At 69.1% G+C, this 41000-nt stretch carries 39 protein-coding genes; 30 read left to right on the forward strand and 9 right to left on the reverse strand.

Annotated features, from left to right (window positions below; genetic code table 11):
- The 18 genes from AC1DXV_RS06035 to AC1DXV_RS06120 form a co-directional block, all read left to right on the forward strand.
- Positions 1 to 967 (forward strand): AMP-binding protein (locus AC1DXV_RS06035; protein WP_477932845.1); only part of this gene is annotated, 967 nt, incomplete at its 5' end.
- Positions 968 to 1130: 163 nt separating this feature from the next.
- Positions 1131 to 2378, forward strand: a complete 1248-nt coding sequence (locus tag AC1DXV_RS06040) for a branched-chain amino acid ABC transporter substrate-binding protein (protein ID WP_477932847.1) — start codon at positions 1131 to 1133, stop codon at positions 2376 to 2378.
- Positions 2379 to 2443: 65 nt separating this feature from the next.
- Complete coding sequence (locus AC1DXV_RS06045) at positions 2444 to 3391, forward strand: branched-chain amino acid ABC transporter permease (RefSeq protein ID WP_477868297.1); 948 nt, start codon at positions 2444 to 2446, stop codon at positions 3389 to 3391.
- Positions 3388 to 4725, forward strand: a complete 1338-nt coding sequence (locus AC1DXV_RS06050; protein WP_477868299.1) for a branched-chain amino acid ABC transporter permease — start codon at positions 3388 to 3390, stop codon at positions 4723 to 4725. Before AC1DXV_RS06045 ends, AC1DXV_RS06050 begins: the two co-directional genes overlap by 4 nt.
- Positions 4722 to 5504, forward strand: coding sequence for an ABC transporter ATP-binding protein (locus tag AC1DXV_RS06055; protein ID WP_477868301.1), 783 nt, complete (start codon positions 4722 to 4724; stop codon positions 5502 to 5504). The genes AC1DXV_RS06050 and AC1DXV_RS06055 overlap by 4 nt, the downstream gene beginning before the upstream one ends.
- Positions 5505 to 5508: 4 nt before the next feature.
- Positions 5509 to 6204 carry an ABC transporter ATP-binding protein gene (locus tag AC1DXV_RS06060; RefSeq protein WP_477932849.1) on the forward strand — a complete coding sequence of 232 codons (696 nt, stop codon included), beginning with the start codon at positions 5509 to 5511 and terminating at the stop codon, positions 6202 to 6204.
- A gap of 98 nt (positions 6205 to 6302) precedes the next feature.
- Positions 6303 to 8396 (forward strand): 3-hydroxyacyl-CoA dehydrogenase NAD-binding domain-containing protein, encoded by a 2094-nt coding sequence (locus AC1DXV_RS06065; RefSeq protein WP_477868305.1) that lies wholly within the window; start codon positions 6303 to 6305, stop codon positions 8394 to 8396.
- Between the two features lie 21 nt (positions 8397 to 8417).
- Complete coding sequence (locus AC1DXV_RS06070) at positions 8418 to 9593, forward strand: acetyl-CoA C-acyltransferase (protein ID WP_477932851.1); 1176 nt, start codon at positions 8418 to 8420, stop codon at positions 9591 to 9593.
- A 140-nt stretch (positions 9594 to 9733) separates the two neighbouring features.
- Positions 9734 to 11581 (forward strand): acyl-CoA dehydrogenase, encoded by a 1848-nt coding sequence (locus AC1DXV_RS06075; RefSeq protein ID WP_477865978.1) that lies wholly within the window; start codon positions 9734 to 9736, stop codon positions 11579 to 11581.
- A 17-nt stretch (positions 11582 to 11598) separates the two neighbouring features.
- Positions 11599 to 11790, forward strand: coding sequence for a hypothetical protein (locus tag AC1DXV_RS06080; RefSeq protein WP_477865979.1), 192 nt, complete (start codon positions 11599 to 11601; stop codon positions 11788 to 11790).
- 20 nt (positions 11791 to 11810) lie between these two features.
- Complete coding sequence (locus tag AC1DXV_RS06085; protein WP_477932853.1) at positions 11811 to 13799, forward strand: M3 family metallopeptidase; 1989 nt, start codon at positions 11811 to 11813, stop codon at positions 13797 to 13799.
- Between the two features lie 10 nt (positions 13800 to 13809).
- Positions 13810 to 14601, forward strand: coding sequence for an SDR family oxidoreductase (locus tag AC1DXV_RS06090; RefSeq protein ID WP_477865981.1), 792 nt, complete (start codon positions 13810 to 13812; stop codon positions 14599 to 14601).
- A gap of 1 nt (position 14602) precedes the next feature.
- On the forward strand, positions 14603 to 15046 hold the full coding sequence (locus tag AC1DXV_RS06095; RefSeq protein ID WP_477865982.1) for a PaaI family thioesterase: 444 nt from the start codon (positions 14603 to 14605) through the stop codon (positions 15044 to 15046).
- A gap of 29 nt (positions 15047 to 15075) precedes the next feature.
- On the forward strand, positions 15076 to 16095 hold the full coding sequence (locus tag AC1DXV_RS06100; RefSeq protein WP_477865983.1) for an NADP-dependent oxidoreductase: 1020 nt from the start codon (positions 15076 to 15078) through the stop codon (positions 16093 to 16095).
- Positions 16096 to 16209: 114 nt separating this feature from the next.
- Entirely contained in the window at positions 16210 to 17298 is a 1089-nt protein-coding gene (locus AC1DXV_RS06105; RefSeq protein ID WP_477932879.1) for a fatty acid desaturase family protein, read from the forward strand.
- Between the two features lie 12 nt (positions 17299 to 17310).
- Positions 17311 to 18249 (forward strand): glutathione S-transferase family protein, encoded by a 939-nt coding sequence (locus AC1DXV_RS06110; protein ID WP_477865984.1) that lies wholly within the window; start codon positions 17311 to 17313, stop codon positions 18247 to 18249.
- The gene (locus AC1DXV_RS06115; RefSeq protein WP_477932855.1) at positions 18246 to 19178 is read left to right on the forward strand and encodes an SDR family oxidoreductase; all 933 of its coding nucleotides are present in this window, start codon (positions 18246 to 18248) and stop codon (positions 19176 to 19178) included. Before AC1DXV_RS06110 ends, AC1DXV_RS06115 begins: the two co-directional genes overlap by 4 nt.
- A gap of 185 nt (positions 19179 to 19363) precedes the next feature.
- A complete protein-coding gene (locus tag AC1DXV_RS06120) occupies positions 19364 to 19816 on the forward strand; it encodes a nuclear transport factor 2 family protein (protein WP_477872135.1) in 453 nt (150 codons plus the stop codon).
- An 8-nt stretch (positions 19817 to 19824) separates the two neighbouring features.
- Here AC1DXV_RS06120 and AC1DXV_RS06125 read toward each other — a convergent pair whose 3' ends face one another.
- The 4 genes from AC1DXV_RS06125 to AC1DXV_RS06140 form a co-directional block, all read right to left on the reverse strand.
- Entirely contained in the window at positions 19825 to 20061 is a 237-nt protein-coding gene (locus tag AC1DXV_RS06125) for a hypothetical protein (protein WP_477932857.1), read from the reverse strand.
- Positions 20054 to 21454, reverse strand: a complete 1401-nt coding sequence (locus AC1DXV_RS06130; protein ID WP_477932859.1) for a serine hydrolase domain-containing protein — start codon at positions 21452 to 21454, stop codon at positions 20054 to 20056. Before AC1DXV_RS06130 ends, AC1DXV_RS06125 begins: the two co-directional genes overlap by 8 nt.
- A 13-nt stretch (positions 21455 to 21467) precedes the next feature.
- Positions 21468 to 22235 carry a hypothetical protein gene (locus AC1DXV_RS06135; RefSeq protein WP_477873989.1) on the reverse strand — a complete coding sequence of 256 codons (768 nt, stop codon included), beginning with the start codon at positions 22233 to 22235 and terminating at the stop codon, positions 21468 to 21470.
- Positions 22236 to 22298: 63 nt separating this feature from the next.
- Positions 22299 to 23231 carry a hypothetical protein gene (locus tag AC1DXV_RS06140; protein ID WP_477932861.1) on the reverse strand — a complete coding sequence of 311 codons (933 nt, stop codon included), beginning with the start codon at positions 23229 to 23231 and terminating at the stop codon, positions 22299 to 22301.
- A 147-nt stretch (positions 23232 to 23378) separates the two neighbouring features.
- Between AC1DXV_RS06140 and zwf the strand changes: the two genes are divergently transcribed.
- On the forward strand, positions 23379 to 24851 hold the full coding sequence (gene zwf, locus AC1DXV_RS06145; protein WP_477870487.1) for a glucose-6-phosphate dehydrogenase: 1473 nt from the start codon (positions 23379 to 23381) through the stop codon (positions 24849 to 24851).
- Here zwf and AC1DXV_RS06150 read toward each other — a convergent pair whose 3' ends face one another.
- Positions 24852 to 25055, reverse strand: coding sequence for a hypothetical protein (locus AC1DXV_RS06150; RefSeq protein WP_477870489.1), 204 nt, complete (start codon positions 25053 to 25055; stop codon positions 24852 to 24854). It abuts the gene before it with no gap.
- Positions 25056 to 25190: 135 nt separating this feature from the next.
- Here AC1DXV_RS06150 and deoC point away from each other — a divergent pair, with 135 nt between their 5' ends.
- From deoC to AC1DXV_RS06190, 8 genes are all read left to right on the forward strand, one after another.
- Positions 25191 to 25973 (forward strand): deoxyribose-phosphate aldolase, encoded by a 783-nt coding sequence (gene deoC, locus AC1DXV_RS06155; RefSeq protein WP_477870491.1) that lies wholly within the window; start codon positions 25191 to 25193, stop codon positions 25971 to 25973.
- A complete protein-coding gene (gene deoA, locus AC1DXV_RS06160; protein WP_477932863.1) occupies positions 25973 to 27310 on the forward strand; it encodes a thymidine phosphorylase in 1338 nt (445 codons plus the stop codon). Before deoC ends, deoA begins: the two co-directional genes overlap by 1 nt.
- Complete coding sequence (locus AC1DXV_RS06165; RefSeq protein WP_047510340.1) at positions 27307 to 27696, forward strand: cytidine deaminase; 390 nt, start codon at positions 27307 to 27309, stop codon at positions 27694 to 27696. The genes deoA and AC1DXV_RS06165 overlap by 4 nt, the downstream gene beginning before the upstream one ends.
- Before the next feature lie 136 nt (positions 27697 to 27832).
- Complete coding sequence (locus AC1DXV_RS06170; RefSeq protein WP_477932865.1) at positions 27833 to 28813, forward strand: BMP family lipoprotein; 981 nt, start codon at positions 27833 to 27835, stop codon at positions 28811 to 28813.
- A 4-nt stretch (positions 28814 to 28817) separates the two neighbouring features.
- Positions 28818 to 30386, forward strand: a complete 1569-nt coding sequence (locus tag AC1DXV_RS06175) for an ABC transporter ATP-binding protein (RefSeq protein WP_477932867.1) — start codon at positions 28818 to 28820, stop codon at positions 30384 to 30386.
- Positions 30383 to 31492 (forward strand): ABC transporter permease, encoded by a 1110-nt coding sequence (locus AC1DXV_RS06180; protein ID WP_477932869.1) that lies wholly within the window; start codon positions 30383 to 30385, stop codon positions 31490 to 31492. Before AC1DXV_RS06175 ends, AC1DXV_RS06180 begins: the two co-directional genes overlap by 4 nt.
- Positions 31489 to 32463 carry an ABC transporter permease gene (locus tag AC1DXV_RS06185; RefSeq protein ID WP_477868406.1) on the forward strand — a complete coding sequence of 325 codons (975 nt, stop codon included), beginning with the start codon at positions 31489 to 31491 and terminating at the stop codon, positions 32461 to 32463. Before AC1DXV_RS06180 ends, AC1DXV_RS06185 begins: the two co-directional genes overlap by 4 nt.
- Positions 32464 to 32534: 71 nt before the next feature.
- Positions 32535 to 33458 carry a nucleoside hydrolase gene (locus AC1DXV_RS06190; RefSeq protein WP_477932871.1) on the forward strand — a complete coding sequence of 308 codons (924 nt, stop codon included), beginning with the start codon at positions 32535 to 32537 and terminating at the stop codon, positions 33456 to 33458.
- Here the strand turns inward: AC1DXV_RS06190 and AC1DXV_RS06195 are convergent.
- From AC1DXV_RS06195 to AC1DXV_RS06210, 4 genes are read right to left on the reverse strand one after another with little or no spacing between them, the layout of a single operon-like run.
- On the reverse strand, positions 33430 to 35415 hold the full coding sequence (locus AC1DXV_RS06195; RefSeq protein ID WP_477932873.1) for a hybrid sensor histidine kinase/response regulator: 1986 nt from the start codon (positions 35413 to 35415) through the stop codon (positions 33430 to 33432). The two genes, AC1DXV_RS06190 and AC1DXV_RS06195, sit on opposite strands and share 29 nt — an antisense overlap.
- A gap of 25 nt (positions 35416 to 35440) precedes the next feature.
- Positions 35441 to 35893, reverse strand: a complete 453-nt coding sequence (locus AC1DXV_RS06200) for a response regulator (protein WP_477868412.1) — start codon at positions 35891 to 35893, stop codon at positions 35441 to 35443.
- Positions 35890 to 37332, reverse strand: a complete 1443-nt coding sequence (locus tag AC1DXV_RS06205) for a sensor histidine kinase (RefSeq protein WP_477932875.1) — start codon at positions 37330 to 37332, stop codon at positions 35890 to 35892. Before AC1DXV_RS06205 ends, AC1DXV_RS06200 begins: the two co-directional genes overlap by 4 nt.
- A 14-nt stretch (positions 37333 to 37346) precedes the next feature.
- Complete coding sequence (locus AC1DXV_RS06210; RefSeq protein WP_477932877.1) at positions 37347 to 38393, reverse strand: ABC transporter substrate-binding protein; 1047 nt, start codon at positions 38391 to 38393, stop codon at positions 37347 to 37349.
- Positions 38394 to 38557: 164 nt separating this feature from the next.
- Here AC1DXV_RS06210 and AC1DXV_RS06215 point away from each other — a divergent pair, with 164 nt between their 5' ends.
- From AC1DXV_RS06215 to AC1DXV_RS06225, 3 genes are read left to right on the forward strand one after another with little or no spacing between them, the layout of a single operon-like run.
- Positions 38558 to 39361 carry a sulfotransferase gene (locus tag AC1DXV_RS06215; RefSeq protein WP_477871825.1) on the forward strand — a complete coding sequence of 268 codons (804 nt, stop codon included), beginning with the start codon at positions 38558 to 38560 and terminating at the stop codon, positions 39359 to 39361.
- Positions 39358 to 40050, forward strand: coding sequence for a formylglycine-generating enzyme family protein (locus tag AC1DXV_RS06220; RefSeq protein ID WP_477871827.1), 693 nt, complete (start codon positions 39358 to 39360; stop codon positions 40048 to 40050). Before AC1DXV_RS06215 ends, AC1DXV_RS06220 begins: the two co-directional genes overlap by 4 nt.
- Entirely contained in the window at positions 40047 to 40751 is a 705-nt protein-coding gene (locus AC1DXV_RS06225) for an HAD family hydrolase (RefSeq protein WP_477871829.1), read from the forward strand. The genes AC1DXV_RS06220 and AC1DXV_RS06225 overlap by 4 nt, the downstream gene beginning before the upstream one ends.
- The last annotated feature ends 249 nt before the right edge of the window (positions 40752 to 41000 follow it).

Below are 41000 nucleotides of genomic sequence, written 5' to 3' on the forward strand. Positions count from 1 at the left end.
GTTCCACGTCAACGCCTGGGGCCTGCCGTATGCCGGCGCGCTGGTCGGCGCCAAGCTGGTGCTGCCGGGGCCGCACCTCGACGGCAAGTCGCTGTACGAGCTGTTCGAGACCGAGCGCGTCACCTTCAGCGCCGGCGTGCCGACGGTGTGGCTCGGGCTGCTGAACTACGTGAAGCAGAACGGCCTGAAGTTCAGCAGCTTCCGCCGCACCGTGATCGGTGGCTCGGCCTGCCCGCCGTCGATGATGCGGGCGCTGGAAGAGGAGCACCGGGTCGAGGTGATCCACGCCTGGGGCATGACCGAGATGTCGCCGCTGGGCACGCTGTCGAAGCTGAAGGCCAAGCATGCCGGGCTCGATGATGCGGCGCGCCACAAGCTGCTGGAGACGCAGGGCCGCGTGGTCTACGGCGTCGACATGCTGATCGTCGACGACGACCGGCGCCCGCTGCCGTGGGACGGCGCGGCTTCGGGCAACCTGCTGGTGCGCGGGCCCTGGGTGATCCAGAACTACTTCGGGCAGAAGTCGGGTGACCCCAGGGAGTCTCCGCTGGTCGAGGTCGACGGCCAATCGTGGTTCCCGACCGGCGATGTCGCGACGATCAACCCTGACGGCTTCATGCAGATCACCGACCGCAGCAAGGACGTGATCAAGTCCGGCGGCGAGTGGATCAGCTCGATCGAGCTGGAGAACATCGCGATGGGCCACCCGGGCGTGCACGAGGCGGCGGTGATCGCCTGCGCGCACCCGAAGTGGGACGAGCGGCCGCTGCTGGTGGTGGTGCGCAAGCCGGGCGTCGCGCTCGACGCCCGCGAGTTGCTCGGCTGGTTCGAGGGGCGCATCGCGAAATGGCAGATTCCGGACGATGTCGCCTTCGTCGACGAGATCCCGCACACGGCCACCGGCAAGATGCTGAAGCTGAAGCTGCGGGATCAATTCAAGGGCTACAAGCTGCCTACTGCTTCTTGAGTCGGCGCTTGAAGGCGGGTGCGGCGAGCCCTACACCCCCCGCCCGCGCCTTTGCCCGCTCCGATGTCCCACGCGCGACACGGCTTGTCGGGTAGTCCCTCAAACAGTCTCCATCCGCTTCCATTACCGTTCGGCCTTGTCGCAATCACCCCGCGAGGAAGCCATGGAATTCACCAGAAAGCTTTTCGGCCTTTCAGTGGCAGCGGCCTTCTCGCTGCACGCCGGCATCGCCTTTGCGCAAGCCGGAGAAACCGTCAAGATCGCGTGGATCGATCCGCTGTCCGGGCCGTTCGCGAGCCTCGGTGCGAACCAGCTGAAGAGCTTCCAGTTCATGGCCGAGCGCATCAGCGGCAAGAAGAACCCGGCCGGCGTCACCTTCGAGGTGGTCGGCTTCGACAACAAGGCCTCGCCACAAGAGAGCCTGAACGTGCTGAAGGCAGCCATCGACCAGGGCTTCCGCTACGTCACGCAGGGCAACGGCTCGGGCGCGGCGGCCGCCATCATCGACGCGGTGTCCAAGCACAACGAGCGCAACCCGGGCAAGGAGATCGTGTTCCTGAACCACTCCGCGGTCGACCCGGACCTCACCAACAGCAAGTGCAACTACTGGCACTTCCGCTTCGACGCCGACACCTCGATGAAGATGGAGGCGATGACGACCTACATGAAGGACCAGYCGGCCATCAAGAAGGTCTACCTGATCAACCAGAACTACTCGCACGGCCAGCAGGTCTCGAAGTTCGCGAAGGAAACGCTGGCCCGCAAGCGCCCCGACATCCAGATCGTCGGCGACGACCTGACGCCGCTCGGCCAGGTGAAGGATTTCTCGCCCTACGTCGCGAAGATCAAGCAGAGCGGCGCCGACACCGTGATCACCGGCAACTGGAGCCAGGACCTGACGCTGCTGATCAAGGCCGCGAAGGACGCCGGCCTGGACGTCACCTTCTACACCTACTACGCGAGCGTGATCGGCACGCCCACCGCGATCGGCGCGGCCGGCGAGGGCAAGGTCAAGATGATCGCGTACGCCCACCACAACATCCCGGGCGACATCGCTGCGGTCGGCGAGGAGTTCAACAAGAAGTTCAAGGAAGACTTCTTCACCACCGACATCTACAACATCTTCACGATGCTGCCGGCCGCGATGGCCAAGGCCAAGAGCACCGACCCGGTGAAGGTGGCCGCCGCGATGGAAGGCATCACGGTGAAGGGCTTCAGCGGCGAGATCACGATGCGCGCCTCCGACCACCAGATGCAGCAGGGCCTGTACCTGAGCACCTGGCGCAAGGTCGATGCGAAGAACAAGTACAACGTGGAAGGCACCGGCTTCACCTTCGTGCCGGACAAGTTCTACGAGCCCTACGTGTCGAGCACGCCCACCTCGTGCCAGATGAAGCGCCCCGGAGCTTGAGCGCCGCCCACTGACAATCCCGCGGTCGGCCACCGGTCGCCGCGGGATTTTGCATCCAGGACACGATGGAGTTCTTCACCACATCGCTGCTGAACGGCATCAGCTACGGGCTGCTGCTGTTCATGCTGAGCTCCGGCCTCACGCTGATCTTCAGCATGATGGGCGTGCTGAACTTCGCGCATGCGAGCTTCTACATGCTGGGCGCGTACTTCGCGTACACGACGACGCTGTTCGTCGGCTTCTGGCCGTCGCTGGTGGTCGCGCCGCTGCTCACCGGCGTGGTCGGCGCGCTGTTCGAGCGCTTCTGCCTGCGCCGGGTGCACCGTTTCGGCCACGTCGCCGAGCTGCTGATCACGTTCGGGCTGTCGTTCGTGATCCTCGAGCTGGTGCAGCTGACCTGGGGCCGCTCGGCGGTCGACTACCGCGTGCCGGCGATCCTCGACGGCCCGCTGTTCACGCTGTACGGCACGCAGTTCCCGATGTACCGCGCGTTCATGATGGGGGTCGCGCTGCTGATGCTGGTGTCGGTGTGGCTGCTGCTGTCGCGCACCCGCATCGGGCTGGTGATCCAGGGCGCGCTGACGCATCCCGACATGGTCGAGGCGCTGGGCCACAACGTGCCGCGGATCTTCATGCTGGTGTTCGGCGGCGGGGCGGCGCTGGCCGGGCTGGCCGGCGTGATCGGCGGCAACGCCTACGTCACCGAGCCGACGATGGCCGGCGCGGTCGGGCCGATCATCTTCGTCGTCGTGGTGGTCGGCGGCATGGGCTCGCTGGCCGGCGCGTTCGTCGCGTCGCTGCTGATCGGGCTGGTCCAGACCTTCGCGGTCGCGCTCGACCAGTCGGCGCTCGGCGCGCTGCAGTGGGCCGGCCTCGCGATCACGCCCGAGACCTTCGGCTACCCGCTGCTGAAGCTGAAGATCTCGCAGGTGGCGCCGATCCTGCCGTACCTGCTGCTGGTGCTGATGCTGATCTTCCGCCCGAAGGGCCTGATGGGGACGCGCGAAGGATGAGTGCCGTGCTGAAGTCGGTCGACCGGGTGGCAGGCCGCGAGGCGGGCGGCGGGCGCATCCATTTCCGCCCGTGGAACGTCGGCCGCTGGGTGGTGTGGGGCGTGTTCGCGCTGCTGCTGGTCGTCGCGCCGATGCTGTTCACCAGCGGCCTCGCGATGACGATGCTGTCGCAGATGGGCTACATGGTCATCATCTGCCTCAGCTACAACCTGCTGCTCGGCCAGGGCGGCATGCTGAGCTTCGGGCATGCGGTGTATGTCGGGCTGGGCGCGTTCTTCGCGATCCATGCGATGAACCTGATCGGTGCCGGCCGCCTGCCGCTGCCGATGAGCCTGGTGCCGCTGGTCGGCGGGCTGGCCGGCGCGGGCGTCGCGGCGCTGCTCGGCTGGGTGACGACGAAGAAATCGGCCAACACCTTCGCGATGATCACGCTGGGCGTCGGCGAGCTGGTCGCGGCGATGGCGCTGATGTTCCCGGAGTTCTTCGGCGGCGAGGGCGGCGTCAGCTCGAACCGCGTGGCCGGCAAGGCGGTGCTGGGCATCACCTTCGGGCCGCAGGTGCAGGTCTATTACCTGATCGCGGTCTACTGCTTCGTCTGCACCGCCGCGCTGTACGCGCTGACGCGCACGCCGCTCGGCCGCATGCTGAATGCCGTTCGCGACAACCCGGAGCGCGTCGAGTTCGTCGGCTACAACACGCAGGTGGTGCGCTACCTGGCGTTCGTGATCGCCGGCTTCTTCGCCGGCATCGGCGGCGGGCTGACGGCGCTCAACTTCGAGATCGTCACGGCGGATTCGGTCGGTGGCTTCCGCTCGGGCAGCTACCTGCTGTTCACCTTCCTCGGCGGCGCGTTCTTCTTCTTCGGGCCGGTCATCGGCGCGGTGCTGCTGGTGCTGGCCTTCGTGCTGTTCTCCGAGATCACGAAGGCCTGGCAGATCTACCTGGGGCTCGTCTTCATGTTCATGGTGATGTTCGCGCCGGGCGGCATCTCGAGCCTGATCATGATGAACCTGCGGGTGGCGGCCTTCGGCAAGCTGCGCCGGCTCGCGTCGTCGTACCTGGCGCTGGGCGGCACCGGCGCGGTGGCGCTGGCCGGCGCGGCGGCGATCGTCGAGATGATCTACCACGTGCAGCTCAATTCGGCGCTCGGCCCGACGCTGCGTTTCATGGGCGGCACGCTGAACGTGCAGGGCCTGGACAGCTGGTTCGGCGCGGTGTTCGTGATGGCGATCGGCATCGCGATGTTCGAGCTCGCGCGGCGCGAGTTCAAGCGGCAATGGGACCAGACGCAGCAGGAGATCGAGAAGGAAATCAAGCGGAGGGAAGCCCTGTGAGCGCGCATCCCTTCGCGCTGGAACTCACCGATGTGCGCAAGAGTTTCGGCAAGACCGAGATCATCCGCGGCGCGACGCTGAGCGTGAAGCCCGGCGAGCGGGTCGCGATCATCGGCCCGAACGGTGCCGGCAAGTCGACGCTGTTCAACCTGATCAGCGGGCGCTTCGGCATCAGCACCGGCGACATCCGGCTGAACGGCACGTCGATCGCCGGCCGCAAGCCGTACGAGATCAACCGCATGGGCCTGGCGCGCAGCTTCCAGGTGTCGAACCTGTTCGTGCGGCTGTCGGTGTTCGAGAACATCCGCTGCGCAGTGCTGTGGAGCATGGGCTACCGCTACGCGTTCTGGAAGTTCCTCGCCGACCTGCGCGACGCGAACGACCGCGCCGACGAGGTGCTGCGCATGATCAAGCTCGACAAGAAGCGCGACGTGCAGGCGATGAACCTGACCTACGCCGAGCAGCGCGCGCTGGAGATCGGCATCACGATCGCCGGCGGCGCGAGCGTGATCCTGCTCGACGAGCCGACCGCCGGCATGAGCAAGAGCGAGACGACGCGCTTCATCCAGCTGATCCGCGAGGTGACGGTGGGCAAGACGCTGCTGACGGTGGAGCACGACATGGGCGTGGTGTTCGGCCTGGCCGACAAGATCGCGGTGCTGGTGTATGGCGAGGTGATCGCGTTCGACGTGCCCGATGCGGTGCGGGCGAACGCGAAGGTGCAGGAGGCGTACCTGGGCTCGGTCCTGGTGGCTCACGAGAAAGCGCACGGGGCCTGACGCGATGCTGAAACTCGACAACCTGCACGCGTTCTACGGCAAGAGCCATGTGCTGCATGGCGTGACGCTGGACGTGCAGCCCGGCGAGATCGTCAGCCTGCTGGGCCGCAACGGCTCGGGCCGCTCGACCACCGTGAAGGCGATCATGGGCCTGGTGGACGGCAAGGGCTCGGTGCGTTGGGGCCAGCGCGAGCTGCTCGGGCTGAAGGCCTTCGAGATCGCGCACCAGGGCATCGGCTACGTGCCGGAGAACCGCGACATCTTCCCGAAGCTGACGGTGCACCAGAACCTGCTGCTCGGCGAGAAGMGCGGCAAGCCGGCGCCGCGCTGGTCGTTCGACGACATGTACGCGATGTTCCCGCGGCTGAAGGAGCGCCAGCACACCGAGGCCGGCGTGCTGTCGGGCGGCGAGCAGCAGATGCTGACGCTGTGCCGCACGCTGATGGGCGACCCGGACCTGATCATGATCGACGAGCCGACCGAGGGCCTGGCGCCGAAGATCGTCGAGCAGGTCGCGCAGTACCTGAACGAGCTGAAGCGGCGCGGTGTCTCGGTGCTGCTGGTCGAGCAGAAGCTGACCATCGCGCTGGAGATCTCGCAGCGCTGCTACGTGATGGGGCACGGCAGGATCGTGTTCGAGGGAACGCCGACCGAGCTGAAGTCGAACGCCTATATTCGCAAGGAGTGGCTCGAGGTGTAGCCCGGATGCCCATCCGGATTTGTCGCTGACGAGACATCACCCCGCCACGATTCCTTCCTAGAATCGAACGATCGTTCTATTCCACCCGGAGACACCGCATGAGCGCCACCTACGAACTTCGCGGCCCGGTTGCCGTGATCACGCTCGACAACCCGCCTGTCAACGGCCTCGGCTACGACACCCGCAAGGGCATCACCGACGGGCTCGACAAGGCCCAGGCCGACGGCAAGGTGAAGGCCGTCGTGATCACCGGCGCCGGCAAGGCCTTCTCGGGCGGCGCCGACATCCGCGAGTTCGGCTCGCCGAAGGCGCTGCAGGAGCCGAACCTGCTGAGCGTGATCCTCGCGGTGGAGGCTTGCACGAAGCCGGTGGTCGCCGCGATCCACACGGTGTGCATGGGCGGCGGGCTCGAGCTCTCGCTCGGCTGCCACTACCGCGTGGCCGCGCCCGGCACGCAGGTGGCGCTGCCCGAGGTCAAGCTGGGCCTGGTGCCCGGTGCCGGTGGCACGCAGCGCCTGTCGCGCGTGATCGGCGTCGAGAACGCGCTGAACATGATCGTCAGCGGCGAGCCGGTGAAGAGCGAGCTGCTCGCGATGGCGCCGGGGCAGAAGCTGTTCGACAAGATGATCGACGGCGACCTGCTCGCCGGTGCGGTGGCGTTCGCGACCGAAGTGGCTGACAAGCGCCCGTTGCCGCTGGTGCGCAACCTGAAGGCCGAGCACCCGAACCCGGACGCCTTCTTCCAGTTCGCGCGCAACACGGTCGGTGCGATGTCGAAGAACTTCCCGGCGCCGCTGCAGTGCGTCGAGACCGTCGCAGCCTCGGTCTACAAGAAGTTCGACGACGGCATGAAGCAGGAGCGCGAGGCCTTCATCGCATTGATGATGACGCCCGAGAGCCGTGCGCTGCGCCATGCCTTCGTGGCCGAGCGTGCGACGACCAAGATCCCCGACGTGCCGGCCGACACGCCGGTGCGCGACGTGAAGAAGCTCGCGGTGATCGGTGCCGGCACGATGGGCGGCGGCATCGCGATGAACTTCCTGAACGCCGGCATCCCGGTGGTGATGCTCGAGATGAAGCAGGAGGTGCTGGACAAGGGCATCGCGATCATCCGCAAGAACTACGACGCGCAGGTCAAGAAGGGCAAGCTGAAGCAGGACAAGCTCGATGCCCGCATGGCCTTGCTGAGCACGACGCTGAACTACGCCGACCTGAAGGACGCCGACATGGTGATCGAGGCGGTGTTCGAGGACATCGGCGTGAAGGAGCAGGTCTTCAAGACGCTGGACGAGGTGATGAAGCCGGTCGCGATCCTCGCGAGCAACACCTCGACACTGGACGTCAACAGGATCGCGTCGTTCACGAAGCGCCCGCAGGACGTGATCGGCACGCACTTCTTCAGCCCGGCCAACGTGATGAAGCTGCTGGAGGTGGTGCGCGGCGAGAAGACCGCGAAGGACGTGCTGGCCACCGTGATGGCGCTGGGCAAGAAGATCAAGAAGACCTGCGTGGTGTCGGGCGTGTGCGACGGCTTCATCGGCAACCGGATGATCGAGCAGTACTCGCGCCAGGCCGGCTTCCTGCTGGAAGAGGGCTGCACGCCGCAGCAGGTGGACAAGGCGGTCGAGAAATTCGGCTTCGCGATGGGCCCGTTCCGCATGGGTGATCTCGCGGGCAACGACGTGGGCTGGTACATCCGCAAGCGCCGCTACCTGGAGAAGCCGGACCTGCGCTACAGCAAGACTGCCGACCTGCTGTGCGAGATGGGGCGCTTCGGCCAGAAGACCGGCGCCGGCTGGTACGACTACGTGCCGGGCAAGCGCGATGCGATCCCGAGTGCGCTGGTCGACGGCATGATCGAGAAGCACCGCGCCGAGCTGGGCATCACGCCGCGCAAGATCAGCGACGACGAGATCGTGCACCGGCTGGTGTATGCGCTGGTGAACGAGGGCGCGCGGATCGTCGAGGAGGGCATTGCCTTGCGCGCGAGCGACATCGACATGGTGTACCTGACCGGCTACGGCTTCCCGCTGCACCGTGGCGGGCCGATGTGCTATGCGGACACCGTGGGCTTGTTCAACGTGGTGGCGGCGATGAACCGTTTCGCGAAGAACCCGCACGACGATGCGAAGTTCTGGCAGCCGGCGCCGTTGCTGGCGCGCCTGGCGGCCGAAGGCAAGACTTTCTCCTGAGATGAATCGGAGCACACCATCATGACCCATGCAGTGATCGTTTCCACCGCCCGCACGCCGCTGGCCAAGAGCTGGAAGGGCGCCTTCAACATGACGCACGGCGCGACGCTGGGCGGGCACGCCGTGAAGGCGGCCGTCGAGCGCGCGGGCATCGCGCCGGCCGAGGTCGACGACGTGATCATGGGCTGCGCGACGCCCGAGGGCGCGACCGGCAGCAACATCGCACGGCAGGTCGCGCTGCGCGCGGGCCTGCCCATCACGACGAGCGGCGTGACCGTGAACCGCTTCTGTTCGAGCGGCCTGCAGACCATCGCGATGGCCGCGCAGCGCATCATCGCCGGCGAGGGTGATGTGTACGTGGCCGGCGGCGTCGAGAGCATCTCGTGCGTGCAGAACGAGGCCAACACGCACATGATCGCCGACCCCTGGCTGCGCGAGCACAAGCCGGAGATCTACTGGAGCATGCTGCAGACCGCCGAGCAGGTGGCCAAGCGCTACAAGATCGGCCGCGACCGCATGGATGCGTATGGCGCGGCGAGCCAGCAGAAGGCCTGTGCGGCGCAGGATGCCGGCAAGTTCACCGACGAGATCGTGGCGGTCACGGTGACCGCCGGCGTGGCCGACCCGGTGATGGGGCTGCGCAGCAAGGAGGTCACGATCAGCGTCGACGAGGGGCTGCGTCAAGGCACGACAGTGGAAGGCATTGCCGGCATCAAGCCGGCGCTGCCGGGCGGGCTGATCGCGGCGGGCAATGCGAGCCAGTTCAGCGATGGCGCCGGTGCGTGCGTCGTGATGAGCGAAGCATTGGCGCAGCAGCGCGGGCTGAAGCCGCTGGGCCGCTTCCTCGGCTTCGCGGTGGCGGGCTGCGAGCCGGACGAGATGGGCATCGGGCCGGTGTTCGCGGTGCCGAAGGTGCTGAAGCGGCTTGGTCTCACCGTGCAGGACATCGACCTGTGGGAGCTGAACGAGGCGTTCGCTGTTCAGGTGCTCTATTGCGCCGACACGCTGGGCATTCCGATGGACCGCTTGAACGTCAACGGTGGGGCGATCGCTGTTGGGCACCCGTATGGGGTCAGCGGTCAGCGGCTTACCGGTCATGCGTTGATCGAGGGCAAGCGCCGGGGTGCGAAGCGGGTGTGCATCACGATGTGCATCGGCGGCGGCATGGGAGCTGCGGGGATCTTCGAAGTGCTGTGAGTCCCTCGCAAAGGCGCACCCCGTAGCCCGGATGCCAATCCGGGAATCGTCGATCGCATGGGACGGCGGCCCCGGATTGGCATCCGGGCTACGAATACCCGCCGTGCCGCACACGATCGACGAGAACGGGATTCAAACCAATGCGACAGACACTCGACTTCCTGCTGTACGACTGGCTCCAGGCAGACACGCTCAAGAACCGCAGCCGCTTCGCAGACCACTCGCGCGATACCTTCGACGCCGTGCTCGACACCTGCGAACGCATCGCGCGCGAGAAGTTCGCGCCGTTCAACCGAGTCACTGACACCGAGGAACCGCGCTTCGACGGCGAACGCGTGATCCAGCCGCAAGCCACGCATGAGGCGTCGCGCGCCTACGTGGAGTCCGGCATGCTCGCCGCGGCACAGGACTACGAGATTGGCGGCATGCAGTTGCCCTGCGTGATCGAGATGGCCGCCAACGGCTTCTTCGCGAAAGGCGGCATCGGCATGGGGGGCGGGGGCATGCTGACCAGCGGCAATGCCAACCTGCTGATGGCGCATGGCACGCCGGCTCAGAAGGAAGTGTTCGCGAAGAACGAATTCTCGGGGCGCTTCTTCGGCACCATGTGCCTGAGCGAACCGCAGGCCGGCTCCAGCCTGTCGGACATCGTCACCCGCGCCACGCCCGACGGCCCCGATGCCCCTGATGATCCGCTCGGCCCCCGCTACCGGCTGCGCGGCAACAAGATGTGGATCTCGAACGGCGAGCACGAGCTGGCCGAGAACATCGTCCACCTCGTGCTCGCGAAGATCCCCGGACCCGATGGCGCGCTGGTCCCCGGCACGCGCGGCATCTCGCTGTTCGTCGTGCCGAAGAAGATGGTTGATGCCGAAGGCCGTCTCACCGGCGAACGCAATGACGTGGCGCTCGCCGGCCTCAACCACAAGCTGGGTTATCGCGGGATTCCGAACACGCTGCTGAACTTCGGCGAAGGGAAGTTTCCGGTTCGCGGGTCGGCCGGCGCCATCGGCTACCTCGTCGGCCAGCCCGGCGAGGGCCTGCGCTGCATGTTCCACATGATGAACGAGGCCCGCATCGGCGTCGGGCTGGGCGCGACGATGCTCGGCTATGCCGGCTACGAAGCGAGCCTGGAGTACGCCCGCGGCCGTCCGCAAGGGCGTCCCATCGGCCCCGGCGGCAAGGACGCCACCCGGCCGCAGATACCGATCATCCAGCACGCCGACGTGAAACGCATGCTGCTTGCGCAGAAGAGCTACTGCGAAGGCGCGCTGGCGCTGGAGCTGTACTGCGCCCGCCTCGTCGACGAACAGCACACCGCGCCGCCCGAGATCGCGGCCGAAGCAGGGCTGCTGCTGGAGATGCTCACCCCCATCGCGAAGAGCTGGCCCAGCGAATGGTGCCTGGAAGCCAACAGCCTCGCGATCCAGGTGCTCGGCGGCTACGGCTACACCCGCGACTACCCGGTCGAACAGTACTGGCGCGACAACCGCCTCAACATGATCCACGAGGGCACCCACGGCATCCAGGCGCTCGACCTGCTCGGCCGCAAGGTCGTGATGGACGGCGGCAAGGGCCTGATGCTGCTCGCCCACAAGCTCAACGCGACGATCCAGCGCGCGCTGATGCTGCCGGCGCTCGCCGAGCACGCCAACGCACTGGCCGGGGCGCTGAAGGCGCTCGGCAACGCCACCCAGGCCGCCTGGGCCGGCGGGGTGCCCGAAGAGGCGCTCGCCAATGCCACGCCCTACCTGCAGGCCTTCGGGCACACGGTGCTGGCCTGGGTCTGGCTGGATGTCGCGATCTGCGCGCAAGAACACCTGGAGCAAGCCACCGCGGCCGGGCAGGGCGACACCGCGCTGCTGCACGGCAAACTCGCCGCGGCCCGCTTCTTCTTCCGCTACGAACTGCCCAAAGTCCCCGCCTGGCTGAAGGTGGTGGAGACGCGGGACGATACTTGCCGTTCCATGAACGACGCCTGGTTCTGACGCCGGGCCGGATTGCGATGAAGACTTCGACGATCGAAACCCTGGTCTGGGTGCTGATCTACGGCGGGCTGCTGGGCGTCGGCCTCGGCCTCGCGGTGCAGCGCTACCACGCTCCGCTGGGCTGGGGCATCGCGGTGACCGGAGCGGTCGTCGCGACCGTCGGTGTCGTGCTCATCTATGTGCGCTCGCGCATGAAAAGCCCCACATGAACCCCTTGACCCGCCTCCCCATGACCTTCCGCCTGTCCCTCTCGACGCTGCTGCTGGTGGCCGGCGCTGCCGTGGCCGCCGAGCCGGCCACGCCGTCGTACGCCTTCCCCGAGTTCCGCACCGGCGCGCAGGCCGACGCCGCCTGCAAGACCCTGATCGCCAGCGCCCGCGCCGACGAGAAACGGCTGCAGGCGCTGCCGGCGGACCGGGCCGGCACGCTGCTGGCCGAGCTCGACGGCATGAACCGCCGCTATGAAGACACCGTCGGCCCGCTGTCGCTGCTGAACGCGGTGCACCCCGACAAGGCGGTGCGCGACGCGGCCGATGCCTGCGACCTCGGCTACCAGACCTTCCGCAACAGCTTCCTGCAGAACCCGAAGATCTACGCGCTGCTGAAGCAGGTGAAGCCGGCCGACGACATCGACGCCCGCCTGCTGCGCGACACGCTCGATTCGTTCGAGGACGCCGGCGTCGCGCTGACGCCCGCCCGCCAGGCGCGCGCGAAGAAGGTCAGCACCGAGATCACCCGGCTCGGCCAGCTGTTCGACCGCCGCATCCGCGACGACAAGACGCGCGTCGCGTTCGCGCCCGATGAACTCGACGGCGTGCCGGCCGAGGCGCTGAAGGATCGCAAGCGCGATGCGCAGGGCCGCTACGTGTTCGGCCTCGACTACCCGAGCTACGACGCGATCATCGAGAACGCGAAGAGCGGCGCCACCCGCGAGCGCATGTGGCGTGCCTTCCAGAACCTGGGCGGCGCGGCCAACCTGAAGACGCTGCAGCAGCTCGGCCAGCTGCGCCGCGAGTACGCGCAGCTGTTCGGCCTGGCGTCGTATGCCGATTTCGCGATGCGCCGCCGCATGGCCGGCAACGCCGCCGCGGTGCAGGCCTTCCTCGGCACCGTGAAGGATGCGGTCGCGCAGCGCGAGGTGGCCGATCTCGGCCTGCTGCGCGAAGCGAAGGCGCGCGACCTGAAGCAGTCGGTCGAGGCGACCACCGTGAACCGCTGGGATCTCACGTACTACACGTTCAGCGAGCGCCGCAACCGCTTCCAGCTCGATGCCGAGGAGTTCCGCACCTACTTCCCGCCGCAGGCCAGCCTCGACTTCGTGTTCCGCGTCGCCGGCCAGCTGTTCGGCGTGCAGTTCGAGGCGCTGAAGCAGCCGCTGTGGCACGCGGACGCGCAGTCGTTCGAGGTGCGCGATGTCGCCAGCAAGAAGGTGCTGGGCACGCTGTTCGTCGACCTGTACCCGCGCGAGGGCAAGTACAACCACGCGGCGGTGTGGAGCTTCCGCAACCCGTCGACGCTCGCGGGCCGCACGCCGGCCGCGGGCCTGGTCGTCAACTTCAACCGCAAGGGCCTGAACATCGACGAGCTGGAGACGCTGCTGCACGAGTTCGGCCACGCGATGCACGGCCTGCTGTCGAACACCCGCTATGCGACGCAGGGCGGCACCAACGTGCAGCTCGATTTCGTCGAGGCGCCGTCGCAGATGCTGGAAGACTGGGTCTACGACGCGCGCGTGCTGGCGCTGTTCAAGGAGGTCTGCCCGACCTGCAAGCCGGCACCGGACGACCTGGTGGCGCGGGCCTCGAAGGCGCGCGATTTCGCGAAGGGCATCGCGGTGGCGCGCCAGCACCTGTATGCGAGCTACGACCTCGCGCTGTACGCGAAGGACGCGCCCGAGCCGATGGCCACCTGGCAGCGCATGGAAGGCGCGACGCCGCTCGGCCACGTGAAGGGCAGCATGTTCCCTGCCGGCTTCTCGCACATCGCGACCGGCTACGCCTCGGGCTACTACGGCTACCTGTGGAGCCTGGTGCTGGCCGAGGACCTGCGCACCGCATTCGCCGCCGACAAGCTGAGCAGCGAGGTCGGCCTGCGCTACCGCGAGCAGGTGCTGTCGCAGGGTGCCCAGGTGGCTCCGGCGCAGTTGATGCGCAACTTCCTCGGACGCGACACCAACAGCGACGCCTTCTTCAAATCCCTCAACAGGCACAACGACTAGGAGACCGCCCATGAGCACGCCGATCCAGACCTTGTTCAACCTCGAAGGCAAGACCGCGCTGGTGACCGGTGGCTCGCGCGGGCTCGGCCTGCAGATCGCCGAATCGCTGGGCGAGGCCGGCGCGAAGATCCTGCTGACCTCGCGCAAGGCGGCCGACCTGGAAGAGGCTGCCGCCCACCTGCAGGCGCGCGGCATCGACACCCGATGGGTGGCGGCCGACGCGAGCCTGCCGGACGAGATCCAGCGCGTGGCCAGCGAGGCGATGCAGCGGCTCGGCAAGGTCGACATCCTCGTCAACAACGCCGGTGCCACCTGGGGCGCGCCGGCCGAGGACTACCCGCTGGAGGCCTGGGACAAGGTGATGAACCTGAACATCCGCAGCATCTTCCTGATGAGCCAGGCGATCGGGCGGCTCAGCATGATCCCGCGCCAGTCGGGCCGCATCATCAACGTCGCGTCGATCGCCGGGCTGTCGGGTTCGCCGTCGACGATGAAGTACATCGCCTACGGCACCAGCAAGGGCGCGGTCGTCAACTTCACGCGCACGCTGGCGGCCGAGTGGGGCCGCCACGGCATCACGGTGAATGCGCTGGCGCCGGGCATGTTCCCGAGCAAGATGACGGCCGGCACGATCGCCAAGGTGGGCGTCGAGGCGCTGGCCACCGGCGCGCCGCTCGGCCGCATCGGCGACGACGACGACCTGAAGGGCGCGGCGCTGCTGTTCGCGTCGGCGGCGGGCAAGCACATCACCGGGCAGATCCTCGCGGTCGACGGCGGCGTGAGCGCGGTGCATGGCCACTGAGATGGAATTTCCCGTCCACATCCCCTTCGTCGCTCAACTCGGCTTCGAGCTGCTGAGGTTCGAGAACGGCGAGGCCGAGATCGGCCTGACGCTGCGCGACGAGCTGTGCAATTCATGGAGCGTCGCGCATGGTGGCGTCACGATGACCTTGCTCGATGTCGCGATGGCGCATGCCGCGCGCAGCAGCTCGATCAAGCCGGGCGGGCAGCCGGGCGGCACCGGCGTCGTGACGATCGAGATGAAGACGAGCTTCATGCGCCCGGGCCTCGGCCGCATCGTCGGCCACGGCAAGCTGCTGCACGCGACCGCATCGCTCGCGTTCTGCGAGGGCAGGGTGGTCGATGCGAACGGCGAACTGCTCGCGAGCGCCAGCGGCACCTTCAAGTATTTGCAAGGGCTTCCGGCAGGGGGACGCAAGATCCACCGCTCGAACGCCTCCGACTGATCCGACACAACACAGACAGGAGACAAGCCATGACTACCACCAACCAGCAGATCGTCCTCGCGTCGCGCCCCGACAAAGAGGCCGTCGCCGGCAACTTCCGGCTCGAATCGAAGCCGCTGCCGGCGCTGGCCGACAACCAGGTGCTGGTGCGCCATCACTATCTGTCGCTCGACCCGTACATGCGCGGGCGCATGAACGCCGGCAAGAGCTACGCGCAGCCGCAGCCGCTGGACCAGGTGATGATCGGCGGCACCGCCGGCGAGGTGGTCGAGTCGCGCCACCCCGGCTTCAAGGCCGGCGACCAGGTGGTCGGCATGGGGGGCTGGCAACAGTACGGCGTGGTCGACGCGAGCCAGCCCGGCATGCTGCGCAAGGTCGACACCACGCACATCCCGTTGTCGGCCTACCTCGGTGCGGTCGGCATGCCGGGCGTCACCGCGTGGTACGGGCTGGTGAAGATCTGCACGCCGAAGGCCGGCGAGACGGTCGTCGTCAGCGCGGCCAGCGGGGCGGTCGGCGGCGCGGTGGGGCAGCTGGCCAAGGTGCGCGGCTGCCGCGCGGTCGGCATTGCCGGCGGGCCCGACAAGTGCCGCTACGTGGTCGAGGAACTGGGTTTCGATGCCTGTGTCGACTACAAGGCGCATCGCGACCCGAAGGCGCTGTACGCCGCGCTGAAGGAGGCCACGCCGGACGGCGTCGACGGCTACTTCGAGAACGTCGGCGGGCTGATGCTCGACACCGTGCTCTCGCGCATGAACGCGTTCGGCCGCGTTGCGCTGTGCGGGATGATCTCCGGCTACGACGGCCAGCCGATCCCGCTGACCTACCCGCAGCTGATCCTGCAGTCGCGGCTGAAGCTCGAGGGCTTCATCGTCAGCGAGCACATGGGCGTGTGGCCCGAGGCGCTGAAGGAGCTGGGCACGCTGGTGGCGACCGGCAAGCTGAAGTACCGCGAGACGATCGCACAGGGCATCGAATCGGCACCGGAGGCGTTCCTGGGGCTGCTGAAGGGCGCGAATTTCGGGAAGCAGCTCGTCAAGCTCGTGTGATATCCCACCCCCGAGGCGCTGCGCGCCTCCCCCTCAAGGGGGCGCCTCCAGTGGCCCGGCGAAGCCGGTTCCACGGAGGCCGCTGGATCAGAGACATGGAGCAATGACGTGGCCATGCATCAGACACCACCTGCCGCGGGCGAAGAGTTCCGCGAAGACTTGCGGCCGATCGAGCCGCCGCGCACGGCCGCGGCGCGCGTGGCGGGCTCGGGCAATGCGGCCGCGCGCCGCATCCTGAACGCCGACGAGATCGCGTCGCTGACGCAGCTGAGCGACTGGCGCTCGCTCGGCGCGGTGCTGACCACCTTCGGCAGCATCGCGCTGGCGGTGGCCGCGGCGCTGCTCACCTGGAGCGAGCCGTGGGGCTGGGCGATCGCGATCCTCGCGGTGCTGGTGATCGGCGTGCACCAGCATGGCCTGTTCATCCTGGCGCACGAGTCGGCGCACTACCGGCTGTTCAGCCACCGCGGCGTCAACGACGCGGTGGGCCGGCTGATCGGGATGGCGGGTGGCATCTCGATGTGCACCTACCGCGTGATCCACCGGCTGCACCACAACAACCTCTACACGGCGGAAGACCCCGACACTGCCATCCACGGCGGTTATCCGCGTGGCGTGGGGTACCTGTGGAAGAAGCTCGGGCAGGACATCGTCGGCTGGAACGCGTGGAAGACCTTCGCGTACTTCTTCGRCGCGCCGGCCTTGAACGACGTGACGCAAAAGGCGGCCCGGCCGCTGGACGACACCTCGCCGCAATTGCGTGCCAGCGCCCGGCGCGACCGCTGGGCGGTGGTGGCGTTCCAGATCGCGGCGCCGCTGCTGTGCTGGGCCTTCGGCGGCGGCCGGGGCCTGCTGCAGTACGCCATCCTGTGGATGCTGCCGCTGCTGACGGTGCTGCAGCCCATCCTGCGCTTGCGCGCGATCATGGAGCACGGCGGCGTGACCGACCTGTCGTCGCCGCTGACGGCCGCGCGCAGCAACCGCACCAGCGGCAGTGTCGCCAACGTGATGGGCCGCGCGCTGTTGTTCCCGCACCATGTGAACTACCACCTGGAGCATCACCTGTACCCCGCCGTGCCGCACTACCACCTGCCTCGCCTGCACCGCCTGCTGGTGGAGAAGGGTGCCTTGCACCAGGCCGAGGTTCGCGACTTGCGTGGAACCTGGCGGATCATCTTTGCGCCGCGGGCGCCGAAGGGCTGACGGAGACACCAGATGACCGACCTGATCCTGCATCACTACGACGGCTCGCCCTTCTCCGAGAAGGTCCGCTTGATCCTCGGCTTCAAGGGCCTCGCCTGGAAGTCGGTCAAGGTCCCGGTGATGCTCCCCAAACCCGACGTGGTGGCGCTGACCGGCGGCTACCGCCGCACGCCGTTCCTGCAGATCGGCGCCGACATCTGGTGCGACACCGCGCTGATGGCCCGCGTGATCGACACGCTGGCGCCCAAGCCACCGCTCTATCCGCATGCCGCCGGCGAGCTGCAGCACCTCGTGGCGCAATGGGCCGATTCGACGCTGTTCTGGACGGCGATTCCGTACACGATGCAGCCGGCCGGCGTGGCCCACATCTTCGAAGGGGCGCCGCCCGAGTTCCTGAAGGCCTTCGGTGCCGATCGCGCGGCCATGACCGCCGGCATGCGCCGCGTGACCACCGCCGATGCCGCGGTGCAGCTGCAGGGCTACTTCGGCTGGCTCGAATCGCAGGTGGCCGATGGCCGGCCGTTCCTGATGGGCGCGCAGCCCTGCATCGCGGATTTCTCGGTCGCGCAATCGCTGTGGTACGTGCGCCGCGCGCCACCGGTCGCGACCATCCTCGCGCCGTTCCAGAAGCTGATCGGCTGGTACGAGCGGGTCGCGGCGTTCGGGCACGGCACGGTCGAGAAGATGACGAGTGCCGACGCGCTGGACATCGCCGCGCGCGCCACCACCCACGAGCCGGTCAAGGTGGAGCCGGGCCTCGGCTTCGACGCCGGCACGGCCGTCACCGTGATGCCCACCGACTACGCGCCCGATCCGGTCGCCGGCACGCTGGTCGGGCTCACGGCGCACGAGGTCGTCATCGAGCGGCGCGACGAGCGCGGCGGGCTGCTGCATGTGCATTTCCCGCGCATCGGCTACCAGGTCAAGAAGGTTTCAACGGAGACGACATGAAGAACTTCAAGGGCGGCACCGCCGTCATCACCGGCGCGGGTTCGGGGTTCGGGCTCGAGGCCTCGCGCATCGCCGCGCGGCTGGGCATGAACGTCGTGATGGCCGACGTGCAGCAGGACGCACTCGACGCCGCGGCCGCCGAGATCCGCGGGCTCGGCGCGCAGGTGCTCGCGCAGCGGCTCGACGTCGCGAAGGCGGCCGAGGTCGAATCCCTGGGCGCGGCCACCTTCGAGCGCTTCGGCGCACCGACCTTCGTCTTCAACAACGCCGGCGTCGGGGCCGGCGGCCTGATCTGGGAACACTCGCTGAAGGACTGGGAGTGGGTCGTCGGCGTCAACCTGATGGGCGTGGCGCACGGCGTGCGGGTCTTCACGCCGATGATGCTCGAGGCCGCCCGCAAGGATCCGGCGTGGCGGGGCCACATCGTCAACACCGCGTCGATGGCCGGCATGGTGTGCGCGCCCAACATGGGCGTCTACAACGTGACCAAGCATGCGGTCGTCGCGCTCAGCGAGACGCTCTACCAGGACCTGCGCCTCGTCACCGACCAGGTGAGCGCCTCGGTGCTGTGCCCGTTCTTCGTGCCCACCGGCATCCACCAGAGCCACCGCAACCGGCCGGCCGACCTGCGCGACGGGGCCGTGAAGCCCACCAAGAGCCAGCTGATCGCGCAGGCGATGAGCAACAAGGCGGTGACCAGCGGCAAGCTCAGCGCCGCCGACGTGGCGCAGATGGTGTTCGATGCGATCACCCACGACCGCTTCTACATCTTCAGCCACCCGAAGAGCCTGGCCAGCGTGCAGACGCGGCTCGAAGACATCATGACGCCGCGCAACCCGACCGATCCGTTCGCGCAGAAGCCGGAGCTGGGGGAGGAGTTGAAGGCGGCGCTGCGCACGGTGTTCAGTCCGGCGGGCGGCCCGCAATGACCTGACTCGTCATACAAGTTCCCTCACCGGAGTCCGCGCAGGCGCCATCGCGATCCCCGATACCCAGGGCTAACCCGCATGGCAGCGGGCACATCGCTCTCCTCATAATGCGGCCCGTTTCATAGTTGTACGATGACGTACGACATCCGATCCGGCCTCATGACCCCCTGAAGGAGACGACGATGATGAAGATCAAGACCATGCTTGGCGTGCTGGCCGGCAGCCTGGCGCTGTGCGCCTGTTCGGTGATGCCCGCCAGCAGCGGTGGCGCGAACGATTCAGCCGTGGCCGCGGCCGAGAAGCTGCGCGTCGCGATGGTCGACCCCGACCAGGCGGTGCTGAGCTCGCTGGTGGCCGATGAGCTGAGCTACGGCCACTCGGGCGGCAGGATCGACACCAAGGCGAGCTTCATTGGCGACCTGGTGGCCGGCAACTCCGACTTCGTGAGCATCGACATCAGCGACCAGACGGTCAAGGTGGCGCAGGACGTCACGATCATCCGCCACACGCTGGTGGCCAAGACCAACGACCGCGGCGTGGCCGGCAACGTCAAGCTGCACGTGCTGCAGGTGTGGCAGCGCCAGGGCGGGGCGTGGAAGCTGCTGGCCCGCCAGGCGGTGCGTCCGCCGGCGACCTGACAGTTGCCTCAGGGTCGCGCGCCGACCCTGTCATCCACCCACTTCAGGCCGGCCTGCCTCGCGTGCAGGGCGGCCTGTTCTGCTTCTGCGAACACCATCGAGCCCACGTCGACGCTGAACTGGTCGCGGTGCGCACCGAAGCTGTGGACCACCTGCAGCCGCGCGGCGAAACCGCCACCGGCGGAGGGGCGCGGCGTGAAGTCGAGATCATGGCCGCGGTAGGTTTCGCGGCAGGCTTCAGGCATCGACATCTTCCATTGCGCTGTCGGGAGACCCGCCTTCCCGGGCCGACAACTCCTTCGCGACCCGCCGCTCCGGCAGCATCTTCGTCCCGCCCAGCCAGAACTCGCTGGCCTTGCCGCGGGCGTCATGCCGCAGGCGCACCGTCTCGCCATGGTTGCCGAAGGCTCCGGCCAGCGTGATGCGGCCGCGCTCGCGGCTGTCGGGCACGAACTCGGTGGCGTCCAGCATCGGATTGGCGAGGGCCGGGTTCGCGATCAGCACCTTGCCGTCCATCGGCAGCAGGTCGCTCGCACCCCACAGCGTCCACCAGCGCCCCGACCACGCCGCCGCTCGCTTCGACGGCGCGCCGTGCACCGCATGGGCGCGCAGCACCTGCAGCGCGCCATCGACCCACACGTTCGACATGCCGTCGGCCGCGTTGGTCAGCACCGTGACCGTGAGGCCTTGCGCCGGCACGCAGGCGGTGCGCGTCAGCGTGCCCTGGAAGCCGCCGGTGTGGCCGAACCATTCCCAATCCGCCACCGAGCCGCACATCGTGCCCAGGCCGTAGCTGCGGTTGAGGCTGGAATGCGGGTCGGGCCATTGCCGGTGCCACATCAGGCGGCGGCTCGCCTTGCCGATCGGGCTGCGCTTCGCCTGCGGCGACAGGCTGCCGAAGAAGCGCGCCAGGTCGTCCGCGGTGCTGACGAAGCCGGTGGCCGAGGCCAGCGCGTTCGTCGGGTTGTCGCCGGCGATCACCACGCGCCGGCCCAGCGGCCACTTCGCGCTGTGGCCGTTGGCGAAGGGCTGGGCGTCGTCGATCGGCGCATCGGGCGAGGTGGCCGCAAGGCCTGCCGGTGCGATGACCTCGCGCCGCATCCAGTCGACATAAGGCTCGCCGGTGACGGCTTCGATCGCCAGGCCCAGCAGCCCGTAGCCGTGGTTCGAATACTTCAGCCGGGTGCTGGCATCGATCACCAGCCCGTCGGCCAGGTCGGCGCGCAGCGCGGCCTCGTCGAGGAAGGGGCGCCTGTCCTGCCATTGACCGGCGTCGCTGCCGTCGCGCACCAGGCCCGCGGTGTGCGACAACAGTTGCGCCAGCGTGGCAGCCGCCACGTCGCGGTGCAGGCCGTCCACGTGCCGGCCGATGCGGTCGTCGAGCTGCAGGCGCCCGGCCTCGCGCAGCTTCATGATCGCGACCGTGGTGAAGGTCTTCGAGTGCGAGGCCACGCGAAAGCGGTGCTGCGGCGTGAGCGCCGTGCCCTGCGCGAGGTTCGCGTACCCGAAGGCGTGTTCGAACACCAGCTTGCCGTCGTGCGCCACCGCGATCGCGCAGCCGGGTTGCTCGCTGACACGCATCTGGTGTTCCAGCCAGCGCGGAAGGTAGTCCAGCGCCGCACCCAACCATCGCTTCATCGGATTCCCTTGCTCATGAGGCACACCCCGCATCCTTCAGCATCTTCAGGGTCGCCGCATCCGGCACCCCCGCCGCATCGATCCGCGGCACCCACACCGCCGGTGCCGACAACTGCTGCGCGTCCATCGGCTCGATCGCGATCTGCTCCGGCTTGATCGCGAGACCCAGCGGCTGCGCCAGCGAGATCAGCAGCGATTTCAGTTCCTTGTCGGCCGCGTCCTTCATCAGCGCATGCGTGGCCGGCGTGCGCAGCCGGTCGTGCGCCTGGCTCAGCGCGAGCGCGGTGGCGTAGACCAGCACCTCGTTCTGCCGCGCGTACTCGTCGACGAACACGCCTTTCTCGACCGTCTCGAAGCGGAAGCTCTGCGTCGCCACCGACGGGCAGCCCACCAGCTGCACCGGTGGTGCCTTGAACAGCAGGCCGCCCTCCGGCGTCTTCGCGAGCGACCAGGTGCCGCGCTTCGCGAGGTCGTAGCCGTACGCGTAGTGCGTCTCGTAGCTCAGCGTGCCGGTCGAGTCCCTGTTGATGTTGTTGAAGCTCAGGAAGCGCAGCAGCTCGGCCATGCGCGGCCAGCCGGTCTTCAGCGTCCAGTTGACGCGCTGCTGGCTGCTCGCTTCCACCAGGATCAGCTTCTGCGCCGGCACGATCAGCTCCGACAGCACCTGCGCCCGGTCGATCTCGGCGCACACCGGGCACTGGTGTCGCCCCTGGTGATACGCGGCCCAGGCCACGAGCAGAAAGCTCAGGCCGCCCAGCAACGCCCACTTGATGGCTTGCATCCGCTCTCCCGTCATGCAGAAACGGCTGCAGTATGCCCGCGTGGCGCTGCCGGGCCTGCTGGCTCAGAAGAAGTAGCAGTAGGTCGTGGTGGACGGGCAGAAGACCTCGTCGACGTAGGTGCGCCGGTCCAGCAGCTGGAAGCGGAACTCGTCGATCGTGAACGACAGGATCAGGTCGCTCGAGTACGCGAGGTGGGCGTAGCCCTTCGGTCCGGTGATGTAGTGCTTCGGGTCACCGATCGTCACGCTGAAGCTCGCCTTGTTGAACAGGTTGGCGAGCCGGCCGCGCACCTGCGCGCCGTAGTCGACGCCATTGAACAGCAGCGCACCGTCCGGAATCGAATCGATGCCGGCGAAGTGGATCGGCTGCAGCGACCCGATGGCGTTCAGCGAGTTGTAGGCCTCCTGGGTCTTCTGGGCGAGCACCTGGTCCGCGAGCCGGGTGATCAGCGTGTCGACGACGATGTTGACGACCGGCACCCAGTCCACGTTGGTCGAGCACGAATAACTGCTCGACAGCGTGAAGTTCTGGACGCCAGTGATGGTGAACGTGCCCGCCACCGGATCCACCGTGCCGGTGACCGTGGTTCCCGGGTTGTTGCGCACCTGGATCGAGCAGGTCGCCGTGATGCCGAACTTCGATTGCTTGACCGTCAGCCCCGCATTCAGCTGCAGGCCCGAGAACGAGGCCACGCCGTTGTTGAGCGCGAACGTCACGGGCCCGCTGACGCTGGCACTGCCGCTGCCGGCCTGGTAGCCGTCGACGGTCTGCAGCATCGCGACGATCGGCGGCGCGATCGCCGCCTTCAGCGTGCTCATGAACTTCTCTTGCGCGCGGATGACGCCACCGTAGACGTTGGGGCTGGTGGATGTCTGGGAGTACTCGGCGTAGCCGACGTTCGGCACGCCGAGCGACCCTTGGAACACCACCGTCTCGGCGGCTGCGAAGCCGGATGCCAGCGCGAGCGCAGCGGCAAGACACAGTTTTCGAATCATGGGAAATCCTCCTTGTCGTCCGGATCGGACGCGCGGATGTTTCCAGATCGGCGCGCCGGATTCATGCTCTGCGTTGAGGTTGGTGATTCGCGCCGGCTGTGGCAAGCTCCGTTGCCATCCGCTCCGCGCTCTCGATCGAGACCCCCCATGGCCAAGATCCCCCCGGGCGTCGGCCCGCGCTTCCCGCAGGTCGTCGTGCTGTTCGGCGCCACCGGCGATCTCGCGCGGCGCAAGCTGCTGCCGGGGCTCTACCACCTGTCGGCGGCGGGCTTCATCCCCGGCTGCCGCATCATCGGCGTCTCGCTCGACGACATCGATGCCGACGGCTTTCGCGCGGTGGCCCGCGCCGCGCTCGGCGAGTTCGCGAGCCGCAAGGTCACCGAATCCGACTGGGCGCTGTTCTCGCAAAGCCTCGACTACGTGCCGCTCTCGGCCGGTGCCGCCGCGTTGCGCAGCGCCGTCGAGGCCGCCGAGCGCAGCCTGGGCGGCCGGGGTGACGACATGCGCCGCCTGCACTACCTGAGCGTGCCGCCCAGCGCGGCGCTGCCGGCGGTGCAGATGCTCGGCGAGGCCGGCCTGGTGGAGCGCTCGCGCATCGTGATGGAGAAGCCCTTCGGCACCGACCTCGCGAGCGCCGTCGCGCTGAACGCGCGGCTGCACGAGACCTTTGCCGAGGAGCAGATCTTCCGCATCGACCACTTCCTCGGCAAGGAGCCGGCGCAGAACATCCTCGCGTTCCGCTTCGCCAACGGGCTGTTCGAGCCCATCTGGAACCGCAACTTCATCGACCACGTGCAGATCGACGTGCCCGAGACGCTCGGTCTCGGCACCCGCGCCGGCTTCTACGAGCAGACCGGCGCGTACCGCGACATGGTGGTCACGCACCTGTTCCAGATCCTCGCCTTCATGGCGATGGAGCCGCCCACCGCGCTCGAGCCGGCGCCGATCAGCGAGGAGAAGAACAAGGTCTTCCGCAGCATGCTGCCGATCCAGCCGGCCGACGTGGTGCGCGGCCAGTACGCCGGCTACCGCGCCGAGCCGGGCGTCGACCCCGAATCCGAGGCCGAGACCTTCATCGCGCTGAAGTGCTACATCGACAACTGGCGCTGGGCCGGCGTGCCGTTCTTCCTGCGCACCGGCAAGCGCATGGCCGAGGGCCAGCGCATCATCTCGATCGCGTTCCGCGAGCCGCCGAAGAGCATGTTCCCGCCCGGCTCCGGTGTCGGCGCGCAAGGGCCCGACCACCTCACCTTCGACCTCGCCGATGCGTCGAAGATGTCGCTGTCGTTCTACGGCAAGCGCCCCGGGCCGGGGATGCGGCTGGACAAGCTGAGCCTGCAGTTCGCGATGCACGACACCGGCCTGATCGGCGAGGTGCTCGAGGCCTACGAGCGGCTGATCCTCGACGCGATGCGCGGCGACCGCACGCTGTTCACCACCGCCGAGGGCATCGAGCGGCTGTGGCAGGTGTCGACGCAGCTGCTCGAATCGCCGCCGCCGGTGCGGCTCTACCCGCCGGGTTCCTGGGGGCCGAAGTCGATCCACCAGCTGATCGCGCCGCACGCGTGGCGGCTGCCGTTCGAGCGCGCGTGGCGCGACCCGAACAAGACAGGGAACTGATCAGAACGTCGAGGGGTATTCCACCGCCGGATCGAGGAAGTACTGGGCGGCAGCGGCTGGCGGCAGGTGGCCCCAGGCTTGCCACAGGTCGGCCGCGAAGCCGGCGGCCATGGCCTGGCTCATCAGCTTGGAGGCCACCATCAGTTCCGCAGCGACCTGTTCGACCCAGGTCTGGCGGTCGAGGAGGGGAGAGAGCGTTTGCATGGGGTGGATTCTTCGATCGGTTGCAGTTGTTGCCAATCCGCACGAAGCGGGCCCCCGGAAGAGGGGACTGTCGCTGGCCCCCGAGGCCGCCGCATCCCTTCGATTGAGGATGGACGGACGCGCCACAATCGGCTCATGAAGACGCCACTGCTTCCCGCCGCCGACGCCGCGCGCCTCGCGCTGCGCTGTCTCGACCTGACTTCGCTGAAGGACGACGACACGCCGGCGTCGATCGAGACGCTGGCCGACAAGGCCCGCACACCGCACGGTGCGCCGGCCGCGCTGTGCGTGTACCCGGCGTTCGTGCCGGCGGCAAAGCGCAGGCTGGATGCGCTGGGGCTGGCGGCGGTGCGGGTGGCGACGGTCGTCAATTTTCCGCACGGCGAGGCGTCGCCCGACGTGGTGGCGGCGCAGATCGCCGCGGCCCGCGAGGCCGGCGCCGACGAGATCGACACGGTGTTCCCGTGGCGTGCGCTGCAGGCGGGCGATGCGCAGGCCGGCGTGGCGCTGGTGGCTGCCTGCCGCCGCGCCTGCGGGCCGCTGCCGTTGAAGGTGATCCTCGAGACCGGCGAGTTGCAGCGCCCCGAACTGATCCGCCAGGCCAGCGAGATCGCGCTGCGCGAGGGCGCCGACTTCCTGAAGACCTCCACCGGCAAGGTACCGGTCAACGCGACGCCGCAGGCCGTCCAGGTGATGGGCGAGGTGATCCGCGCGCACGGCACCCGCGCCGGGCTGAAGGTGGCCGGCGGCGTGTCGACGATCGCCGACGTGCAGCGCTACCTCGCGCTCGCCGCCGAGGTGTACGGTGCCGACCGCCTCGGTCCCGGCACGCTGCGCTTCGGCGCGTCGAGCCTGCTGGCCGTGCTGCTGTCGGCCATCGACGGCGGCCCGGCGGTGGCGCCTGCCAGCGGCTACTGATGGCTGCCGTGCTGCCCCAGGAGATCATCCGCCGCAAGCGCGACGGCCATGCGTTGGGTGATGCCGAGCTGCGCGCGTTCGCGCAGGGCATCGCGGACGAGTCCGTCAGCGAGGCGCAGATCGCCGCGTTCGCGATGGCGGTGTGCTGGCGCGGCATGGCGACGGACGAGGCGGTGTCGCTGACGCTCGCGATGCGCGACAGCGGCAGCGGCAGCGTGCTGGACTGGCGCACCGAAGCGCTGCCCGGCCCGGTGCTCGACAAGCATTCCACCGGCGGCGTCGGCGACACCGTGTCGCTGATGCTCGGCCCGATGCTGGCGGCCTGCGGCGGCTTCGTGCCGATGATCTCCGGCCGCGGCCTGGGCCATACCGGCGGCACGCTCGACAAGCTGGAGGCGATCCCCGGCTACCGGGCGGGCGTGTCGGTCGAGCAGCTGCGGCGCGTCGTGCGCGAGGCGGGTGTCGCGATCGTCGGTGCGGGGGATGCGCTCGCGCCGGCCGACCGCCGCTTCTACGCGGTGCGCGACGTGACGGCCACCGTCGAATCGGTGCCGCTGATCACCGCCTCGATCCTGTCGAAGAAGCTGGCCGCCGGGCTGGGCGCGCTGGTGCTCGACGTGAAGTTCGGCAACGGCGCCTTCATGCAGGACATCGAGCGCGCGCGCGAGCTGGCGCGCAGCCTGGTCGAGGTCGGCTGCGGCGCCGGGCTGCCGACGCAGGTGTTGCTGACCGACATGAACCAGGCGCTCGCGCCGGCCGCCGGCAATGCGCTGGAGGCGCAGGTGGCGCTGGACTACCTGCGCGGCACGGCGCGGCCGGTGCGGCTGCACGAGGTGGTGATGGCGCTCGGCGCAGCGGTGCTGCAGCAGGCCGGGCTGGCGGCCGATGACGCCGAGGCACGCGCGCGGCTGCTGCGTGCACTCGACAGCGGATCGGCGGCCGAACGCTTCGCGCGCATGGTGGCGGGGCTGGGCGGGCCGGCCGACGTGCTTGCGAACCCCGGGCTGCCGCAGGCCGCGATCGTGCGCGACGTGCCGGCGGGCGGCGCAGGCTTCATCACGACGGTCGACACGCGTGCGCTCGGCATGGCCGTCGTCGCGCTCGGCGGCGGGCGGCGCCGCAGCGGCGACGCCATCGACCCGTCGGTCGGCCTGTCGGACCTGCTGCCGATCGGCACCCGCGTAGAAGCGGGCGCGCCGCTCGCCCGGGTGCACGCGCGCACGGCCGCCGAGGCCGACGAAGCCATCGCCGCGGTGCGCAGCGCCTGCGCAATCACCGACCACGCGCCCGCACCGACACCACTGATCGCCGAACACATCACCAGGACGACCCCATGACCGACGATGACCTGATCGCCGAGGCTCGCCAGGCACGCGATGCCGCCTACGCGCCGTACTCCGAGTTCTTCGTCGGTGCCGCGCTGCTGGCCGCCGACGGCCGTGTGTTCCACGGCTGCAATGTCGAGAACGCGTCCTACGGCCTGTGCAATTGCGCCGAGCGCACGGCGTTCTTCACCGCGATCGCGGCCGGCGTGCCGGTCGACGGTTTCGCACGGCTGGCGGTGATCGGCGACACCCCGGGCCCGATCTCGCCGTGCGGCGCGTGCCGGCAGGTGATGTTCGAGCTTGGCGGCCCGCAATTGCCGGTGCTGCTGACGAACCTGGCAGGCGCACGCCGCGAAACGACGGCCGGCGAGTTGCTGCCTGACGGATTTCGCCTGTAGCCCGGATGCCAGTCCGGGGTTGGTCCGACACATCCCGGATTGGCATCCGGGCTACGGGTTTCCCCGTCACGCGATGGCCGTTGATGTGCACGCTTCTTGCGAGAATGATCCGCACCATTTTTCAGGGACACCACGAATGAAGCGCATCGCCTTCACCCTGGCCTTCGCGGCCACCGCCATCGCCGCCCAGGYCGAACCGGCCATCGTCTACGACGCCGGCGGCAAGTTCGACAAGTCGTTCAACGAAGCCGCCTACAACGGCATCGAGCGCTTCAAGAAGGAGACCGGCACCGCCTACCTCGACTTCGAGATCTCCAACGACACCCAGCGCGAGCAGGCGCTGCGCCGCATGGCGCAGAAGGGGTCGGACCCGGTGATCGCGGTCGGCTTCGGCCATGCGTCGGCGCTCGAGAAGGTGGCCAAGGAATTTCCGAAGGTGCACTTCGCGATCATCGATTCCGAGGTCAAGCAGCCCAACGTGCAATCGGTGCTGTTCAAGGACCAGGAAGGCTCGTTCCTCGCCGGCTGGCTGGCCGCGACGACCAGCAAGTCGGGCAAGGTCGGCTTCGTCGGCGGCATGGACGTGCCGCTGATCCGCCGCTTCCAGTGCGGCTACGAGCAGGGCGCGAAGGTCGCGAACCCGAAGGTCGAGGTCGTCAGCAACATGACCGGCACGACGCCGTCGGCCTGGAGCGACCCGACGCGCGGCGGCGAACTCGCGAAGGCCCAGTTCTCGCGCGGCGTCGACGTCGTCTTCGCGGCCGCCGGCGGCACCGGCATCGGCGTCTACCAGGCCGCCAAGGACCAGGGCAAGCTCGCGATCGGCGTCGACAGCAACCAGAACCACCTGCAGCCGGGCACGATGCTGTCGTCGATGCTCAAGCGCGTCGACAACGCGGTCTACGGCCTCGTCAGCTCGGCGAAGAACGGCAGCTGGAAGCCCGGCCTCGTCGTGCTCGGTCTGAAGGAGCAGGGCGTCGGCCTCGCGATGGACCAATACAACGCGAAGCTCGTGGGCGACGACACGAAGAAGAAGCTCGCCGCGGTGGAAGCCGACATCGTGTCGGGCAAGCAATCGGTTGCGAACTACAGTCCCGAGGCCGGCTGCAAGTACTGATGTCTTGAAACTGCGCACCTTGAGCCCCGACCTCGCCGTCGAACTGAGCGGCATCCACAAGACCTTCGGCGCGGTGCACGCCAACCGCGGCGTGAACCTCGCGGTGCAGCGCGGCAGCGTGCACGGCATCGTCGGCGAGAACGGTGCCGGCAAGTCGACGCTGATGAGCATCCTCTACGGCTTCTACCCGGCCGACGAGGGCAGCATCGCGATCGACGGCAAGCCGGTCGCGCTGCGCGGCACGCATGACGCCATCGCGCACGGCATCGGCATGGTGCACCAGCACTTCATGCTGGTCGACCGCTTCACCGTGCTCGAGAACGTGGTGCTCGGTGCGGAGCAGGGCTTCGCGCTGTCGAAGAGCCTGGCCGCGGCGCGCCGCGAGCTGCAGCGGCTGGAGCAGGAGTTCGGGCTCGTCGTCGACCCGGATGCCCGCGTGTCCGAGCTGCCGGTGGGCGTGCTGCAGCGGGTCGAGATCCTGAAGGCGCTGTTCCGCGGCGCGCGCATCCTGATCCTCGACGAACCGACCGGCGTGCTGACGCCGCAGGAGACCGAAGCGCTGTTCCGCGTGCTCGCCACGCTGAAGGCGCGCGGCGTCACGGTGCTGCTGATCACGCACAAGCTGAAGGAGATCCTGGCGGTGACCGACCGCGTCACGGTGATGCGCGGCGGCAGCGTCGTCGCCGACCGCGAGACCGCGCAGACCAGCGAGGCCGAACTGGCCGAGCTGATGGTGGGCCGCCAGGTGCAGCGCTCCGGCGCGCGTCTCGCGCGCGAGCGCGGCGAGCTGCGGTTGCAGGCGCAAGGCCTGAGCTGGCGCGATGCCGGTGGCGTGCTGCGCTTGCAGGACGTGTCGCTCGACCTGCATGCCGGCGAGATCGTCGGCGTGGCCGGCGTCTCGGGCAACGGGCAGAGCGAGCTGCTGGCGCTGCTGAGCACGCTGCAGCCGCTGCAGCAGGGGCGGCTGCGCATCGCACGCGAAGACGGTGGCCAGGTCGACATCGACGCCAGCCATCCCGGCAACCCGCACCGGCTGCGCGAGCTCGGCATCGCGCACGTGCCGGAAGACCGCCACCGCCTCGGGCTGGTGCTCGGCTTCGAGGCCTGGGAGTCGTCGCTGCTCGGCTATGTGGACGACGCGGCGCTGCAGCGCGGCCCGTTCATCGCCGGCGCGCAGGCGCGCACGCAGTGCCGGCAGATGATGGAGGAGTTCGACGTGCGGCCGCGCAACGAGCGGCTCGCGTCGTCGAAGTTCTCCGGCGGCAACCAGCAGAAGCTGATCCTCGCGCGCGAGTTCCGGCGCGCGCCGCGCGTGCTGCTGATCGGGCAGCCGACGCGCGGCGTCGACATCGGCGCGATCGAATACATCCACCGCCGCATCGTCGGGCTGCGCGATGCCGGCTGCGCGGTGCTGCTGGTGTCGACCGAGCTGGACGAGATCCTCGCGCTGTCCGACCGCATCGTCGTGATGAGCGGCGGGCGCATCACCGGCGAGGTCGCGCGCGACGAGGCGGACGAGACGCGGCTCGGCTGCCTGATGGGCGATGCCCGCGCGACCGGGGTGCCGGCATGAAGCACGTGCCTGCGGTGCTGCCGCGCTGGATCGACGTGCTGTTGCTGCCGGTGCTGAACGTCGCGATGGCGCTGCTCGCCGCCGGCCTGGTGGTCTGGGCGATCGGGCAGAACCCGTTCACCGCGGTGCAGCTGCTGGTGCAGGGCGCGTTCGGCAGCGAGCTCGCGTGGAGCTACACGCTGTACTACACGACCAACTTCATCTGCACCGGGCTGGCGGTGGCGGTGGCCTTCCATTGCGGGCACTTCAACATCGGCGCCGAGGGGCAGGGCACGGTCGGCGGGCTGGGCGTCGGCCTCGTGCTGCTGGCGGGCGACGCGTGGCTCGCCCCGGCCCTGCTGCTGCCGCTGGCGATCGCCGGCGGGCTGGCCGCGGGGGCCGCGTGGGCGTTCGTGCCGGCGTGGTTGCAGGCGCGGCGCGGCAGCCACATCGTCATCACGACGATCATGTTCAATTTCCTCGCGTCGACGCTGATGGTGTGGCTGCTGGTCAACGTCGTGAAGGTGGCGGGCAACCAGGCGGTGGAGTCGCGGCTGTTCGCGCCGGGCGCGGTGCTGCCGAGCGCGCAGGCCATGTTCAGTGCCATGGGCATCGAGTGGCCCGACACGCCGCTGAACCTCGCGTTCGGGCTCGCGCTGCTGGCCTGCGTGGGCCTGTGGGCGCTGCTGTGGCACACGCGGCTCGGCTATGCGCTGCGTGCGGTGGGCCTGGCGAGCGATGCGGCGCGCTATGCCGGCATCGACCCGCGGCGGCTCACGGTGATCGCGATGTGCCTGTCGGGCGCGCTCGCGGCGCTGGTCGGCGTCAACGAGATCGCCGGCGTGCACCACAAGCTGCTGCTGGATTTCGTCGCCGGCGCCGGCTTCACCGGCATCGCGGTCGCGTTGATGGGGCGCAACCATCCGGTGGGCATCGTGCTGTCGGCGTTGCTGTTCGGCGCGCTGGCGCAGGGCGGCTCGGAGCTGGTGTTCGAGATGCCGGCCTTCACGCGCGACATGTCGGTGGCGGTGCAGGGCTTCGTCGTGCTGTTCTGCGGCGCGTTGTCGCTGATGCTGCGGCCGCCGGTGGCGTGGGTGTATGGGCGGCTGGCGAGGAGCGCGGCATGACCGATGACTGGCTGATCGTCGCATCGGTTCTGGGCGCGACGCTGCGCATCGCCGTGCCGCTGGTGCTCTGCGCGCTGGCCGGTGTGTTCAGCGAGCGCGCCGGCGTGATCGACATCGGTCTCGAGGGCAAGATGCTCGCGGCCGCGTTCGCCGCCGCCTGCCTGGGCGCGATCGGCTGGCCGGCGTGGCCGGCGATGGCGGGCGCGATCGCGGTGTCGACGCTGCTCGCGCTGGTGCACGCCTGGGCCTGCGTCACGCACCGCGGCGACCAGATCGTCTCCAGCGTGGCATTGAACGTGATCGCCGCCGGCCTCACCGTGGTGCTCGGCCTGGTGTGGTTCCACCAGGGCGGGCGCACGCCGAACATCGGCGATGCCAGCCGCTTCATGGCGCTGTTCCCCGGCGCCGCGAACGCGGTGCAGGGCTGGCCCGTCGTCGGCCCGCTGCTGGCCGAGGGCGTGCTGCGCCACAACCTGCTGGTGTGGGTCACCGTGGCGCTGGTGCCGGCCTCGTGGTGGCTGCTGTACCGCACGCGCTTCGGGCTGCGGCTGCGCGCGGTCGGCGAGAACCCGGCGATGGTCGATGCGGCCGGCATCTCGGTCGGCGCGCTGCGCTACGGCGCGGTGCTGCTGGCCGGCGCGCTGTGCGGTGCGGCGGGCGGCTACCTGGCGCTGGCGCAGAACGCGTCGTTCACGCCCGGCATGACGGCCGGCCGCGGCTTCATGGCGCTGGCCGCGATGGTGTTCGGCAAATGGCACCCGCTGCGCGCGGCCGTCGCCTGCCTGCTGTTCGGTTTTCTCGATGCGGTCGCGATCCGGCTGCAGGGGGTCGAGCTGCCTGGCCTCGGCAGCGTGCCGGTCGAGCTGATCCAGGCGCTGCCCTACCTGCTGACGGTGGTGCTGCTGGCCGGCTTCTTCGGCCGGGCCGAGGCGCCGCGCGCGCTCGGCCGGGCCTATGTGAAGGAGCGCTGAAGCGCCGCGCAGGTGATGCCGCAGTTCGTCGCGCCGCAACTGCGTGCTGCCGCCGCTGCACAATGACCGCCATGAACACCCCGACGCCGATCCTCATCGATTGCGACCCCGGCATCGACGATGCCCTCGCGCTGCTGCTGGCGGCCGGCGCGCCGGAACTGGACCTGACCGGCGTCACCACCGTGGCGGGCAACCGCACGGTCGAGATGACCGCCGACAACGCCTGCCGCGTGCTCGATTTGGCGGGCCGGCACGACGTGCCCGTGCACGCCGGCTGCAGCCACGCGCTGACGATGCCGCGGGCCCGCACCAACACCGTCCACGGCGAGGACGGCCTGGGCGGCGTCGAGCTGCCGCGCAGCCGCTCCGCCACCACGCAGCACGCGGTCGACGTGATCGAGCAGGCGCTGCTGCGCGAGCCGGCCGGCAGCCTGACGCTGGTGGCGATCGGGCCGCTCACGAACCTGGCGCTGGCCGAGATCAAGCGCCCCGGCCTGCTGCAGCGCGCGAAGCGCGTGCTCGTGATGGGTGGTGCCGCGTTCTGCGACGGCAACATCACGCCGGCCGCCGAGTTCAACTTCCACGCCGATGCGCTGGCCGCGCAGACCGTGCTCGGCAGTGGCGCGCCGGTGCTGCTGTTCGGGCTCGACGTGACGCGCCAGGCGGCGATGCCGGCCGACTGGGTCGAGTCGCTGGGCGCGCTCGGCAACCGCTGCGGCCCGGTCGCGCGCGACCTGATCCGCGGTTTCCGCCGCGACAGGCCGCTGCTGCACGACACCTGCCCGGTGGCCTGGCTGATCGCGCCGGAGCTGTTCGCTTCCGAGCGCTGCCGGGTCGAGGTCGACTGGCGGCCCGGCCTCACCGAAGGCCACCTGTCGGCGAAGCGCATCGCGCTGGCCCGTGACGATTTCGGCACGCCGGTCGACGTGTTCACGTCGGTCGATGCCGGCGCGCTGCGCGAACTGCTCAGGCAGCGCCTGGCTCGCCTGCCCTGAGGGCGTCCGGCGGGCCGGCCAGGATGCGGGCGATCAGCGCGCCCAGCTCCTCGAAGGTGTTCTCCTTCTCGAGCAGCCCGCGCACGCCCACCGCGCGGGCCTCGGCCCGCAGCTCGTCGGTGATGTAGCCCGAGCTGAGCACCACCGGCAGGTCGGGCCGGATGCGCGCCAGCTCGCGCGCCAGCTCGATGCCCGAGTTGCCGGGCATGTTGTAGTCGGTCACCAGCAGGTCGACCTCGCGCGGGTGCTCGCGCACCTGGGCGATGGCCTGCGCCGCCTCGGTGAACGTGCGCACGCGGTAGCCCGCGCGCGCCAGCAGGCGCTCGACCATGATGACCATCGTCTCGTCGTCGTCGACGTAGAACACGCGCTCGCCATGGCCTGCCGAGGTTTGCTGGACGCGCGGCGCGCGCGCCGCGGCCCCGGCCGTGTCGGCCACCGGCAGGTACAGGTGCAGCGTGGTGCCGACCCCCGGCTCGCTGTCGACCGCGATGGCGCCGTGGTGCGCGACGACGATGCCGTGCGCCACCGACAGCCCGAGGCCCGTGCCCTGGCCGACCGGCTTGGTGGTGAAGAACGGCTCGAAGATGCGCTCGCGGGTCGCGTTGTCCATGCCGGCGCCGTCGTCGCTGACCCACAGGTGCGCATGGCGGCCCGGGCGCAGGCCGCCGAGGCGCTGGCAGGTCGCCGGGTCCAGCTCCACGCCGTCGAGCCCGATGCAGATGCGGCCGACACCGCCGCGCAGCGCATGCCAGGCGTTCGTGCAGAGGTTCATCAGCACCTGCTGCACCTGCGTGGCATCGGCCTGCACCTGCGGCACGTCGTCGGCGATGCGCGTCTGCAGCTCGACGCCGGCCGGCAGCGTGGCGCGCAGCAGCTGGTGCGTCTCGTCGACCACCGGCCGCAGCGACTGCGTCTGCAGCTCCTGCGGCTCGCGACGGCTGAAGGTGAGGATCTGCCGCACCAGCATGCGGGCGCGCAGGCTGGCCTTGTGCACCTCGCGCAGCAGCGCACCGGCCGGGTGGTCGGCACCGACGGCCTCCAGCGCCAGCGCCGAGTTGCCGAGGATCGCGCCGACGATGTTGTTGAAGTCGTGCGCGATGCCGCCGGCCAGCGTGCCGATCGACTCCATCTTCTGCGAATGGCGCAGCTGGGCCTCGTAGCGGATCAACTCCGACTCGGCCTCCTTGCGCTCGTGGATGTCGGTGATCGCGACGCGGATGCTCGGCGTGTCCGCTCCCAGGCCGCCCACGCGCATGCAGTCGAGCTGCACGTGCAGCGCGTCGGCATCGGGGCGCTGCAGCGCCAGCTCCAGGCGCTGGCGAGTGCCCTCCTGCAGCACGCGCTCGAAATGCGCCGCCCAGCGCTCGCGCTCCACCGGGTTGACGAAGTCGGCGAACTGCAGGCCGGCCGAGGCATCGCGGCGCAGGCCCAGCATGTCGGCACCGTTCAGGTTCAGCTGCTCGATGCGGCCATCGGCGCCGAGCGTCAGGTAGCCCACCGGCGCCAGCTCGTAGAGATCCATGTAGCGGTCGCGGCTGAGCTCCAGGTCGCGCTGCGCCTGGCGGTGCTCGGCGCGGATCACCGCCTGCGCCAGCTCGCGCTTGAGCACCGGGGCGAGCCGCGCGAGGTTCTGCTTCATCACGTAGTCGCTCGCACCGGCCTTCATCGCCTCGACCGCGATCTCCTCGCCGATGGTCCCCGAGACGAAGATGAACGGGATGTCGAGGTCGCGCGAGCGGAAGGCCTGCAGCGCCTCGATGCCGCTGAACTGCGGCATGCGGAAGTCCGACAGCACGGCGTCCCAGCGCTGCTGGTCGAAGGCCTCCTGCAACGCGGCCAGGCTCTGCACGCGCCTGCAGGTGGGGGCGAAGCCGCCGCGGCTCAGCACGCGGGCAACCAGCCGGGCGTCGTCCTCGGAATCCTCCACCACCAGGATGTTGACCGGCATGCTCATCGTGCGGGGGCCTCGAAACTTCGGCTCAGGCGTGCGAACGGTCCGGCGGCAACTGGTTGATCATCAGCCAGTAGAAGCCGAGCACCTTCGCCGCCTCGATGAACTCGACGAAATCGACCGGCTTGCGCACATAGCTGTTGGCGCCGAGCGAGTAGCCCGACACCAGGTCCTGCTCCTCCTTCGACGAGGTCAGGATCACCACCGGCAGCAGGCGCGTGCGCTCCTCGGCGCGGATCGCCTTCAGCACGCCCAGGCCGTCGAGCCGCGGCAGCTTCAGGTCGAGGATCACCAGCGCGGGCAGCGGTTGCGACGCGCGGTGCTCGTGCGCGTTGCGCGCGAACAGGTAGTCGAGCGCCTGGACGCCGTCGCGCGCGACGTCGATCGGGTTCATCAGGTGGCTGCGCTTGAAGGCGCGCAGCGTCAGCGCGACGTCGTCGTCGTTGTCCTCGACCAGCAGGATGGCCTTCTGTTCACTCATCGCGGGGCTCCAGGGAGGTGGAAGTAGAAGGTGGCGCCCTGGCCGGGCCGGGCCTCGGCCCAGATGCTGCCGTCATGGCGCCGCAGGATGCGGTGGACGATCGCCAGGCCGATGCCGGTGCCCGGGAACTCGGTCTCATGGTGCAGGCGCTGGAAGGCACCGAACAGGCGGTCGGCGTAGGTCATGTCGAAGCCTACGCCGTTGTCGCCGACAAAGCACACCGGGCGGCCGTCCTTCACGGTGCTGCCGACGCGGATCACCGCATCGGCGGTCTTCGACGTGAACTTCCACGCGTTCTCCAGCAGGTTCTGCATCGCGATCTGCATCAGCGACTTGTCGGCATGCACCGTCAGGCCCTCGTCGATCTCCCAGCGCATGGCGCGCTCCGCGTGCATCTTCTGCATCGAACTCGCGATGTCGCGGGCCATCGCGCCGAGGTCGACGTTGCGCAGCACCAGTTCGGTGCGCGTGACCCGCGACAGCCCGAGCAGCTCGTCGATCAGCCGGCCCATGCGCTGGCTCGCGGCACGGATGCGAGAGAGGTGTTCGCGGCCTTCGTCGTCGAGGCGGTCGCCGTAGTCCTCGAGCAGCGCGAGCGAGAAGCCGTCCATGCTGCGCAGCGGCGCCCGCAGGTCGTGCGACACCGAGTAGCTGAACGACTCGATCTCGTGGTTGAGCGCCGCCAGCTCCTGGTTGCTGCGCTCGATCTGCACGAACGAGTTGCGCAGCGTGGTGGTCATCGCATCGAAGTTGCGCGACATCTCGCCGATCTCGTCGTGGCCGCCGATGTCGAGCCGGAACGCCCAGTTGCCGGACGCGACCTCGCGCGTGGCCTGCTGCAGGCGCTGGATCGGCACCAGCACGCCGCGGTGGATCAGCCAGCCGGCCGCGATCGTGGCGAGCGCGATCAGCGCCAGCCCCACCACGATCACGATGACCACCCGGTGCTGCGCCCACGCGATGCGCGCATTGGAGAAATCCAGCAGGCGAAAGGTATCGACCAGGCTCTCCTGGTGCAGCACCAGCAGCTTGCGCGAGATCAGCTCCTCATAGAGCCTCTGCGTGTTCTCGTCGACGGTACGCTGGTTGCTGTTGGCCTGCAGCTCCTCGAACAGCTGGCGCGTCTCGGTGCTGCGCCGGCGCAGGTCGGCGAGGATTTCCAGGGGCTCCGGCTCGGCGAAGATCGGCTCTGCCAGTGCGTGCTCGAGCCGCTCGGCCACCTGGCGCTCCTGTTCGTAGGCGCGCTGGTTCCGGTACAGCACGTACTCGAAGGTGACGAGCCGCAGATCGTTCAGCACGCGGGCCACATCCGACATGCGCCGGCGCTGCTGGTCGGCCGTCTCGACCTCGCCGTTGGCCCACCAGATCATCACGGCGAGCAGGGCGATCGTGCCCAGGCCCGTGGTCGTGGCGAGCCAGCCCTTCGCACTGATCTTCATTCGGTTTGCGTCATCTAGTGCGCCACGGTGACGCGGTCGGGTTGCTCCTCGAGCAAGGCATCGAGGTAGAGGTGGGGCAGGAAATTGGGCGTCGGTGCCGACGCGGCGGCGGCGCCGGTGACGGTCCAGTCGGCTTCATCTTCCAGTGTGACCAGTTGTGACTGCAGCAGGTTCACGCGGAAGGCGAGCGACTTCCAGCCCGGCTGCAGCGTGGCGGGTTCCACCTTGAGGCGGCGCGCGACGATGGCCAGCGACTCGTCCGCATGCAGCCGGTTGAAGCGCTCGGCCTTCAGCAGCGCGCGCACGAATCGGCGCGACATCTCGGCATGTTCGCGCAGGTAATCGCTGCGGCCCACCACCACGTGGCTCACGGTGTAGGCGGCCGGCGCGGTGAACGTGATGCCTTGCGCGCCGAGCGCCGATTCCGCATCGCGGCGCACCGGCTGCCAGGTGGAGGCGGCATCGATGCGGCCGCGCGCCAGCTCGTCGGCGAGGCGGCCGGGCGGCAGGTCGACCAGCGTCACGCCATTGCGCGGCAACCGGTGGCGGATCAGCAGGGCCGACAGGAAGTAGTCGGCGCTGGTGCCGCGCGGCACGCCGACGCGCTTGCCGACCAGGTCGGCCGGTGCCGCGATGCCGCGATCGCGCCGCGCGACCACCGCCATCTCGTCGGAGACGTTCAGCATGCTCGCGAGGATGCTCATCGGCTGGCCGTCGAGCACCGCGGTGACGAAGGGCACCTCGGCCGCCGTGGCGAGGTCGACCTCGCCGCGCCCGAGCAGGTCGAGCGCCATCTTGCCGTGGCTGACCGGCACGATGCTGACGTCGAGGCCTTCGTCGCGCAGATAATCCTTCTCGGCCGCCAGCATCAGCAACGCGGCGTGCGGCGTGCTGGACAGCGCGAGGCGAACGGCCATCGCGGCCGGGCGATGTGCCTGCGTCGTGCGGTATCGCCAGGTCATCGACACGGTCACGAGGCCCACGGCCAGCGCGACGGCGGCAATCACCAGCGGCAGGCGGCCCATGCCTTTCGATGGCGCTGCAACTTCTGGTGAGTTCATCAGCCCCTCCCCTCACACTGAGGATTGCAGTGCAATTCGAGCCAAGCGTACGATTGAAGAACAATAGTTGCAATAGGGATTCGATGGCGCGCACGCCGGTAGTTCACGGAGAACCGCAGCAATCGGAGCAGCGGCCATCGGACAGACGCCCCCCATTCCTCGTGATGGCGCACCACCGTTCGGGCTCGAACTTCCTGAACGACGTTCTGCAATCCTGCGCCGGCATCGAATGCCTGAACGAGCCGCTGTCGATGCACACGCGCTTCTTCCGCGAGCACGACCTGGTGCCGTGGGGCGCCGACGACCACGACCCCGCGCTGCTGCACGCCAGCCTGCGCGACGACGAGACGGTGCGCAGTTTCCTGCTGGAGCTGAAGGACTACCTCGGGCAATCGCGCCGCGGCCGCGTGATCGGCTTCAAGGACACCTGCCTGTTCGGCAAGCTCGGCTGGTTGAAGGCCTTCCTGCCGGAGCTGCGCGTGATCTTCCTGCGGCGCGATCCGCGGGCCATCGTCTCGTCGGTGCTGCGCAGCAAGCTGACGACGCTGTGGAGCTACTCCGAGCTCGTCACCGGCGCGTTCATGCGCGAGGTTCCGGGTTATGTGAGCCGGGTCGCGCGCGCCGATACGGCGATGCGCACGACCGAGGTGGTCGCGATGAGCGTGGCGCTGCGCTACGAGCTCGCGCGGCGCTGCCTGCATCACTTCGAGCACCTGAGCGTGGAGCTGGCCGACATTTCGCGCGAGCCGGCACGGGTGGTGGGGGAGCTGGTGTCCTTCCTCGGCGCCGAGGCGGCCGGCGATGCCGCGGCCTTCATCCAGACGCGGCAGGCCGAGACGCGCGGCGGGCTGTTCTCGTCGTACCGGTCGCTGGATGACGTGGAGAATGGCTGGCGGGAACACCTGGGCGAGGCGCAGCTGGCGCTGATCGACGAGGTGCAGGAGGCGGTGAGAACACAAGCACGATGATCGAGCAGTACCTCAACGACGCGGTCGGCTTCACGGTGGCATCCGGCCCGCTGGCGGGGCGGCGCCTGCGCGTCGCCCGCACGCTGCTGACCTGCCGCGTGGCCGCCGAGATCCTCAACGAGATGCAGATGCCGCCCGAGACCGGCGAGGGCTACCGGTTCGTCAACGTCTGCAACCCGCGCAACCCGCTGGCCTTCGACCGCGACGGGGTCGGCTGGCATTGCCGCCCCGCGCTGGACGAGCATCCCGTCTTCGGACTGAACTGGGCGGCGGCCGGCCTGATCTGCGCGCACCTGGGGGCCCGCCTGCCGTGGGCGGCGGAGTGGGAGGCGGTGGCATCGAACAACGATCCGCTGCGGGTCTACCCGTGGGGGGATGCGCCGCCGAGCCCGGTGTTGGCGAATTTCGACGAGCATTTCGGCGGCACCAGCGTGGTCGGCAGTTTTCCGCCGTCGGAGCTCGGGCTGTTCGACCTGGCCGGCAACCTGGGCGAGTGGTGCCAGGACCTGCACGACCGCGATGCCGGCCAGCCGATGGAGCGGGTGGTGAAGGGCGGGGCGTGGAGCAAGGATGCGGGCCACCTGCGGATCCGCGCGAGCCGCGGCAAGTGGGGGCGCCTGGGCACGACGACGATCGGCCTGCGGCCGGTCTGGGACGATCCGGGGCGAATCGAGGGCGAATCAAGATGACGACAGAGCGGACGAAGCTGGTGATCTTCGACCTGGACGACACGCTGATCGACTTCGCGTCGACGCGCCTGGTCGCGCACGGGTTGCTCGCCGAGGTGCTGGTCGACGAAGGCATTGCCGCGGCGCCGTTCCTGCAGGCCTGCGGCGAGGTCGACCGGCCGTTGTTCGTCCAGTTCGAGCAGGGCCGGCTGACGCGCCAGGAGTACCGGATGCGGCGTTTTGCCGACCCGTTCGACCGCCTCGGCCTGGTGCCGCGCGAGGGGCTGGTGGCGCAGCTGAACCGCGTGTTCATGGACTGCGTGAACGACAGCCCGAAGCTGTACGACGATGCGTGGCCGACGCTCGAGCGCCTGCGCCGCGACGGCCTGCGGCTGGCCATCCTGACCAACGGCCCGGCCGACGGGCAGCGCCGCAAGCTGGCCGCGACCGGGTTGGGCGACGCGGTGGACCATGTCGCGATCGGCGAGGAGGCTGGCGTCAGCAAGCCGCATCCGCAGGCCTACCTGCGGGTTGCCGGGCACCTGGGCATGGCGCCGGGCGAGTGCCTGATGGTCGGCGATTCGCCGACGCTCGACTACGAGGGCGCGATGGCGGCCGGGCTGCAGGCGCTGCTGCTGGACCGGGCTGGCGCGCATGGGGCCACGGGGCAGCGCAGCGTGCGGGATCTGCATGGGGTGCGGGTCGACGGCGCACAGGGTTGACGCTTTTGTTTCCGGCGCGTGGGCGGGGCGGCCGGGGGCAGGCTGTGGGGGCTCAGCTGGAGCGGTCGGCCCTGGCGGGCCGACTGCACGAAGAAGATCGGCTTCGGGGGTGCATCGGCAAACTCCCGTCACTCACTTCGTTCGTTGTGGTCAAACACAGCCGATGAGTATGTCTACGAAGCGCGCTGGCGCGCGCCACCCCCGAAACCAATCTTCTCCGTCGCCCCAGAAGTCGCCCCACAGCCTGCC

This window comes from Rhizobacter sp. P3_C12 (genome assembly GCF_056402735.1).

Bases quoted from the DNA above. Each gene is read 5' to 3' on its own strand.
- AC1DXV_RS06045 (WP_477868297.1), top strand. From the start codon at position 2,444: ATGGAGTTCTTCACCACATCGCTGCTGAACGGCATCAGCTACGGGCTG.
- AC1DXV_RS06050 (WP_477868299.1), top strand. From the start codon at position 3,388: ATGAGTGCCGTGCTGAAGTCGGTCGACCGGGTGGCAGGCCGCGAGGCG.
- AC1DXV_RS06065 (WP_477868305.1), top strand. From the start codon at position 6,303: ATGAGCGCCACCTACGAACTTCGCGGCCCGGTTGCCGTGATCACGCTC.
- AC1DXV_RS06070 (WP_477932851.1), top strand. From the start codon at position 8,418: ATGACCCATGCAGTGATCGTTTCCACCGCCCGCACGCCGCTGGCCAAG.
- AC1DXV_RS06075 (WP_477865978.1), top strand. From the start codon at position 9,734: ATGCGACAGACACTCGACTTCCTGCTGTACGACTGGCTCCAGGCAGAC.
- AC1DXV_RS06080 (WP_477865979.1), top strand. From the start codon at position 11,599: ATGAAGACTTCGACGATCGAAACCCTGGTCTGGGTGCTGATCTACGGC.
- AC1DXV_RS06085 (WP_477932853.1), top strand. From the start codon at position 11,811: ATGACCTTCCGCCTGTCCCTCTCGACGCTGCTGCTGGTGGCCGGCGCT.
- AC1DXV_RS06090 (WP_477865981.1), top strand. From the start codon at position 13,810: ATGAGCACGCCGATCCAGACCTTGTTCAACCTCGAAGGCAAGACCGCG.
- AC1DXV_RS06095 (WP_477865982.1), top strand. From the start codon at position 14,603: ATGGAATTTCCCGTCCACATCCCCTTCGTCGCTCAACTCGGCTTCGAG.
- AC1DXV_RS06100 (WP_477865983.1), top strand. From the start codon at position 15,076: ATGACTACCACCAACCAGCAGATCGTCCTCGCGTCGCGCCCCGACAAA.
- AC1DXV_RS06110 (WP_477865984.1), top strand. From the start codon at position 17,311: ATGACCGACCTGATCCTGCATCACTACGACGGCTCGCCCTTCTCCGAG.
- AC1DXV_RS06115 (WP_477932855.1), top strand. From the start codon at position 18,246: ATGAAGAACTTCAAGGGCGGCACCGCCGTCATCACCGGCGCGGGTTCG.
- AC1DXV_RS06120 (WP_477872135.1), top strand. From the start codon at position 19,364: ATGAAGATCAAGACCATGCTTGGCGTGCTGGCCGGCAGCCTGGCGCTG.
- AC1DXV_RS06125 (WP_477932857.1), bottom strand. From the start codon at position 20,061: ATGCCTGAAGCCTGCCGCGAAACCTACCGCGGCCATGATCTCGACTTC.
- AC1DXV_RS06130 (WP_477932859.1), bottom strand. From the start codon at position 21,454: ATGAAGCGATGGTTGGGTGCGGCGCTGGACTACCTTCCGCGCTGGCTG.
- AC1DXV_RS06135 (WP_477873989.1), bottom strand. From the start codon at position 22,235: ATGCAAGCCATCAAGTGGGCGTTGCTGGGCGGCCTGAGCTTTCTGCTC.
- AC1DXV_RS06140 (WP_477932861.1), bottom strand. From the start codon at position 23,231: ATGATTCGAAAACTGTGTCTTGCCGCTGCGCTCGCGCTGGCATCCGGC.
- zwf (WP_477870487.1), top strand. From the start codon at position 23,379: ATGGCCAAGATCCCCCCGGGCGTCGGCCCGCGCTTCCCGCAGGTCGTC.
- AC1DXV_RS06150 (WP_477870489.1), bottom strand. From the start codon at position 25,055: ATGCAAACGCTCTCTCCCCTCCTCGACCGCCAGACCTGGGTCGAACAG.
- deoC (WP_477870491.1), top strand. From the start codon at position 25,191: ATGAAGACGCCACTGCTTCCCGCCGCCGACGCCGCGCGCCTCGCGCTG.
- deoA (WP_477932863.1), top strand. From the start codon at position 25,973: ATGGCTGCCGTGCTGCCCCAGGAGATCATCCGCCGCAAGCGCGACGGC.
- AC1DXV_RS06165 (WP_047510340.1), top strand. From the start codon at position 27,307: ATGACCGACGATGACCTGATCGCCGAGGCTCGCCAGGCACGCGATGCC.
- AC1DXV_RS06180 (WP_477932869.1), top strand. From the start codon at position 30,383: ATGAAGCACGTGCCTGCGGTGCTGCCGCGCTGGATCGACGTGCTGTTG.
- AC1DXV_RS06185 (WP_477868406.1), top strand. From the start codon at position 31,489: ATGACCGATGACTGGCTGATCGTCGCATCGGTTCTGGGCGCGACGCTG.
- AC1DXV_RS06190 (WP_477932871.1), top strand. From the start codon at position 32,535: ATGAACACCCCGACGCCGATCCTCATCGATTGCGACCCCGGCATCGAC.
- AC1DXV_RS06195 (WP_477932873.1), bottom strand. From the start codon at position 35,415: ATGAGCATGCCGGTCAACATCCTGGTGGTGGAGGATTCCGAGGACGAC.
- AC1DXV_RS06200 (WP_477868412.1), bottom strand. From the start codon at position 35,893: ATGAGTGAACAGAAGGCCATCCTGCTGGTCGAGGACAACGACGACGAC.
- AC1DXV_RS06205 (WP_477932875.1), bottom strand. From the start codon at position 37,332: ATGAAGATCAGTGCGAAGGGCTGGCTCGCCACGACCACGGGCCTGGGC.
- AC1DXV_RS06210 (WP_477932877.1), bottom strand. From the start codon at position 38,393: ATGAACTCACCAGAAGTTGCAGCGCCATCGAAAGGCATGGGCCGCCTG.
- AC1DXV_RS06215 (WP_477871825.1), top strand. From the start codon at position 38,558: ATGGCGCACCACCGTTCGGGCTCGAACTTCCTGAACGACGTTCTGCAA.
- AC1DXV_RS06220 (WP_477871827.1), top strand. From the start codon at position 39,358: ATGATCGAGCAGTACCTCAACGACGCGGTCGGCTTCACGGTGGCATCC.
- AC1DXV_RS06225 (WP_477871829.1), top strand. From the start codon at position 40,047: ATGACGACAGAGCGGACGAAGCTGGTGATCTTCGACCTGGACGACACG.